50 protein-coding genes and 1 pseudogene (2 of these 51 running past the window's edge) are annotated in these 56,793 nt (G+C 68.3%); 28 read left to right on the top strand and 23 right to left on the bottom strand.

The annotated features are described in order from the left end of the window. The 6 genes from ACYVJE_RS05085 to ACYVJE_RS05060 all read left to right on the top strand — a co-directional run. Positions 1-229 carry the end of a nitrilase-related carbon-nitrogen hydrolase gene (locus ACYVJE_RS05085; protein WP_461143507.1) on the top strand. The gene continues 608 nt to the left of window position 1, outside the view, so only the last 229 of its 837 coding nucleotides appear in the window; its start codon lies beyond the left edge, outside the window; the stop codon is at positions 227-229. Then, positions 226-909: a DUF2848 family protein gene (locus ACYVJE_RS05080; RefSeq protein ID WP_461143506.1), complete on the top strand. Its 684-nt coding sequence runs from the start codon at positions 226-228 to the stop codon at positions 907-909. Before ACYVJE_RS05085 ends, ACYVJE_RS05080 begins: the two co-directional genes overlap by 4 nt. Then, on the top strand, positions 909-2,357 hold the full coding sequence (locus ACYVJE_RS05075; RefSeq protein ID WP_461143505.1) for a 4-hydroxyphenylacetate 3-hydroxylase family protein: 1,449 nt from the start codon (positions 909-911) through the stop codon (positions 2,355-2,357). Before ACYVJE_RS05080 ends, ACYVJE_RS05075 begins: the two co-directional genes overlap by 1 nt. Before the next feature lie 27 nt (positions 2,358-2,384). Beyond that, on the top strand, positions 2,385-2,729 hold the full coding sequence (locus ACYVJE_RS05070) for a cupin domain-containing protein (protein WP_461143504.1): 345 nt from the start codon (positions 2,385-2,387) through the stop codon (positions 2,727-2,729). 32 nt (positions 2,730-2,761) lie between these two features. Continuing rightward, positions 2,762-3,295, top strand: coding sequence for a flavin reductase family protein (locus tag ACYVJE_RS05065; protein ID WP_461143503.1), 534 nt, complete (start codon positions 2,762-2,764; stop codon positions 3,293-3,295). 79 nt (positions 3,296-3,374) lie between these two features. Continuing rightward, positions 3,375-4,016, top strand: a complete 642-nt coding sequence (locus ACYVJE_RS05060; protein ID WP_461143502.1) for an acetate uptake transporter — start codon at positions 3,375-3,377, stop codon at positions 4,014-4,016. Positions 4,017-4,780: 764 nt separating this feature from the next. On the opposite strand, the gene ACYVJE_RS05055 is transcribed toward ACYVJE_RS05060, so the two are convergent. The 4 genes from ACYVJE_RS05055 to ACYVJE_RS05040 all read right to left on the bottom strand — a co-directional run bounded on the left by ACYVJE_RS05055 (position 4,781) and on the right by ACYVJE_RS05040 (position 10,312). Continuing rightward, positions 4,781-5,665 carry a crotonase/enoyl-CoA hydratase family protein gene (locus ACYVJE_RS05055; RefSeq protein WP_461143501.1) on the bottom strand — a complete coding sequence of 295 codons (885 nt, stop codon included), beginning with the start codon at positions 5,663-5,665 and terminating at the stop codon, positions 4,781-4,783. Between the two features lie 38 nt (positions 5,666-5,703). After that, positions 5,704-6,678 (bottom strand): NAD(P)H-dependent flavin oxidoreductase, encoded by a 975-nt coding sequence (locus tag ACYVJE_RS05050; RefSeq protein ID WP_461143500.1) that lies wholly within the window; start codon positions 6,676-6,678, stop codon positions 5,704-5,706. Positions 6,679-7,545: 867 nt separating this feature from the next. Then, positions 7,546-9,207, bottom strand: coding sequence for a flavin-containing monooxygenase (locus ACYVJE_RS05045; protein ID WP_461143499.1), 1,662 nt, complete (start codon positions 9,205-9,207; stop codon positions 7,546-7,548). A 76-nt stretch (positions 9,208-9,283) separates the two neighbouring features. Next, entirely contained in the window at positions 9,284-10,312 is a 1,029-nt protein-coding gene (locus ACYVJE_RS05040) for an alpha/beta hydrolase (protein ID WP_461143498.1), read from the bottom strand. Positions 10,313-10,480: 168 nt separating this feature from the next. On the opposite strand from ACYVJE_RS05040, the gene ACYVJE_RS05035 reads away from it, so the two are divergent. Genes ACYVJE_RS05035 through ACYVJE_RS05010 form a run of 6 tightly spaced genes read left to right on the top strand, consistent with a single transcriptional unit; the run spans position 10,481 to position 18,355 of the window. Then, positions 10,481-11,143, top strand: coding sequence for a hypothetical protein (locus tag ACYVJE_RS05035; protein ID WP_461143497.1), 663 nt, complete (start codon positions 10,481-10,483; stop codon positions 11,141-11,143). Beyond that, positions 11,136-12,509: a glutamine synthetase family protein gene (locus ACYVJE_RS05030; protein WP_461143496.1), complete on the top strand. Its 1,374-nt coding sequence runs from the start codon at positions 11,136-11,138 to the stop codon at positions 12,507-12,509. The genes ACYVJE_RS05035 and ACYVJE_RS05030 overlap by 8 nt, the downstream gene beginning before the upstream one ends. After that, positions 12,506-13,327: a gamma-glutamyl-gamma-aminobutyrate hydrolase family protein gene (locus ACYVJE_RS05025; RefSeq protein WP_461143495.1), complete on the top strand. Its 822-nt coding sequence runs from the start codon at positions 12,506-12,508 to the stop codon at positions 13,325-13,327. The genes ACYVJE_RS05030 and ACYVJE_RS05025 overlap by 4 nt, the downstream gene beginning before the upstream one ends. Beyond that, positions 13,324-15,717 carry an AMP-binding protein gene (locus ACYVJE_RS05020; RefSeq protein ID WP_461143494.1) on the top strand — a complete coding sequence of 798 codons (2,394 nt, stop codon included), beginning with the start codon at positions 13,324-13,326 and terminating at the stop codon, positions 15,715-15,717. Before ACYVJE_RS05025 ends, ACYVJE_RS05020 begins: the two co-directional genes overlap by 4 nt. A 55-nt stretch (positions 15,718-15,772) precedes the next feature. After that, positions 15,773-16,870 (top strand): Zn-dependent alcohol dehydrogenase, encoded by a 1,098-nt coding sequence (locus ACYVJE_RS05015; protein ID WP_461143493.1) that lies wholly within the window; start codon positions 15,773-15,775, stop codon positions 16,868-16,870. Positions 16,871-16,897: 27 nt separating this feature from the next. Continuing rightward, positions 16,898-18,355, top strand: coding sequence for an aldehyde dehydrogenase family protein (locus tag ACYVJE_RS05010; RefSeq protein WP_461143492.1), 1,458 nt, complete (start codon positions 16,898-16,900; stop codon positions 18,353-18,355). A 20-nt stretch (positions 18,356-18,375) separates the two neighbouring features. Here the strand turns inward: ACYVJE_RS05010 and ACYVJE_RS05005 are convergent, their stop codons facing one another. Continuing rightward, positions 18,376-18,987 carry a TetR/AcrR family transcriptional regulator gene (locus ACYVJE_RS05005; RefSeq protein WP_461143491.1) on the bottom strand — a complete coding sequence of 204 codons (612 nt, stop codon included), beginning with the start codon at positions 18,985-18,987 and terminating at the stop codon, positions 18,376-18,378. Between the two features lie 311 nt (positions 18,988-19,298). Here ACYVJE_RS05005 and ACYVJE_RS05000 point away from each other — a divergent pair, with 311 nt between their 5' ends. Together ACYVJE_RS05000 and ACYVJE_RS04995 are read left to right on the top strand one after the other, a co-directional pair. Next, a complete protein-coding gene (locus ACYVJE_RS05000; RefSeq protein WP_461143490.1) occupies positions 19,299-19,994 on the top strand; it encodes a transporter in 696 nt (231 codons plus the stop codon). Positions 19,995-20,039: 45 nt separating this feature from the next. Further along, the gene (locus tag ACYVJE_RS04995; protein ID WP_461143489.1) at positions 20,040-21,386 is read left to right on the top strand and encodes an NAD(P)/FAD-dependent oxidoreductase; all 1,347 of its coding nucleotides are present in this window, start codon (positions 20,040-20,042) and stop codon (positions 21,384-21,386) included. Positions 21,387-21,607: 221 nt separating this feature from the next. Here ACYVJE_RS04995 and ACYVJE_RS04990 read toward each other — a convergent pair whose 3' ends face one another. Then, complete coding sequence (locus ACYVJE_RS04990) at positions 21,608-22,918, bottom strand: DUF2254 domain-containing protein (RefSeq protein WP_461143488.1); 1,311 nt, start codon at positions 22,916-22,918, stop codon at positions 21,608-21,610. 301 nt (positions 22,919-23,219) lie between these two features. Here ACYVJE_RS04990 and ACYVJE_RS04985 point away from each other — a divergent pair, with 301 nt between their 5' ends. Both ACYVJE_RS04985 and ACYVJE_RS04980 read left to right on the top strand, forming a co-directional pair. Beyond that, positions 23,220-23,918, top strand: a complete 699-nt coding sequence (locus ACYVJE_RS04985; protein ID WP_461143487.1) for a TetR/AcrR family transcriptional regulator — start codon at positions 23,220-23,222, stop codon at positions 23,916-23,918. A 414-nt stretch (positions 23,919-24,332) separates the two neighbouring features. Continuing rightward, positions 24,333-25,214: an MBL fold metallo-hydrolase gene (locus ACYVJE_RS04980; protein WP_461143538.1), complete on the top strand. Its 882-nt coding sequence runs from the start codon at positions 24,333-24,335 to the stop codon at positions 25,212-25,214. Positions 25,215-25,268: 54 nt separating this feature from the next. Here the strand turns inward: ACYVJE_RS04980 and ACYVJE_RS04975 are convergent, their stop codons facing one another. After that, positions 25,269-25,937, bottom strand: coding sequence for a TetR/AcrR family transcriptional regulator (locus ACYVJE_RS04975; RefSeq protein ID WP_461143486.1), 669 nt, complete (start codon positions 25,935-25,937; stop codon positions 25,269-25,271). A gap of 145 nt (positions 25,938-26,082) precedes the next feature. Between ACYVJE_RS04975 and ACYVJE_RS04970 the strand changes: the two genes are divergently transcribed. Then, positions 26,083-27,438 (top strand): flavin monoamine oxidase family protein, encoded by a 1,356-nt coding sequence (locus tag ACYVJE_RS04970; RefSeq protein ID WP_461143485.1) that lies wholly within the window; start codon positions 26,083-26,085, stop codon positions 27,436-27,438. A gap of 664 nt (positions 27,439-28,102) precedes the next feature. Here the strand turns inward: ACYVJE_RS04970 and ACYVJE_RS04965 are convergent. Both ACYVJE_RS04965 and ACYVJE_RS04960 read right to left on the bottom strand, forming a co-directional pair. After that, on the bottom strand, positions 28,103-29,173 hold the full coding sequence (locus tag ACYVJE_RS04965) for a proline racemase family protein (protein ID WP_461143484.1): 1,071 nt from the start codon (positions 29,171-29,173) through the stop codon (positions 28,103-28,105). Positions 29,174-29,235: 62 nt separating this feature from the next. Beyond that, the gene (locus ACYVJE_RS04960; RefSeq protein ID WP_461143483.1) at positions 29,236-30,228 is read right to left on the bottom strand and encodes an Ldh family oxidoreductase; all 993 of its coding nucleotides are present in this window, start codon (positions 30,226-30,228) and stop codon (positions 29,236-29,238) included. A 239-nt stretch (positions 30,229-30,467) separates the two neighbouring features. Between ACYVJE_RS04960 and ACYVJE_RS04955 the strand changes: the two genes are divergently transcribed. The 3 genes from ACYVJE_RS04955 (at position 30,468) to ACYVJE_RS04945 (ending at position 34,564) form a co-directional block, all read left to right on the top strand. Beyond that, positions 30,468-32,345 (top strand): IS630 family transposase, encoded by a 1,878-nt coding sequence (locus ACYVJE_RS04955; protein WP_461143482.1) that lies wholly within the window; start codon positions 30,468-30,470, stop codon positions 32,343-32,345. 341 nt (positions 32,346-32,686) lie between these two features. After that, positions 32,687-34,069: an MFS transporter gene (locus ACYVJE_RS04950; RefSeq protein ID WP_461143481.1), complete on the top strand. Its 1,383-nt coding sequence runs from the start codon at positions 32,687-32,689 to the stop codon at positions 34,067-34,069. Positions 34,070-34,123: 54 nt separating this feature from the next. Further along, positions 34,124-34,564, top strand: a complete 441-nt coding sequence (locus tag ACYVJE_RS04945; RefSeq protein ID WP_461143480.1) for a dihydrodipicolinate synthase family protein — start codon at positions 34,124-34,126, stop codon at positions 34,562-34,564. 1,036 nt (positions 34,565-35,600) lie between these two features. Here ACYVJE_RS04945 and ACYVJE_RS04940 read toward each other — a convergent pair. Together ACYVJE_RS04940 and ACYVJE_RS04935 are read right to left on the bottom strand one after the other, a co-directional pair. After that, positions 35,601-36,857, bottom strand: a complete 1,257-nt coding sequence (locus ACYVJE_RS04940; RefSeq protein WP_461143479.1) for an allantoate amidohydrolase — start codon at positions 36,855-36,857, stop codon at positions 35,601-35,603. 49 nt (positions 36,858-36,906) lie between these two features. Further along, positions 36,907-38,079: an FAD-dependent oxidoreductase gene (locus ACYVJE_RS04935; RefSeq protein WP_461143478.1), complete on the bottom strand. Its 1,173-nt coding sequence runs from the start codon at positions 38,077-38,079 to the stop codon at positions 36,907-36,909. A gap of 30 nt (positions 38,080-38,109) precedes the next feature. Between ACYVJE_RS04935 and ACYVJE_RS04930 the strand changes: the two genes are divergently transcribed. Next, complete coding sequence (locus tag ACYVJE_RS04930; RefSeq protein ID WP_461143477.1) at positions 38,110-39,129, top strand: LysR substrate-binding domain-containing protein; 1,020 nt, start codon at positions 38,110-38,112, stop codon at positions 39,127-39,129. 328 nt (positions 39,130-39,457) lie between these two features. On the opposite strand, the gene ACYVJE_RS04925 is transcribed toward ACYVJE_RS04930, so the two are convergent. Then, a complete protein-coding gene (locus tag ACYVJE_RS04925) occupies positions 39,458-40,795 on the bottom strand; it encodes a flavin monoamine oxidase family protein (protein WP_461143476.1) in 1,338 nt (445 codons plus the stop codon). A gap of 16 nt (positions 40,796-40,811) precedes the next feature. Between ACYVJE_RS04925 and ACYVJE_RS04920 the strand changes: the two genes are divergently transcribed. Beyond that, positions 40,812-40,943 carry a hypothetical protein gene (locus ACYVJE_RS04920; RefSeq protein WP_461143475.1) on the top strand — a complete coding sequence of 44 codons (132 nt, stop codon included), beginning with the start codon at positions 40,812-40,814 and terminating at the stop codon, positions 40,941-40,943. A 38-nt stretch (positions 40,944-40,981) separates the two neighbouring features. On the opposite strand, the gene ACYVJE_RS04915 is transcribed toward ACYVJE_RS04920, so the two are convergent. Beyond that, on the bottom strand, positions 40,982-41,893 hold the full coding sequence (locus ACYVJE_RS04915) for a proline dehydrogenase family protein (RefSeq protein WP_461143474.1): 912 nt from the start codon (positions 41,891-41,893) through the stop codon (positions 40,982-40,984). 248 nt (positions 41,894-42,141) lie between these two features. On the opposite strand from ACYVJE_RS04915, the gene ACYVJE_RS04910 reads away from it, so the two are divergent. Next, positions 42,142-42,852: a GntR family transcriptional regulator gene (locus tag ACYVJE_RS04910; protein WP_461143473.1), complete on the top strand. Its 711-nt coding sequence runs from the start codon at positions 42,142-42,144 to the stop codon at positions 42,850-42,852. A 322-nt stretch (positions 42,853-43,174) separates the two neighbouring features. Here the strand turns inward: ACYVJE_RS04910 and pruA are convergent, their stop codons facing one another. Beyond that, positions 43,175-44,815: an L-glutamate gamma-semialdehyde dehydrogenase gene (gene pruA, locus ACYVJE_RS04905; protein ID WP_461143472.1), complete on the bottom strand. Its 1,641-nt coding sequence runs from the start codon at positions 44,813-44,815 to the stop codon at positions 43,175-43,177. Positions 44,816-44,903: 88 nt separating this feature from the next. Here pruA and ACYVJE_RS04900 point away from each other — a divergent pair, with 88 nt between their 5' ends. Further along, positions 44,904-45,620, top strand: coding sequence for a GntR family transcriptional regulator (locus ACYVJE_RS04900; protein WP_461143471.1), 717 nt, complete (start codon positions 44,904-44,906; stop codon positions 45,618-45,620). Between the two features lie 72 nt (positions 45,621-45,692). On the opposite strand, the gene ACYVJE_RS04895 is transcribed toward ACYVJE_RS04900, so the two are convergent. After that, positions 45,693-46,316 (bottom strand): GntR family transcriptional regulator, encoded by a 624-nt coding sequence (locus ACYVJE_RS04895; protein ID WP_461143470.1) that lies wholly within the window; start codon positions 46,314-46,316, stop codon positions 45,693-45,695. Between the two features lie 637 nt (positions 46,317-46,953). Here ACYVJE_RS04895 and ACYVJE_RS04890 point away from each other — a divergent pair. Further along, positions 46,954-47,099, top strand: a pseudogene (locus ACYVJE_RS04890) (proline dehydrogenase); the annotation flags it as partial. Positions 47,100-47,376: 277 nt separating this feature from the next. Here ACYVJE_RS04890 and ACYVJE_RS04885 read toward each other — a convergent pair. The 5 genes from ACYVJE_RS04885 to ACYVJE_RS04865 form a co-directional block, all read right to left on the bottom strand. Then, positions 47,377-47,955, bottom strand: a complete 579-nt coding sequence (locus tag ACYVJE_RS04885) for a dihydrofolate reductase family protein (protein WP_461143469.1) — start codon at positions 47,953-47,955, stop codon at positions 47,377-47,379. Between the two features lie 681 nt (positions 47,956-48,636). Further along, positions 48,637-49,062 carry a RidA family protein gene (locus ACYVJE_RS04880; protein WP_461143468.1) on the bottom strand — a complete coding sequence of 142 codons (426 nt, stop codon included), beginning with the start codon at positions 49,060-49,062 and terminating at the stop codon, positions 48,637-48,639. Between the two features lie 62 nt (positions 49,063-49,124). Beyond that, positions 49,125-50,012, bottom strand: coding sequence for a proline dehydrogenase family protein (locus ACYVJE_RS04875; RefSeq protein ID WP_461143467.1), 888 nt, complete (start codon positions 50,010-50,012; stop codon positions 49,125-49,127). Between the two features lie 156 nt (positions 50,013-50,168). Continuing rightward, the gene (locus tag ACYVJE_RS04870; RefSeq protein ID WP_461143466.1) at positions 50,169-51,368 is read right to left on the bottom strand and encodes an NAD(P)/FAD-dependent oxidoreductase; all 1,200 of its coding nucleotides are present in this window, start codon (positions 51,366-51,368) and stop codon (positions 50,169-50,171) included. Further along, entirely contained in the window at positions 51,368-52,750 is a 1,383-nt protein-coding gene (locus tag ACYVJE_RS04865; protein ID WP_461143465.1) for an MFS transporter, read from the bottom strand. Before ACYVJE_RS04865 ends, ACYVJE_RS04870 begins: the two co-directional genes overlap by 1 nt. Positions 52,751-52,813: 63 nt before the next feature. Here ACYVJE_RS04865 and ACYVJE_RS04860 point away from each other — a divergent pair, with 63 nt between their 5' ends. Then, complete coding sequence (locus ACYVJE_RS04860; protein WP_461143464.1) at positions 52,814-53,611, top strand: IclR family transcriptional regulator; 798 nt, start codon at positions 52,814-52,816, stop codon at positions 53,609-53,611. 272 nt (positions 53,612-53,883) lie between these two features. Here the strand turns inward: ACYVJE_RS04860 and ACYVJE_RS04855 are convergent, their stop codons facing one another. After that, a complete protein-coding gene (locus ACYVJE_RS04855; RefSeq protein WP_461143463.1) occupies positions 53,884-54,012 on the bottom strand; it encodes a hypothetical protein in 129 nt (42 codons plus the stop codon). A gap of 33 nt (positions 54,013-54,045) precedes the next feature. Between ACYVJE_RS04855 and ACYVJE_RS04850 the strand changes: the two genes are divergently transcribed. Next, positions 54,046-54,204, top strand: a complete 159-nt coding sequence (locus ACYVJE_RS04850) for a hypothetical protein (RefSeq protein ID WP_461143462.1) — start codon at positions 54,046-54,048, stop codon at positions 54,202-54,204. Positions 54,205-54,401: 197 nt separating this feature from the next. Here ACYVJE_RS04850 and ACYVJE_RS04845 read toward each other — a convergent pair whose 3' ends face one another. Further along, positions 54,402-55,706 (bottom strand): recombinase zinc beta ribbon domain-containing protein, encoded by a 1,305-nt coding sequence (locus ACYVJE_RS04845; RefSeq protein ID WP_461143537.1) that lies wholly within the window; start codon positions 55,704-55,706, stop codon positions 54,402-54,404. Positions 55,707-55,713: 7 nt separating this feature from the next. Between ACYVJE_RS04845 and ACYVJE_RS04840 the strand changes: the two genes are divergently transcribed. Beyond that, positions 55,714-55,836: a hypothetical protein gene (locus tag ACYVJE_RS04840; RefSeq protein WP_461143541.1), complete on the top strand. Its 123-nt coding sequence runs from the start codon at positions 55,714-55,716 to the stop codon at positions 55,834-55,836. A 177-nt stretch (positions 55,837-56,013) separates the two neighbouring features. On the opposite strand, the gene ACYVJE_RS04835 is transcribed toward ACYVJE_RS04840, so the two are convergent. Then, positions 56,014-56,793: the 3' portion of an SAM-dependent methyltransferase gene (locus ACYVJE_RS04835; RefSeq protein WP_461143461.1), read on the bottom strand. Its footprint extends 93 nt past the window's final position; 780 of the gene's 873 nt are visible here — the last part of the coding sequence; the start codon falls outside the window, past its right edge — the gene reads right to left on this strand; it ends in the stop codon at positions 56,014-56,016.

Below are 56,793 nucleotides of genomic sequence, written 5' to 3'. Positions count from 1 at the left end.
GCAGCACGGGACCGACCTCGGCGGGCACAGCCGGATCGTCGACGCCTGGGGCGAGGTGCTGGTGGAAGCGGGTGCGGAGGAAGGTCTGACCACCTGCGAGGTGGACCCCGCCGGCGTGCGGCGGACCCGGGAGCAGTTCCCGGTCCTGCGCGATCGACGACTGCTCCCGACGGGACCGCGCCAGCATGGCCACATCGCCGACACCGCCGGACAAGGAGGGCTTTCGTGAATCGTGATCGGACGGTGCTGCGGCTTTACGTCGCCGGCACGGAGGACCGCCTCGACGTGGTGCCAGAACGGTTGGTCGTCGCCGGCTACACCGCCCGCGACGAGCAGGCCGTGGCCGAGCACATCGCCGAGCTCGCGGCCATCGGAGTGCCGGAACCGGCGAGCGTGCCCGCCTTCTACGACTTGAACCCCGCGCTGCTGACGACCGACAGCGTCATCGGCGTGGACGGTGCGGCGACCTCGGGAGAGGTCGAACCGGTCCTGGTCCGCCACCGCGGTTACTACTACCTGGCGGTGGGCTCCGACCACACGGACCGTTCGCTCGAACGCCACCACATCGCCGCGTCGAAGGCGGCCTGCCCGAAACCGATCGGACAGCTGGTGGTTCCCTTCGGGGAAGACCCCTCCGCTGTGGACTGGGACGGGATCACAGCCTCCAGCAGCGTCGACGAAAATCCCTACCAGCGGGGCTTTCTGTCCACTTTGCGCGCGCCCGCGGATCTGCTGACCCGACTCGAGGAGATCCTCGGCGAGGTTCCCGGTGATTTGGTCGTCTTCGGTGGAACGCTTCCGCTGTTGACGGGTGAGTTCGTGCACGGCAGCTGCTGGCGGACGCACCTGCGCCTCACCGACGGCCGGACCCTGACCCATTCCTACGAAACGAAGCAGAGGAGCCTGTGATGCGAACCGGATCCGAATACCTGGCCTCGATCAAGGACGATCGGGAGATCTACGTCGACGGCGAGCGCGTGCACGACGTGGCCCACCACCCGGCGTTCTCACCGATCGCCACGACGATGGCCGAGCTGTTCGACAAGGCCGCCGACCCGGACACCGGGATGACCACCCGTGCCGGCGTGTCCGGCCAGCCGGAGACCAACCGGGTGTTCACCACTCCCCGCAGCCGCGCCGATCTCACGGCGTTCCGGCAGGCGGTCGAGTCGTGGGCCCATCACACGCACGGCTGGGTGGGCCGCAGTCCGGACCACGTCGGCGCGTTCCTGGCCGCCTTCGCTGCCCACCCGGAATCCTTCTCCGGTGACGAGCACGATTTCTCCGGCAACGTCGCGGCGTTCCACGAGCGGATGGTGCGGGAGAACCTCTACGTCTCCTACGCGATCATCCCGCCCCAGGTGTCCCGCGCGGACACCGCGCACGCCTGGGCCGGTGACCTCGTCCAGGCCGGCGTGGCCGAGGAGCGCGCGGACGGCATCGTCGTGCGCGGTGCGCAGATGCTCGCCACCGGTGGCGCGGTCGCCGACGAGATCTTCGTTTCCTGCATCAAACCGCTGACCGAGGAGGACCGCGACTTCGCCCTCGGATTCGTCGTGCCGGTCAACGCCGACGGTCTGAAGCTGTACTGCCGCCGCCCCTACGCCCCCGCGGCGACCAGCAGCTTCGATTACCCGCTGACGACGCGCTACGACGAGACCGACGCGCTGCTGGTCTTCGACGACGTGTTCATCCCGTGGGAGCGCGTGTTCGTCTACCGCGACGTCGCCGGAGTGCGGCGTCAGTTCTTCGACACCGGCGCCCACGTCCTCGGCAACTGGCAAGCCCAGATCCGGTTCGCGGTCAAGCTGCAGTTCCTCGCCGGGATCGCGCGCAAGGTCGCCGCCGTCAACGGCGTCGACAAGTTCCCCGGCGTGGTGGAAAAGCTCGGGGAACTGGCCAGTCTCGCCTCGCTGGTGGAATCCGGGGTGCTCGCGGCGGAATACACCGCCGAGCCGGACGAGCAGGGGCTGTGGCGGCCGGGCGAGCGCGCCGTTTACGGCGCCATGGGGCTGCAGGCCGAATTGTACCCCCGCGTGCTGGCGATCCTGCGCGACCTCGTCGGCGGCGGGGTGCTGCAGCTCCCCTCCAGCATCGACGACATGCGCAACCCCGAGACCCGCGCCGACATCGACCGCTACGTGCACAGCCCGAACGCCGAGGCCGCCGAGCGGGTCAAGCTGTTCAAACTCGCCTGGGACGCGGTCGGCAGCGAGTTCGCGGGCCGCCACCACCAGTACGAGATGTTCTACGCCGGCGCGCCCTTCGTCGTGAAGGGCTACGCCTACCGCAACTACGGCTTCGACGCGCCGGTGGCCGAGGTCGACGCGTTCCTCGCCAGCTACGACGCCGCCTGAACAGCGAACGACGAGGAGATCCCCACCATGTCCAAACCCGAGTACGAGTTCTTCCCCGTCACCGACGTGGACTACACCGTCTGCGCCGGCGGCGACCCCGCCATCACCGAACGAATCCTCTCGTCGGATGCCAGCACCGGTGTGGCCACGCGCATCCTGCGCTATGCCCCGGGAGCGGACTCCACCCCTCTGGGAGTGCAGAAGCACGACTTCTGGGAAGAGGTCTACATCATCGAAGGATCGTTCACCGACATCACCCTCGGCGAAACCTTCACCGCCGGCATGTACGCCTGCCGGCCGCCCGGCATGCCCCACGGCCCGTGGCGCACCGACGAGGGCGTGGTCACGTTCGAGGTCCGCTACGCCGCCTGAATCCTCCGTCACCCTCGATGAGGAGGAACGACATGTCTCCGACAACCCACCCCGCAGAAGCCGCCGAGGCCGTCGAACCCTCCACGCTGCGCCGGACGATGGGCCGGTTCACCACCGGAGTGGCCGTCGTGACCACGGCCGACGACCAGCCGCACGGGATGACCGTGAACTCGCTGACCTCCGTCTCCCTCGATCCGCCGCTGATCCTGGTCAGCCTCACCGTCGGTGCTCGCACCACCGAGGCGGTGAGCGCCAGCGGCACGTTCGCCGTCAGCGTCCTGTCCTCCCGGCAGGGCGAGCTCGCGATGCGCTTCGCCCGGCGGGGCGAGGACCACTTCGCCGGACTTCCCCTGGAATACGGCGAACACCGGCTTCCCATCGTGCCCGGGGCCCTCGCCCACGTGGAATGCGAAGTCCAGCAGGAGATCCCGGCAGGAGACCACGTGGTGTTCCTCGGCCGCGTCGTGGCCACCTGCGACAGGGACGGGGAACCGCTGGTCTTCCACAGCGGCCGCTTCCTCGACTCCACGGGCCACGGCCCCGAAGTCCCGCCCTGGTTCTTCTGACCCACCAGCAGGACCGACACTCGCGCTTTTCCCCGAATCCCCGTCAACGCGGGCAGATGCTACGCACGGAGGAAAGACCATGAGCACGGCACAAGCAACCCGCTCCCGCAGCGACACGGATACCAGACCGCCCCCTGCCGAAGCCGTCACCGGGCGCGTGAATCCAGCGCCGCTGGCGTTCGGCGCGTTCGCCGGCACGACCTTCCTCCTCAGCTGGGTCAACGCCGGCCTGATCGACGAAGTGGCGCTGGAAGGGGCCGTGGCCACCGCGTGGGTGTTCGGCGGCCTCATCCAGATCCTCGTCGCCTTCTGGCACCTGCGCAACGAGGACCTCTTCCCGGCGGTCACCTTCGGCTCCTTCGGGGCCTTCTGGGTTTCCTTCGCGCTTTTCGCGACCCTGTACCTCGACACCGTCCCGGAACCGCTGCACGGTCCTGCCACCGCGCTGTTCCTCGCGCCCTGGGCGGTCTTCAGCCTCTACATGCTGATCGGTTCGCTTCGCGCCAAAGCCGCGATCGTCCTCGCGTTCGTCCTGGTGGAAGCGACGCTCGTTCCGCTCATCATCGGGGAAGCCACCGGCAACGAAGCAGCCATCACGTTCGGAGGCTGGACAGGCATCGCCTTGGCGATCCTCGTCTGGTACATCGCCGCTGCCGAAGTCATCAACCACCAGTTCCGCCGGGTCGTGCTGCCGCTCGGTGATCTCGACCGCGGGCACTGACCCACGCTGCCGCCGGCGGAGGAACCGCCCCAGGCTCCCCGTCGGAGCAGCGGTGGTGGCAACCGCAGCAGGTGCAGCTCGGCCGCGCTCTGGCCGGCGCCGAGGTCGACGACGTCGGTCAGGGCGCGGCGATGCCGCCGATGGCGGACGCGAAGCGCTCCTCCGCCGCCGATGCGGTCGGCACCGCGTCCGGAGCTGAACCCCGCAGGAGCCGGAGCGGTCAGCGCATCCGCAGGAGTCACGGATGACGAGCGCGGGTTGGGTGGTTGTCGCGCGGTCGGCCCGCGGGTCCGCTGATGTGGGTGAGCAGGGTGCGGGCGGAGCGCAGCCCGAGTTCGGCGCTGCCGGTGGAGATGCTGCGCGGGCGGGCGGAACCGGTCGGGTTTTCTCCGGCGGTACCTCGGTGGTTGTTGGGATCGGATGTTTTCGCGCCCACCGGTTCCGGTGAGCGCCTTGGCGGGAGGCGGTACCGACGTGGTTGGCGTCGCCGGGCGGGTTGGCGCGTGGGAGGGCCGTGCACGTCCAGCGCGCCGGGTAGGCGTTCGCTGCTGGAGCAGCCCGCGCGGTTCGGGATGATCGTGCAGGGGTCGCCGAAGACGGTAGCGGCGCTGAACGTCCAGAGCGCCACGAAGGCGACGCCGACGAGCAGCAGGAGGGCTGCCGTCGCGGTGTCGAACCGCCTCTTGGCTGTGGGCTTCGTGTGCTGGCCTAGCGAGCACATCGTGGTGGTTTCCGGTTCTCCGCGGCCGTGCGGGATGAGATGCCTAAGGTGTCGTTGCGGCGACCCACTCGTCGTAGAACGGCGGCATGTCGGATGCGCGCCGTTCGAAGGAAGCGGAGCGCTTCTCGCGGAAGGCGGCCACTCCTTCCGCCCCATCGCCGGTGCTGGTGTAGAACATCGCCAGCGATTCCACGCGGTGCGCGTCCTCGGGATGGTCGAGGCACGCGTTGCGGTACATCATCTGCCGCGTCAGAGCGGTCGCTACTGCGGACCGGTTCGACGTCCAGCGGTCAGCGAGTTCGCGGGCCTGCGCCATCAGCTGCTCGGGCGGGTGGACGGCGTTGACGAGGCCGGCGGAGAACGCTTCCTCGGCATCGAGGACGTCGGCGGAGTAGACGAGGTCCAACGCCTTGGCCATACCGACCAGACGCGGGAGGAACCAGGTCGAGGTCGCTTCGGGTGTGATGCCCAGGCGGCCGAACACCAAGCCGTACCGCGCGGTCGTCGACATCAGACGTGCGTCCATCGCCAGGGTCATGGACGCCCCGACACCGACGGCGGGACCGTTGATCGCGGCGATCACCGGTTTGCGGCAGGAGTGGATCGCCAGCGCGACCCTCCCGCCGGTGTCCCGGACATGGCGGATCTCCGGGCTGTCCAAATCGCTCATGTCGGCGAGGGCGGGGGAGCGGGACTCGTCGAGCCCGAACGGGTTGCCTTCAGTTCCGAGGTCCATGCCCGCGCAGAAGGCTCGTCCGGAGCCGGTGACGATGATCGCGCGGACGTCGTCGTTGTCGTTGGCATCGGTGAACGTTCGCTCGAGTTCATCGGCCATCGTCGGGGTGAAGGCGTTGAGGTGGTCCGGCCGGTCGAGCGTGGTGGTGAGAACGCCCGCGTCGAGCTGGTGGTCGAGGGTGGTGAACGTCATTGGCCGTTCGCTCCAGGTTCGGTCGCTGGCAGGGGAACTCATCCGCGGAGGTCGGCGAGTTGGTCGACGGTCTTCTCGGCGTCGGTGACGATGCCGGTGACGATGTCGTGGCAGGTTTCGACGGATTCGATGAGTCCCTGCGCTTGGCCCGCCCACCACAGGCCGTCTTCCATCTGTCCACGTTCGAGCACCTGGGTCCTGCCTCGCGCGCCCGAGGCCAGTTCGGCGACGTCGTCGAACACCGCTCCGGGGCGCCGGGATCGGTGGGCGATCTCCTCGGAGATCGCGTTGCGCGCCACCCGTGCGGTGTTGTTGAACTCGCGGAAGACCAGCTGGGTGTCTCGTTCGTCGTTGGCGACGATCTGGTCCTTGACGTTGGGGTGCACCGGGGCCTCCGCGCTGGCGACGAACCGGGTGCCCATGTTGATGGCGCACGCGCCGAGCGCGAGGGCGGCTGCCAGCCCGTCGCCCGTCGCGAATCCTCCACTCGCGATGAGGGGGATGTGCACCTTCCTGGCGGCTGCGGGGATGAGGATCAGGCCGGGGATGTCGTCGTTGCCGGGGTGACCGGCGCATTCGAAGCCGTCGATGCTGACGGCGTCCACTCCCAGGTGCTGGGCCTTGACGGCGTGCCGCACGGACACCGCCTTGTGGATCACCTGCACGCCCGCGGCCTTGAACGCGGCCACGTGTTCCGCCGGGTTGCTGCCGGCCGTTTCGACCACGTCGATCCCGCTCTCGATGATCGCCGCCCGGTACTCCTCGTAGGGCACCGGTGCGCGGGTGGGCAGGACCGTGAGGTTGACGCCGAACGGCCGGTCCGTCATCTCCCGGCACCGGGCGATCTCGCCCGCCAGGGCCTCCGGCGTGGGTTGCGTCAGCGCTGTGAGGAAGCCGAGGGCGCCGGCGTCGGCCACCTTCGAGATGAGGTCCGCGGTGCCGACGCCGATCATGCCGCCGCAGACGATCGGGTGGTCGACGCCGAACAGCTCGGTGAAGCGGGTTGAGATCACGAGTTGAGCCTCCCTGCGGGTACCGCGAGTACCCGCGAAACCAATATCGAATCGAGTTCGAGTTTACTCCCGCGCGGGGCGCTGTCAAGGCTCTGCGGTGGTGCCGGGCAGTCTCGGCGCGTTCCGGCGCGGCGGCGTCAGCGCCGCGCTAAACTCGATAATGATTCGAGTTTGATTTCAGTTGTCTCGTCGAGGTGTTGCCGCGCTGCACCGGTGGCGAGCTCCTCGAGAACCAGCAGATCCGGTGGGGCGGTCGGGTGGGCTGACCGTCGAGCCGGGGTGCTCCGAATCCACCGTTGGCCCGTTTCGAGCCGCCGCGGGGCGCGAGGTGGGTGGTGACTGGACACCGTGCTTCGTGATCAGCCTGGCGCTGTCGATGGCCTTGGTGGTGCTGCAGTTCGCGTCGAGCAACTCGCCCGGCTGACGTGCTTGGCCATGAGGTTGACAGCAGGTCCTGGTCGTTGACGTAGGGGACCCCCGGTGGGGTGTGGCTTGTCCAGGACTGCACCGCCACCGGGGGCTCCGCGTCCCACCGCGACGCCCGCACGGCATTCCACGGCCGGCTGCTGGTCGTCGAGCGCTATCGCGGTGGATGGCCGCAAGCGCATAGTGCCGAAGTGATGGGTATTTCCGCGGGTGCGCGGCCACGTCGGCCGGTCGCTGCGCGGTGCCGCCACCGTCCGCCGCCCGCAGCGCGTTCGGGAGGACGACCGCCGAGGAGCCACCCGGCGGGGCTCCCGTGACCATCGAGGGCGATTGCCGAGTGCGTTCCCGCATCGCCGAAGAGCTCGAGGCCGAATGCTCCCTCGGCGAGATCGCCCGCGTAGCGGACCTCGGGGTGAGCGACGTGCCGCTGGTGAATGACCTTCACGAGATCTCCTCATCGATGCGGCCGAGATGACGAGCGACGCTCTCCCCGTCGATCTCGATGCCGGGGTAGCCGCGCTTGGCGATTTCGGTGCACATGCGCCGGTACTTGCCGACTCCACCGAGGTAGCCCATGAAGGTCGTCGGTTTGCCGGACACGTTGGATCCGCGGTACCACGAGTCGGTCGTCGCGTAGAGGGTTTGGTTGACGGTGTCCTCGGTGATGGTCACCCAGTCGTCCTGGGCCTCGGTGGTGGGTTCGATGACACCACCGCCTTCGGCCTCGGCGTGCGAGATCAGCCCGGTGATCCAGTCGACCGCCTGCTCGATCGTGACGACGACGTTGCTCGCCAGAGCGGGGCTCTGCGGTCCACCGATCATGAAGAAGTTCGGGAATCCGGCGGTCATGATGCCCAGGTAGGTGCGCACGCCGTCGCTCCACGCGTCTTGCAGCGTGCCGGACTGCGGTGTCGTGAGGTTGAGCGCGAACAGCGGTCCGGTGAAGGCGTCGAAGCCGATCGCCAGCACGACGACGTCCACGGCGTAGGAGTCGTTCTCGGTGATGATGCTGTCGGATGTCATGCTCGTGATCGGATCCTCGTGCAGCGAGACGAGCGAGACGTTCGGGCGGTTGAAGGTCTCGTAGTACTCGGTCCCGAAGCAGCTGCGCTTGGCGCCCATCGGGAACTGGGGTTCGAGGAGGGCGGCCGTCCGCGGGTCGTCGACGATCTCCCGGATCTTGCCCCGCATGAACTCCGCTGCGGTCTCGTTGGCTTCCCGGTCGGTGAGGAGGTCGGCGAACTCGGCGCCGACACCGTTGAACCCGCTCATCTCGTAGGCGCGTTCGTAGCGCTGTTGGCGTTCCTCGGCGGAGACGTCGAAGGCGCGGTCGGTCGCGGGTCGGTCCGGGATGCCGCCGGGTGAGTGCCGGCATTCCTCGCGGATGGCGGGGTAGTTGCTCTTGATCTCGGCGACGGTGTCGGGGGACAACGGGCCGTTGCGGGCGGGGAAGACGTAATTGGGGGTTCGTTGGAACACCGTGAGGTGCTCGGCCACCTCGGCGATGAGCGGGATGCACTGCACGCCGGACGAACCCGTTCCGATGGCGGCGACCCGCTTGCCCGCGAGGTCGTCCAGCGAGATGTTCCAGCGGCTCGTCGAGACCGTCAGCCCGGTGAAGTTCTCGAGGCCGGGCACGTCGACCTCCTTCGGGGTGGACAGGCCGCCCGAACCGGCGAGGACGTAGCGACCGCGGCGGGTCTCCCCGGAGTCGAGGGTCAGCTCCCAGACGCGCTCGTCGGGTAGCCAGTTCGCCGCGGTCACCCGGGTGCCGAACTGGAAGTGCCGACGGAGGTCGAAGCGGTCGGCGACGTGGTTGAGATAGCTCAGAATTTCCGCCTGGGGCGCGAATCGTTCGCTCCAAGTCCATTCCTGTTGGAGCTCCTCGCTGAACGAGTACGAGTAGTAGACGCTCTCGACGTCGCACCGTGCTCCGGGGTAGGTGTTCCAGTACCACGTGCCGCCCACGTCGGGTGCCTTCTCGTACCCGGCGAACGTCCATCCTTGCTCGGCGGCCTTGTACGCGGCGTAGAGGCCGGAGAATCCTGCACCGACGCACAGCACGTCGACGACGGGGGCGGGGGATGGACTGGTGTCAGTCATGGTCTCTGCCTTCTCGTTGGCTGGAGCGAGTCATCGACGCGGAAGAAATAGATGGTCACATGTCTTGGTCAGATGACTAAGAAGCTAGATGCGGATCCTCTCGTTCGTCAATGTCCGGCTGCGCCTCGGGCGAAGAGCCGGGCGCGGCGACTCCGCGCAGGTGCGCAACGACGTCGTCGATCGCCGCGTCGGTCTTGGCGAAGGCCTCGACCTCGGTGAAGAAGCCGTGGAACACGCCGGAATGGCGAACGGACGTGACCCGCACGCCGTCGCACCGCAGTCGCTCGGCGTAGACCTCGGCGTCGTCGCGCAACGGGTCGACCTCCGCGGTCAGCACCAGTGCCGGTGGCAAGCCCTGCAGGGACGCCGCCTTCATCGGGGCGGCGTACTGGTCGACGAATCCCAGCCGTTCGGGACCGATGTACTGCCCCCAGAGCCACCGCGCATCGGCGGCGCTCAGCAGCGGAGCGTCGGCGAACTGCCGCCAGGACGGCGTGGAGAACGCGTCGTCGACGGCGGGGTAGATGAGCACCTGCGCCGCCGGCACCGGGAGCCCGAGGTCCCGCAGCTGGAGGCAGAGCGCGGCGGCGAGGTTGCCGCCCGCCGAGTCCCCGCCGACGGCGATCGCCTCCGGATCGATCGCTGATTCGGGCGCCGATCCGCGGAGCCAGGCCAGCGCGTCGAAGGCGTCCTCGAGGGCTGCGGGGTAGGGGTGCTCCGGGGCGAGCCGGTACTCCAGGGAAATCACCGTCCACTCGGAACGCGCGGCGATGGCGCGGCAGGCCTCGTCCACTCCGTCGAGGGTCCCGAGGACGAACCCGCCGCCGTGGAGGTACAGCAGCGCCGGTCGCGGAGCTGCGGCGGACGGGTCGAGCGGGTGGTAGGCGCGAGCGCGAAGGTCGCCCGACCGGGTGGGCACGACCTGCTCTTCGACGCGGTCGACGTGGGTCGCGGGGTGCGCGGGAGGCGCAGTTGACAGGAGCTCGCGGGCCGCCTCGACGCCGAGCTCGCGGAGGGGTTTGGTCAGCGCTCCTGCGAGGGCGCGGGCGACGCGCTGGGCGTCGGCGTCGAGGTTTTTCCAGGTGGTGGGGAGTGGTTCGTTCATGCGATGGCCTTCCGGGAGAGGTGGGAACGGGGTTGACAGCGTGTGACCCCGGCCTCATCATCCTAGTCACCTGTCTTAGTCAGATGACCAAGTAAGACTAGCGCGACGGTCGGGCGATGGCGACGCCACGCGTCGCACCTGATCCCCCGAATCCGAAAGGACTGAAGGATGACCGAAACCGCGACGGTTCCCACGGCGCTCCCTGCGGCTGCCGCCGAGCCCGAGGTCAGAATCGAAGACGACGCGAGTCCCATCGTCCGCCTGATCGGGCGCACGCTCCGCGACTCGGCCCGGGCCGGGCATGCGCGCGGGTTCCTGCGGAGTGCGTCCGGCACCGCCGCGGTCTGCTCCCACGACACCCCGCAGGCCGCGACGATCAGCTTCGGCGAGCGCGGAATCGACGTGTCCAGCGGCGTTTTCGTCGAGCCGGATGCCACGCTCACCGTGGACCTCAACGCGCGGTTCGCTCCGGCCGGGGAGCTCACCGGCGATGCGGACTTCGCCCGGGGTGTGCTGCACGCGCTCACGCCGCCGCTGCCGGACTGGCGCGAGGCCGCTCAGCGCTTCTGGGACGCCAGCCGCACGCTGCCGGGGATGCCCGACGTCCTGATCGCCGTCGCCGAAGGGCCCGAGGGCGTGGAGCAGGTCGTGCTCGGCGACGGCACGACCCAGTACCTGATCGCCGGGGATCCCGACGCGCTCGCGGGCATCTTCTCCGGTACCGACGATCTCATCGCGGTGTTGTCCTCCGGTGCGCTGGGAATCCAGGGCACCGTTTCGCAACTTTCGGTCATGGTCGGCGCTTCTTGGAAGGTTCGCTACGATGTTTGAGTTCACCCGGTCCGCCGCGCGCTCCGATGTTCCGGACGGGCGAGCGCGAACCGTCCGGCTGGAGGCCACGAATCACGAGGGCTCCTTCCTCGGCAAGAACGTTGCGCGCGAGAAGTTCGCCTCGGGCAAGGACACCGGATTCGCCTTCGCCGACCTGCTGTTCGGCCTCGACCTCGGCAACGCCCCCGTTTTCGGTGCCGCCTATCCGGAATGGCGCGGCCACATCGACGATGTGTACCTGCATCCCGACCTCTCGACCCTCGTGGAATGGAAGCCGGGTCTCGACGCCGTCATCGGTGACTACTGGCTGAAAGATGGTCGGCCGGTCCCGCTCTGCCCGCGCAACCTCGTGCGGGGGATGGTCGATCGATTGGCGGCGCACGGATTCACGGCAACGGCCGCGATCGAGATCGAGGCCACGGTGTTCGAGGAGTCGATCCACGAGGCCCGGTCTCGCGGGTACCGCGGTCTGACGCCTCTGGGCGGAACCGCGGGAACGGCGTACCACCACGCGAAGTCGACGGACTGGGTCGGGTACATGAACGCCGTCGCCGATCGCCTCGACGAGGTCGGCATCGCGTGGGAGGCCTGGAGCGACGAGGACGCGGCCGGTCAGATCGAGTTCAACCTCGCGCCCAGTGATCCGATCACCGTCAGCGACGCGTGGGCGCGGACCCGCCAGATCATGCGCGAGGTCGCGTTCGAGCGAGGCCACACCGTGACGTTCATGGCCAAGCCCACGGCGGGCTACGGCCAGGCCTCGCACATCAACCTCTCCCTTCAGCGCGACGGCGTGAACTGCTTCTACGCCGAGGACGGGCCCTCGGAGACGATGCTCCACGCCGTCGGCGGCTTGCTCGAGACGATCGCCGGCAACACATCGATCGTGCTGCCGCAGATCACCTCGTACCGGCGCTTGGTCGACCTCAGCGGACCGCCCGTGACGATGTCCTGGGGAATCAGCAACAAGACCACCGCCGTGCGGGCGGTCTGCGGGCACCCGGAGCACTCCCGCATCGAGTACCGGCTCCCGGGTGCCGACGCGAACATGTACCTCGCGCTGGCGGGCGTGCTGGCCGGGGTCGTCGCAGGCATCGAGCGAAAGATCGACCCGCCTGAACCAGTCGCGGACATGGCGTGGTGCCTACCACCCGGCCTGGGCGTCGAGCGGCTTCCGGACACCATCACCAAGGCCGTGGCCGCATTGGACGCCGACCCCGTTCTGCGAGAGCTCCTCGGTGACGAGTTCGTCGACCACTGGATCGCCTCGCGCCGGTGGGAGTGGATGCAGTTCCACACCGCAGGCGGCGATCCCTTCTCCGCGCTCTCGGAGTGGGAATCCGCTCGCTACTTCGAGCTGCCATGAGCACCGCGTTCGAGGAGCTCACCGTGCGCCAGCCACTCATCGGCGTCACCGGCCGGCGGTACCGCCTGCGGCTGATCGCCGGCGCGGACGACCGGTACGGCGATCGCTGCACCGACAGCTACATGGCGGACTTCGCCAGCGGCATCGCACGAGCGGGCGGACTGCCGGTCCACCTGCCGTACGACGCGGAGGCCGCCGCGATCTGCCAGTGGCTGTCCGGGGTCGTCATCACCGGGGGGCAGGACATGCATCCGGCGTGCTGGGGTGGCGACACCTCGGTCGTCCGCGGGGGCGATCCCCGCGAGGACCCGACGGTCCACGACATCGAGCGGGACGAGTACGAGATCGCCCTCGTCCGCGCGGCCCTGGCACGCGGAATCCCGGTGCTGGGCGTGTGTCGGGGGATGCAGGTGCTCAACGTCGCGCTCGGAGGAACCCTGGTCGCCGACCTCGCGCCGAGCGCCGTGCAACACCTCTCCACGGAGGCGGCGCCGACCGACGGCACGACCGACCACGTCGTGGCGTTCGAGCCCGGCTCGATCGCGGCGCGGCTCTTCGGGGACCAAGCGGTGACCAACTCCTGGCACCACCAGGCCGTCGACCACCGCGGTGCGGGGCTCGTGGCCACCGGCCACACGGGCGACGGCGTGGTCGAGGCCCTGGAACTGCCCGGGTCGCCGGTTCTCGGCGTGCAGTGGCACCCGGAGTGGATGGCGCGTGCCGATCCGGCGATCACCTGGATCGTCGAGGAATCGGCCAGCCGACTCACCACGACATCAACATCGACGAACGCGAGAGAGGGGCAGCAGCCATCGTGAACGAGTTGATCGAAGGAGCCGGCTCCGCGCCACCTTCCGGTCAGCAACCGGTCGTGACGCCGGAGCAGATCGGGGACGAACCGTCCACTCCCACGCTGAACGCCTTGCTGTCCGAATGCGCGACGCGGTTCCCCGACAAGGAGTTCCTGCGCTTCGGGGACACGTCGTGGACCTTCGCCGAGATCGACAGGTGGACCTCCCGGCTCGCGCACCGGCTGATCGAGGTCGACGGCGTCCGGGCGGGAGACCGCGTCGCGATCATGCTCCCGAACGTCGTGCACTGGCCGGTCGCGTGGCTGGCCGCGCTCAAGGCCGGTGCCGTGGCGGTGCCGATCAACTCCTCCTACAAGAGCGCGGATCTCGCGTTCGTCCTGGAGGACTCGGGTACGCGCGTCGTGTTCACCGACAGCGAGCGAGCCCCGCTGATCAACGATTCCGTGGCGGAACGCGGGCTTTCCGGGGTGCGCGTCGTCGATGTCGCCGAGGACGGCTCCGATCCGTTCCCGGCGACCGCTCCTGCGGTGACCGTCGAACCGGGGACGCTCGCCAACCTGCAGTACACCTCGGGCACCACGGGTTTCCCGAAGGCGTGCATGCTCACCCACGACTACTGGGTCCGCCTGGGTTGGGCCTGCGCCGCGGTGACGGGACTCGGAACCGATGACGTCCTGCTGACGGCCCAACCGTTCTCGTACATGGATCCACAGTGGAACACCGCGCTCGCCTTGACGGTCGCGACGCCACTGGTGGTGCTGCCGCGGTTCTCCGCATCCGGCTTCTTCGCCGACGTCCGCCGGCATCGAGCCACGTTCATCTACGTCCTCGGTTCCATGCCAACGCTTCTGTTCAAGCAGCCACCGCACCCCGACGACCTCGACAACGACCTCCGCCTGGTGCTGTGTTCGGGCATCCCGGTGGGCCTCCACGCCCAGCTGGAGGAGCGCTGGGGCGCCCCGTGGCGGGAGATCTTCGGCATGACCGAATCCGGAGTCGACCTCTTCAGCCCCGTCGAGGACAGCAGCGCCGTCGGGAGCGGCAACCTCGGGCGGCCCGTGCCGACCAAGGCGGTTCGGGTGATCGATTCGGACGGCAACGACGTCGCCGATGGTGAACCGGGCGAGATGGTCGTCGCCGGCAAGCCGATGATGAGCGGCTACTGGAACCGGCCGGAGGAAACCGCGAAGGTGCTGCGGGACGGCTGGTTGCACACCGGTGACGTCGTGGTCCCCCGAGCCGATGGCGGTATCCGCCTGATCGGACGGATCAAGGACATGGTGCGTCGTGGCGGCGAGAACGTTGCCAGCACCGAGGTCGAGTCCGCGCTCGAACGCGACGACGAGGTCGTCGGGGCCGCCGTCGTCGCCGAGCCCGACGAGGTGCTCGGCGAGGAGGTCAAGGCCTTCGCTCAACTCGCCGAGGGCGTTCCGGCCGAGCGCGCCACGGCCGAGCGCATCGTCGAGCGCATCGGTCACCAGCTGGCGCACTTCAAGGTGCCGCGGTACGTCGAGTTCGTCACGGGCTTTCCCCGCACGCCGTCGGAGCGGATTTCCAAGCCGGCGCTCAAGTCCCGCGCCGCCGACGAGCCGGGGACCACCTACGACCTGGGCGCGCGACGCGAGAACGCCCCGAGGGCTGCGAGTTCGAGCGTCGGCGTCGAGATCGTGCACGGGGTGGCCGTTGTGACGCTGCGCCGCCCGGAGAAGCTCAACGCGCTGGACCTCGACGCGCGGGTGCGGCTGGCCGAGATCATCCGCGAGCACGGCAGCGGCGACTCGGCCCGCGGGATCGTGCTCACGGGCGAGGGGCGGGCGTTCTCGGCCGGAGAGGACCTGTCGTCGGCTCCCACCTCATACGAGCAGATCCAGGCGGCACTGGAGACGTTCCACGACATCACGCGGGCCATCCTACAGACGCGCGTTCCCGTCATCGCGGCGGTCAACGGCCTCGCGGTGGGCGGGGCGTCGGAGATCACGCTGTGCTGCGACGCGCGGATCGCGAGCCCGACGGCGAAGTACTACCAGCCGGAGAACCGACGTGGCCTGACCATCTCCAACGCCACGAGCGTGCTGCTCCCGCGCCTGGTCGGCAATCACGCGATGCGGATGATCCTCGAATCGCCGCGGATCGGCGCCGACGAGGCGCTGCGGATCGGATTGGTGGACGACGTCGTGCCACCGGACGAACTCCTCGACCGAGCGATCGGCACCGTCCTGGCCTGGATGCCGGAGACCAACACGACGGCGCCCCACCTGGCGCTCCTTCGACCGCAGCTCGACGAGGTCGAGAAGGCCTTCGCCCGCGAGGACGCGGCCGGCAAGGAGGCGTGGGACAGCGGAGTGGTCGGCGCGGGCATCGCGGGTTTCTGGACGACCAAGTCGAACCGTCCGTGACCCGGTTCCGGGCTACGCACGCCCACCGAGGCCAACCAGCAGAGGAGGACCAGGAATGATAGAGACGCAGGCCACGGTCCTGAACGCGGTGCACGAACCCCTGGACCTCGCCCCGGTCCAGGTCGACGAACCGGAGCCGTTGGAAGTTCGCGTGGCGGTCACGCACGTGGGGCTGTGCCACAGCGACCTGCACTACATGGCCGGAACCGTGCCCACCGAACTTCCAGCGGTGCTGGGGCACGAGGTCGCGGGCGTCGTCGAGGCGGTGGGCTCGTCGGTGACCGGTCTCCACCCGGGCGACCGGGTCGTCGGAGCGCTGACGCCGTCCTGCGGCCGGTGCACCAACTGCGAGGCGGGACGGTCGACGCAGTGCCAGCGGATCGCGGAAGTCCGCCGACGTCCACGGCCGGCGGTCCAGCTCGCCGACGGGCGGCCGGTCGCGCGGCTCGGCGACATCGGCGCGTTCTCCCGGCACACCCTCATGCGGGAGAACGCGCTGGTGAAGGTACCGGACGACGTGCCGCTGCACCTCGGTTGCCTGCTCTCGTGCTGCATCACCACCGGCGTCGGTGCCGTATTCCGCGGCGCCCAGATGCGCCCGGGCAGCACCGCGGCCGTCATCGGCTGCGGTGGGGTCGGCTCGGCCATCATCCAAGGGGCCCGGCTCGCGGGAGCCTCGGCCATCGTCGCCATCGACCTCGATGAGACACGGCTGAAGGCGGCGCGCGACTACGGCGCAACCCACTTCGTCAACGGCGGGGCCGAGAACGTGGTCGGCCAGGTCCGGGCCCAGCTGGGTGACGGCGTCGACTACGCCTTCGAGGCGGTCGGTTCGACGCGCACCGCGGCAACAGCTCTGGCCCTCGTGCGGCCCACCGGCACCGCGTGCCTGGTGGGTATCGCTCCCGGCGGTACGGAGCTGAATCTGCCCGCTTCGGACTTTTTCTTCGAGGAGAAGCGGCTCATCGGGTCCTACATGGGATCGGGTCAGGCGCGCCAGGACATCGCGCAGTTCGCCCGGCTGTACCAGCAGGGCCAGCTGCAGCTCGACGAGATGGTCACGCAGGTCCTCCCGTTCCGCGAGATCAACGAGGGCTTCGAGGCGATGAAGTCCGGCGACGTGACCCGCATCGTCGTCGACCTCCAATCCTGAACAACGCGCGAGCGCAGAGGTATCTCCATGGCGAGCAACGACATTCCCCGGCCGGTGAACTACATCGCCGACGAGTGGAGCGAATGCGAAGCGATCCCCGACGCGTGGAACGTCGACCCGAACACGCGCGAACCCGTGCACCGCGCGGTCACGACCGCGTCCGGTGAGCTGGCACGAGCGCTGCAGCACGCCGAGCGGGTCTACGACACCGGGCGCTGGAACGACGAGGCGCGGCGCGAGCGCGCCGAGGCGCTCGAGCGGGTCGCCGCGCTCCTCGAAGACCGCGCCGAGGACATCGCGCGCACCGACTCGTTGACCAGCGGGACGCCCATCGGCATCACGAGGGAGGTCGCCGCGTTCCTGCCCGCCAGGATTCGATCCACGGCGGCCGACCTGGTGCGCATCCCCAGGATCGAGGCCCTGGCAGCCGAGGGCCGCGACGTCCGCCTCCACAAGGTGCCGTGGGGCCCGGCCGCGATCCTCACCCCGTGGAACGGCCCCAGCTTCATCCCGGCGGCGAAGGTCGTGAGCGCAGTGGCGGCCGGCTGCCCGGTGATCCTCAAGCCCTCGGAGCACGCGCCGAGCAGCGCGCAGATCATCGCCGAGTGCTTCGTCGAGGCGGGCCTGCCCAGCGGTGCTCTGCAGCTCGTGCACGGCGCGGGTGAGGTCGGGGCCGCGCTCACGGCTGATCCGCGGATCAAGATCGTCTCGTTCACCGGCGGGCCGGGGGCGGGTCGCGCCATCGCCAGGGCGGCCGCGGAGGACTTCAAGGTCCTCCAGCTGGAGCTCGGCGGCAACAATCCAGCGCTCGTGCTGGAGGACGCCGATGTCGAGGTCGCCGCGGACGGCATCTTCGACGGCATGACCAAGTTGAACGGTCAGTGGTGCGAAGGGCCCGGCAAGATCCTCGCCCACCGCGGCCTGGTCGATCCGCTGCTGGACGCGTTGACCGAGCGCGTCTCCAAGCTCGTCGTGGGGCACTCGCTCGACGAGGACGTCGAGATCGGCCCCATCTCGAACGCACCGCACTTCCAGACCTTGCGGAACAGGATCGAGGGGCTGCGTGGCATCGGTGCAGACATCCACCAGCCCGCGCGGCTCCCGGATCTCGACGGGTTCTTCCTGCCGCCCACGATCGCCGTCGGGGCCGCCCCGGCGCAGGCCACCGCCGAGCTCTTCGGGCCGGTCGCGTCCCTGCACGCCGTCAACTCCGATGACGAGGCGCTGCGCGTGGCCAACGCGCATCCATCGGGACTCGCGAGCTACGTGTTCGGTGCTGACACCGACCACGCGATCGAGGTCGGTTCCCGCGTCCTGGCCGGTGAGGTGCGCGTCAACGGCGCCAAGCTCGCCGACCTCGGTGAGGACTCGGCGCAGAGCTTCTGGGGCCCGGCCGGCATCGGTGGTCACGGGCCTGCGGAGTCGGTGCGCGTCTTCTGCGGCGACAGGGTGGTGGGTGTCGACTCACCGGACCTGCCGCTGTGAGGGACGCGTTGAGTCCGCGTTCAGCGCAGCGCCGCGGGAGCCGATTCGAGTCGAGCGGAGAGCCAGCTCTCGAGGACGGACTCGGAGATCCGCATCTGCTCCTCCGCTGCGGATCGGTCTCCGTAGGTCAACCAGTTCACGGCGAAGCCGTCGGCCAAGCTGGCGATGACGTAGGCGATCTGGTCGATGTCGTCCCGATCGAGCGCGCGATCATCGGCGGCGCTGCGGAGCACGGTTCGCAACGCTTCCATGGCCTGGTCGTAGACCCGCATGCCGCGGTCCTGGTGCTGGCGCCGCGCCCAGTTGATGAGCTCCATCGCCGTCGCGGCGAAGTTGGCCGATTCGAGGTAGCACTCCATGACGCCGCGGAGGATCTGACGAGCCGTCGCGACCAGGTCGCCGTGCGGGTCGCTGTTCACGAGGACGTCGCGGAACCTGGCGGAGACGAACTCGTAGACGTCCTCGAACAGGTCTTCCTTGGAGTCGTAGCAGTAGTGCAGCGCCGCCAGAGGTGCCTGCGCCTGATCGGCGATCTTCCGCGTCGTCGCACCGTCGATGCCGTGGGTCGCGATGACTTCCACGGCTGCCTTGACGAATTCGCCGCGCCGTTCCGCAGCGGAGATCCGTGGCACCTGACCCTCCTGATATCCGGGCGCCCACCACGAGTTGGACGCCTGACCCAGTCAAGTACCAGCTTAGCAGCCCGGCGCGGGCGAGCTGCTGCCATCACGAGCCGAGGACTTGGTCAAACAGATGGAGCAACTGACCAACTCGCTCTACGGTGTGGCGCAAATCACAAGCGCTGGAGCTGCGGCTCGCCGGTGCGAGCAGGCCGGTCCAGCGGAGCGGAGCTGGCACGCCGGCCGCATCCCGGGCCGGAACGAACCGCGCACACGACCAGCCCCCGGCGCGGGGCCGAGGCCAAACCCAGAAGGAACGCGAAATGAAGGAAATGCTCTTCCTGCTGGCCGATCTCTGGATGATCTTCGCCGGCTTCTTCTTCGGATGGAAGTTCATCCAGGGCTACGGCAACTACCTGCTCGGCCTGGAATGGATGGTCGTCGCGACCTCGGGGACGAATTTCCTCGCCTGGTCCCTCGTCGGCGGTGACGAGGACAGCGTTCTCTACGGCATCGCGTACTTCTTCGACGCCTTCTCGCGGTCGGTCGGAATCACGCTCATCCTCGTCATGGGGCTGATGCGGGTGACACATCAGTACAAGCCGTCCGTGGCGGTCGATGTCGGCGCGTTCGGACTGGCCATCGTCGCCGGACTGTACCTCCAGCAGTTCCGCGCCGGTGAGCTGCACGTCGGCCCGGCGGTCTTCTACGTCGTGGTCAACGTGCTCACGACGATCTTCCTCGTCTACTTCTCGTGGCGGCTCTGGCGCATCGGCGCCAAGGGTCTGGCCGCCGGCGCGGGCCTGGCGACCGCCGCGGCGTCGGCCATCGCGATCACCTACGACTTCTTCCCGATCCCGGGCGACGACGCGCACCGGACGATCTTCTACACCGCCGCGTTGGCCACGTGGGGAACCCAGATGTGCGTGTACTTCTTCGCATACCGCGCCGTGCACGCCCACAACGTCGAGACAGGTGTGGAACCCGCGTCGAACGAGCAGAGGAGCGCTCGAACCTGAGAGTTGCATCGAGGCAACCGAGACCGCTTCGCGAGGAGCACAGAGATGAATACGGACAACGTCGAATACGCCGCGTTCAGTGGTTGGGTCGATCCTCCCGATGACGTCCAAACGGCCTTGACCGAAGACCTCAGCTGCGCGGTCGCGGTCATCGGCGGAGGGCTCAGCGGTATGTCGACGGCGCTGCGGCTGGCCGAGCGCGGCCAGGACGTCGTGTTGCTGGAAGCCGAGTTCTGCGGTCACGGCTCCAGTTCCCGCAACGCCGGGCAGTTGGCGGGTGCACCGGGTGGCGACCTGCAACTGTTGAACCTGCTGTTCCGCAAGAGGATGCCCGCGATGGCGCGGTTCGCCGACCACGCCGCGCACCACGTGGAAGACGTGATCAAGAGGTTCGACATCGACTGCGAGTACGAGCCGAACGGCAACGTCTTCGCCGCAGTTTCGCGCGGGCAGATGGGGCGGGTGCGCCGTGTCGCCAAGATCCTGCAACGGGCCGGCACCGACGTCGAACTGGGAACGAGCGACGAGCTCGGCATCCCGCGCGGATTCCTCGGCGGGATGCGCGAGGTGGTCGGCGGGATCATGAACCCCGGCGAGTTCACCCTCGGCCTGCGTCGAGCCCTGCTGTCGTCGGACGCTCAGGTCTTCGAGCGGACGAAGGTCGTCGACGTCACGCGAGCGGGAGGTCAGGTCGTCATCTCGACGCCTCGCGGTGTCGTCCGCGCCGACAAGGCGGTGCTCGCGACCAATGCCTTCGCCGGGGAGTGGGACCTCACACCCCGCCATCTCGCGGTCCCCGTCTGGGTGTGCGAGGTGGAAACCGAACCGATCGATTCCGAACGATTGGCCGCGCTGGGTTGGACCAGTCGTTCGGGGCTGGTGACCCAGCACAACATCATGGAGAACTACCGCCTGACCTCGCGCAACACCATCGTGTTCGGTGTCCGGCGCCTCGAGCGGGGTACGACCTACCCGCTTCCGCGAAAGACACCGGACCCGGCGCTCGTCGAGGAACTCGCGGAGGCCTTCGCGATGCGGTTCCCGACCCTGGCCGATGTGTCCGTCGATCGCGCGTGGGGAGGTTGGATCGCGATCACCTCGACGTGGTTGCCGCTCGCCGGTCAACTCGGCGATGACGTCCTCTACTCGATCGCCTGCAACGGCCACGGGCTCGCTCAAGCGCCATACGTCGGGTCGCTCATGGCCGATCTGATCGTCGACGGCGAACGGCACGAAGACCTCGAGGCCTTGTGGATGAAGAAGTCCAGGTTCCCCCGTCCGGTGATGATGGGCCGGTGGGGTCTGCGCACCATCTGGGCCGTCGACCGTTTCAACGACCTCGTGAACGGAAGCCGACGACATGCTCGGCGGCGCTCGACACCGGCCACGTGAGAGCCCGCGGAGTGCTCCCCGTCGAGGCTGCGCGGAGCCGGAGGAGTGCACGGGACGTGACTCGATGGAACGCTGCGCCGAGCGGCTCGTACGTCGGACTCTTCGACCCGCACCAGGATTTTCGGCAACCAGCGCGGCAGGCACGACGCCGGGCGGGACGGCTGGTGGTCGGAGGCCGCAGCGTCCGCCTTCTCGGCGTTCGCGGGAGCGGCGGGGCAGGTTCACGCAGCTCGAATCGCGGCTCGGGTGCTGTCGACGTCGTGTCGGGTGCGATCCGCGGCGACGGGGTCGCTGATGTGCCGTTCGATGGCCCAGGACACCCTGTCGATCAACTGTTGCACGGCGTCGTGCCGTCGCTGATCGCTCCGGGTGCGCTCGGCGAGGTCGCGTGAGGTGGAGAGGAGCCCTGAGAGGACCGCGGGTTCGGCACCGCCGTAGCGCAGGATCTGGTCGGTCGACAGGAGCAGCAGCTCGTCGAGGTCGTAGCCGCGCGAGTGGAGCTCGGTGCCGTCCCCGTGCGCCAGCCGGTGGTGCCCGTCGGGGTAGTGGGCCCGTTGGCTGAGCAGGTCGCCCAGGAAACCGAGGGCGTGGATGGCCGTGGTGGGGTCGTTGACGCCCGGCGACAAGGCTTTGACGGCCACGTCGACGAGTTGGCGGAAGGGGAACGAGACGTCCTGGTCCATGGTGCGCTCGTCGCCGATCACGAACATCGCCGCGAGGCGGTGGTGCACGTCGTCCGGTAGGCCCTCCTGGTCGCCCATGACGCGTCCGAGCGCGTGGCCGGGCCGGACCCGGTCGCCGGGTCGCACGTCGACCACGATGCTGCGGCCGGTGCTGCGCACGCTTCGGAACAGGTCATCCAGGTCGATGAATTGCACGTAGCCCGCTTTCGGCGCCCGCAACGGGGCTCCGGGACCCTGCGGCGGGGTCCCGCGCGGGAACGGAGACTCCGCTGGCCCGTAGACGGTCCCCAGCACGCGCGATCCTTCGTCGCGGACCTCCGACATGATGAGGTCGATGCGGAGCAGTGCGACCAAGTGGGCGATGAACGCGATGAGTCCCGCGACCACGGCCAGCGCAAGCATGGGCGCGATCCCCACGGCCAGCGCGGGAATTCGCGCGGTCGGTCCCTCCGCGAGGTTGCGCAGCACGACCAGGCAGTAGCCGAAGAGGCCGAAGAAGCCGCCGAGCAGGAGCTGGGTCGAGACATCGCTGGTGAATTCCCGCAGCAGCCGGGGCGAATTGCTCGACGCGAGCTGCAGCACCACCAAGGTGATCGACATCGTCAGGCTGATCACCGTGAGGGAGGACCCGGCGAGCAGGCTCAGCATGGACTCGGCGGCCGAGCTCTCGCCCGGCCACAGCCACCGGGCGGTCGCGCTCCGCGGGTGCACGTGGGCCCGCGACAAGAGCTCCGCCGCGATGACCAGAACAGCGGCCATGGCCACGGGGACGGGCCAGAGACGGCTCCGCACCTGGCTGATGAGGGCCTCGCCCCCGCGCCGAAACCAACCGCTCGCAGTCCCGAACACGGCGGCCGAGGATAGCGGCTCACACGCGGCGCGCCCGGAACCGACAGGCGGTACCGGTCAGGTCAGCTCGCGCTTGAGGAACGTGCCGGTGGCCGTCATCGGCGGTGCACGAGCTCGACGATGCGCGGGCACGGGGATGCGGTCCGTCCGCGCCGATGATTTCTTTCGAAGTCGGTTCGAGTTTGATCCTGGAGGCTGCCGCTGTCAAGGGGGTGCAGGCGAAGGAGGCGGCTCCCGGGGGTCTCGGGCAGGTAGAATGTCGAATCGGAATCGATATCTGCGGGGACGGGGAGCAGCGAACGTGGCGGAGAAGAAGTCCGGTCCTCAACGCCGTCGGTCGGCCGAGAAGGCGAGCGAGCCCGCCAAGGCCGAGCCAGCGGTGCACCAGGCGCCTGCCCGGCCCGGCGCTGTTCTCCAGCGCCGGGGGGTGGTGCGCGTTCAGGCGATCCTGAACGCGGCCGAGGAGATCCTGGCCGAGGAGGGCTATGAAGCCGCGACGCTCAAGGCGATCAGCGAGCGGACCGGGATCCCCATCGCGTCCGTCTACCACTACTTCGCAGATCGCCACCAGGTCGATGCGGAACTGATCAGCAGGCACGTCGAGGTGCTCACCGAGCGGATGAACGCCGTCGACGGCATCGAAGGACTCCGGTCGCTCGACGAGGCCGCGGCCGTCGTGCTCGATCCCCTCGTCGAGTACTTCCGCGCGCACCCGAGCTGCACGGAACTGTGGTTCTCCGGGCGCGGCGAGGCCGTGGCGTCCATCGTGGCGCAGTTCGACGAGTCGACCGCCGAGTTCTTGTGGCGCCTCGCGATCGAAAGGGGTCTCCTCGTCGAGAGCGCGCCGCTGCTGGTGATGCGCGTGGCGTTCGAGGCCGGCGGCGCGCTCTTCGACATGGCCTTCAAGCAGGACCCGAAGGGCGATGACGCGATCGTGGCCGAAGCCAAGCGCCTCGTGACCGCTTACCTCCAGACCTACGCTCCGTCCGACGTGGACTGAGCGGGATCGTCCGAGCGGTGATCTGCAGCAGCCATCCGTCGCACGTCGACTGATGCCTCTCGGCGTCGCTCGCCCCCGAACGCGGAGGCGGGGCTTGCCAGCGGTGCACGTGCTCGGTGCTGCTGGCGGCGTCTCCCGCGGCCTGCGGAGGGCAGGGCTCCGTCGCAAGTTCACGTAACGCTTGTTGTGTTAATTCGTGACGCTCGGTACGGTCCGGATCACGCGCGTTTGAAGCGGGAGTCCGCGACCAACGCGCAGGGCCTCGTCGTGGTGACGACCGGTTGTGCCCGGGTGGCCTGGGTGAAGAGTGATGTCGTCGGTGGGGTGTCCGGGCGTCGCAGCCGGGGAGCTACTGCACCTGGACCCTCGAGGCGATCAGCTGACAGCAGGGGAGAGGGGCTCGAGTTGGACACCGTGGGCTACTCGGAGTTGCGGTACGGGGATGTTTCCGTGCTCGTCGGAGCGAAGAGGGGTGCCTATCCGTTCAGCAACTCGCTGGTGGTGCGCGGCACCGAGGCGACCTTGGTGGTCGATCCCTCGCTCTCGCTCGTCGAGTCGGCTCCGCCCGCGGACGCGGTTGTCGTCAGCCACGCGCACGAGGACCACATCGCCGGGCTCCGTGCCTACGACGTGCCGGTGCACGTCCACGAAGCAGATCTCGCCGCGCTGCGTTCACCGGAGGTCCTGGTGGCGGGCTTCGGCCTTCCGGCTGATGCCGCGGCGGAGGCGGAACGGAGCGTGCGGGAGGACTTCCACCTCCGCGGACGCCCGGAGGCGGCCGGTTTCACCGACGGATCCGTGTTCGACCTCGGCGGTCGCACGGTGACCGCCGTGCACCTGCCGGGGCACACGGCGGGGCACTGCGGTTTTCTCATCGAGCCGGACGGGTTCTTGTTCGTCGGGGACATCGACCTGACGTCGTTCGGCCCGTACTACGGCGATGTCGGTAGCAGCCTCACCGAGTTCGAGGCGTCGATCCAGCGGTGCCGGGAGATCGAGGCCCGGTGGTACGGCACGTCTCACCAGAAGGGCGTGATCGAGGGCGCACCGGAGTTCCGCAGGCGGCTCGAGGCCTACGCCGGTGTGGTGGACAAGAGGGACGCGACGCTGCTCGGGCTGCTCGCGGCGCCGCGCACGGTTGAGGAGATCGTCGAGCACCGGCTGGTTTACCGGCCCCACGTCGAAGGAGCCCACGTGGAGCCGGTCGAGCGGAGGACGGCGACGCGGCACCTGGACCGCCTGATCAGCAAGGGGCTGGTCGCGGAGGTCGAACCGGGCGTGTTCCGCGCGAGGTAGCGCCCGCCGTACCGCGCGCCGGCGGTGGTGAGCTGCGCACCGGATGCCGGCGGATCAGGCCCCGAGTCGACGATCGGGCGGTGCGGGGCTGATCAGCGCGAGCGCGGCGTCGACGAGGGCCCGGACGCGATCGGGGGTGAACCGCTCGGGTTCGAACGGGTACATCACCATCCAGCCATCGCCCATCGCGGCCAGCTGGTCGGCCAGCAGCTCGGCGGGGATGTCGTCGCGCACGGTGCCCCGTGCCTGGCCTTCGGCGAGGATCTCGGCGTTGGCCTCGCGGTAGTGCGCGTAGCGGCGCTCGATGACCTCGGCCAGGGCCGGCTCGTAGCGCGCGTGGGTGAGCAGTTGCGACATCACCGGCCAGAACTCCGGGTCCCCCGCGGACAGCGCCAGCCATCCCTCGAGGAGTCCCCGGATGTCGGCGTCGTCCCGCGCGGACTCGAGCAGCGCGTCGTAGGCGTCGAAACGGCTCTCGGCCAACGCTGTGACCAGCTGCTCCTTGTTGGCGAAGTAGTAGGTCACCGCCCCCGTCGTGCGTCCCGCGCGTCGAGCGACCTTGCGCAACGACGCGTTGACGTAGCCCTCCTCGGCGATCACCGACGTCGCAGCTCGCAGCAGGGCGGCACGCTTGCCGGCATGATCTCCGGTCGGACGGCCGCGCTGAACGGCCCGCGCGGTTGCGCTCTCGTCGTCCGGACGCGGGGAGCTCGACTTCAGCACGTCTTCGATCCTGCCACAGGAGTTGCATGACGACTGTTGTGGGAATCGGGCAGCGCACGCCTCTGGCTGACGAGGGGGTGAGGATGGGATAAACTCAAAATCGAATCTAGATTGAGTTTATCGCCGGCGAAGGAGTTGGGCGCACATGGGCACGGTGCAGCACGAGCGCGAGGAGACCCGCGACGTCGTCGTCATCGGCGCGGGCATGGCGGGGCTGATGGCTGCCACGACCCTCGACGGCCGGGCCGACGCGGTTGTGCTCGAGGCGTCGGGCCGACCGGGCGGACGCGTCGAGACGGTCCGCAAGGGTGACTACTGGATCAACGTCGGGACCCAGTTCACCGAGGGGACCGGACCGTTGATCGACGCGCTCCACCACCACGGCATCGAGATGGGGTCGCTGGCGGGCAAGAGCGTGGCGCTGGTCCTCAACGGCAAATCGGTCGACACGTCCAATCCGTTGGCGCTCATGTTCCGCACGCGGATGGGCTTCATGGACCGGGTGGGGCTGGCGATGGTCGGTGCCCGCATCTTCGCGGCGGTGCCGTTCCTGGAATCGAGCAGCGGCATTGCGAAGAAGGTGCGCGCCCGGCTCGACCGGCGTCTCGCCTCGGACCTGCTGCGGGGTGTGCGCTCAAAGCTGGCCCGGGACGTGGTCCGATCGTGGTCGGGGCAGTGGATGGGGTGCGAATGCGGCGAGACGGCCGCTACCCAGCTGGTGACTTCGATCGGGCTCGCCCTGGCGGATCCGGCCAAGATCCCGAACTTCGCCCTGCCGGTCGGGGGAAACCAGACGTTGACCGACGTCCTCGCCGCTGATCTCGGTGAACGCCTCCGGCTCAACTCGACCGTCCGGTCCGTGGAGCGCAGCGAAGACGGTGTCGTGGTGAACTACGTCGATGCCGGCGGGCCGGTGCGGGTGCGCGCGAAGCGCGCCATCGTCGCAGTTCCCAGCGACGTCGCGCTGCAGATCCTCCCGGAGCTTCCGCAGTCCTACCGCAACGCGTTCCACGACATTCGCTACGGCCGCTACGTCATCGTCGGTTTCTTCACCGAGGAGGAGGGGCCCCAGCCTTGGGACGACTACTTCGCCGTGTCCACGCCGCAGTTGTCGTTCCAGGCGATGTTCAACCACGCCGCCGCCCTGCGCAAGGACGGCCCGCGGAAGCCGGGCGGTGCCCTGGCGTGCTTCGCCGGTGGCGCCGTGGCGGACGACTTGTTCGAGCTCTCCGACGACGAGATCGTCGCGCGGTTCAGCGAGGACCTGCTCTCCATCTACCCTCAGCTCAGGGGCAAGCTCGGGGAGGGAATCGTGCGACGCCACCACCGCGTCGTGCCGTTCTGGGCGCCCGGGCGGCGCGACTCGTTGCCGACGCTGCGCAACCCCCTCGGGCCGCTCCACCTGGCCGGCGATTACCAACTCGACATGCCGTCGCTCGCGGACGCGGCGACGTCGGGTGAGAAGGCGGCGAAGGCGGTTCTCGCGAGCATGAAGCGCTGATGTCGAGGGCCTGCTGCCCGCGCGGCGGGCGAGCAGGGCTCCGCCACCACGTTCCAAGGCCGTAGCGTCTCCGGCGCCGATCAATCACCACCCGCACAACGGATGCACCCCCTTTCCGAGCCCTTCAGTGCTGTCGGTGGCGAGTGGGTGGGTGCGTCGTCGGAATGGCGAACGCGCGACTCCTTCCACGGTGCGGGTCGAGCAGCGGCCGACGCTCCAACCGGGTCGGTAGTGCGGAGGGATCGGAGGTTGGTGTTGCCTCCTCGGGATCATGCTGGCTGGGCGTTCCCATTCCGGTGCGACCGCCGTTCGCGCGGTTGATTGCAGGGCGGGGAGTTCGATCTCCGGTGCTTCGACGACGAGGTCGGTGCGCGCGTCGGTTCCCGTCCGCCTCCGCTGATGGCCTCAGCACATCGTTCCTGTGTTCCGCATCTCCGCAGGCGACGCATCGGGGTCGTGGCGGTCGATGACGATGCGCAGGGCGACCGTTGCCGGCTGGGGCATCTCACGCGTGGAGCGTCCCTGCCGGCACGGCTGCTGCGGGGTTCACCGCTGCGGCGAGTCCCAGCGGCGCGAGTCCCCCGCTTCGTTGACCGTCCTCGGGAGTCCGAGCGGGTTCGCTTCGCGCAGTGCCGGGCAGCAGCGGGGCCGGCGCGTTCTGTCCCTAGACGAGCTTCTGCTCGGGCGCCCAGATGTCACCGACCGTGAATCCGTTCGGATGCGGATCGCGGGGATCGAGCACGTGGTTGCAGTAGCCGGTGATCCACGCCTGCCCGCTGATGGTCGGAACGACCGCAACTCGATCTCCGATCGTGACCTCCCTGACCAACTCGCCGGTGTAGAAGTTCCCGAGAATCCCTTCATGCCGAAAGGGCTGGTCCAGTGCGAGTTCCCCCTTCTCGTGGAGCGACGCCATCTTGGCGCAGGTGCCCGTGCCGCAGGGGCACCTGTCGATCCCGCCGGTCCACGTCGCGGGGTCGTCGAAATCGATCGGCCCGCTCGCGACCATGACTGCGTTCTTCCGGTCGGCCTCCGGATTGTCCGTCGCACCGGACAGCTGCGCGATGGTGATACCGATTCCCGGGTAGTTCGGGTGCTCCACCGGCAACTGGTCCTGCGCGGCCTTCAGGATCAGAGCCGCGACCCTGGTGATGTCCCGTCCTCGCTCCGGTACGAGTTCGAGGGAATCGAACTGTGCCACGTCGGCGATGACGTAGAACATGCCACCCCATGCGACGTCTACCGTCACCTTTCCGAGCTCCGGCACGTCCAGCACGGCGTCGCGATGCGCGGAGAAGGCAGGAACATTCTCGAACGTTACGCGCTCCACCTTTCCGTCGCGGCATTCGGCAGTGATGTCGATCAGTCCCGCGGGGGCCTCGAGCTTGAACCTGGTGATCGGCTCCTCCATGGGAATCATCCCCGTTTCGAGCAGCACGGTGGCGACGGCGATGGTGTTTCCGCCGCTCATCACCGGGTATTCCACCTGCTCCATGACGATGAAGCCGGCGGCGGCATCGGGGTGCTTCGGCGGAACGACCAGATTGCAGCACAAAGGCGGGTAGCCGCGAGGTTCGCGCAGCATCATCAGGCGCAGCTGGTCATCGTTCTGCTCCAGCCACCGCATCTGTTCGTACACCGAGTCGCCGGGGATGTGGGGGACACCGCCGGTGATGACTCGCATCGGCTCGCCGGAGTGGACCTCGACGGACTGGACCATCCGCTTGTAGGACATTCACGCTCCTTCCGATGTGCGTGGTGGGACACCGCGTTGGCGAATGCCCGTCGTCGACGTCGTCAGGAACCCGCGGTTTTCGCGTTCCCCAAGCGACCCAACAACTCAGCGCTGATCTCGATCGAGGTGGGTGGCTCGTCCAGCTCGAGGGCCGGGAGGTAGACGTGCTGGTGATGCCGGAGATCCTCGAGGTGCTGGGACAGCCGTTCCACCGAGCCGGGGAAGTTGGCCGAGCTGAGGCCGAGGAGGAAGACACCGATGTCCGGCGAGGAACTTCCGCTGTCGAACGGAGGCGCGTCCAGCGAGAACGACCCGCCGGACAGCGTTGCGAGCATCTCGATCAGCAGGGCGACGTTCCCGCCGCGATGGCCGCCGAACGGCAGAAGCGTGCCCTCCAGGGCGGCTTGCGGATCCTGGGTGGACTCACCCTCCGAATCGAGCGCCCATCCGGCCGGGATGGCCTCCCCGGCTTCGGCCGCCCGCCGGATGTTGACGAACGCCGTCGCTGACGAGGCCTGGTCGATGACGACGGGCGGCATACCCGGACGGGGAATGCCGTATGCGAGCGGATTCGTGCCGAGGACGGGCCGTACCGCTCCACCCAACGACATCAGGGCAGGGCTGTTGGCCGAGGCGAGCGCGATGACGTCGCCGCTGCGGGCGAGGTGACGCACGTAGTAGCCGAGCTCGCCGCAGGTGAACGAGCTCCTGATCCAGAGCGCGGCGGTCCCGCATTCTCGGACGGCGTCCTGGAAGACGTCGAGCGCTTCCGTGAACGCGACCTGGGCGAGTCCGCCCCGCGCATCGACGTCGATCACTGCCGGCGCCGCTCTGCGCACGACGGGTTGCTCCGCCGTGCTGATCCGCCCCTTGCGGTAGCCGTCGAGGTAGTCGAAGAGATGCGCCACTCCCACGGCCTGGATGCCGAGGGCCTCGGCTTCCACCGTCGCCTCCGCCAGCACCTGCGCGTCCCGCGTTCCGACGCCGACGAACAGCAGGGCGTCGCGGCACATCTCCGTGAGGTGATCGCGGTGAATCGCTGGCATCGACGACATCCTTTCTCCTCGAGGTCCGGCCTCCGCAGCTCAACAGGTGTGGAGCGGCGCAGCGCCGCCACGGCTCCTGACAACCGCTGTCCCGATTGCTGCTCCGAGCTCGCGGTCCCTTGCGAGCTCCGACGACGTGGCTGGGATAGCGAGAAGGTATGCGGAAACACCCGGTGGTCAACAATGTCTCGCCCGTGCACGTGGCGCTGAACTTCAGACGAGGCACAAGTTCCTTTACACTCGGCCCCATGGCCGGCAGGTCCAACGACCCAGTCGTGCTCACCGACGGCGACCGCGCCGCATTGCTGAGCTGGAGCCACAGCCGCAACTGCCCGCGGGCGTTGGCGGAACGTGCGCAGATCGTGCTGGCGTGCGAACGCGAACCCACCATCACTGCCGTGGCCGAACGGCTCGGGATCTCCCGAATCACGGTCGGTAAGTGGCGTTCCCGGTTCCTGTCCGACGGCCTGGATGGTCTGCACGAGCGCCCGAGGTCAGGGCGGCCTCCCGTGATCTGCGACGACACCGTCGCGCAGCTCCTCGTGCGCACGTTGACCCCGCCCGCCGACGGCGGATCCTGGTCAACTCGCTCCATGTCGGCGGAGATAGGACTCAGTCAGACGACGGTGAGCCGGCTCTGGCGCGCCCATCGGCTCCAGTCGTGGTCCGACCGACCGCCACGGCGACCGGGCGGGCGGCCCGCGTTGGTCTTCGCCGAGGTCCGCGACATCGCCGGGCTGTTCATCGCCCCTCCGCTGCGGGTTCTCGCCGTGGCCGTCGACGATCCCGCCACGTCCCTACCGCAGGGCGAAATCACTCCGGCCGCACCGGCATTGCCGGTGGACGGACGTTCCACCGAAGCGAGGAACACCCTCGCCGCAGCGCACGCGTTCGCATCGCTCCGCGGCAAGCGCGCCGCGCACGACCCGTCCAGGACTCACGCATCGCTGCGCGGTTTCCTGGAGGCCCTCGATCGCAGCGTGGCCGCGGGCCTGGGAGTGCACCTGCTCGTCGACGGCCAGCCGGGCACCGCAGCATCCGAGGTGATCGAGGCCTGGCGGCGCCGGCATCCCCGCTTCCGGCAGGAGCACGTTCCTACCAGCTCGTCGTGGATCGACGAGATCGAGCTCCTCCTGGCGAGCAATCCACTGAACGATCACGAACACATGCCCGGGTTCGCGTCCTCCTTGGCCGGCCTGCGCGACGAACTGCGGGCCTGGTGCACTGCCTGGACACCGTGCACGAGCCCCTTCTCGTGGATCGGGCGGACCGGTGCTGCTCGGAACGGCAACTCCGGCGACGAGGGACAGGACGAGGTCCCAGGTGCGAGGTGGCCCAGCTCCGAGGTACGTGACTTCACCGGGGGAACAACCCGCAGTTCGTCCGGCGCGCCGCGCAACACCGACCGCATCATCCAGCTCCTGCGCGAAGCCCTTGCCACCGGTCAGTTCCACCACGGCCAGCGCGTCAAGGAAGCACCCCTAGCGGCCTGGCTCCGAGTTTCCCGCGGCCCTGTCCGGGAGGCGCTGCGCGTGCTCACCGAGGAAGGGATGCTCGAGCGGATCCCCAACCGCGGAGCAGCCGTTCCCCGTGTCAATTCCACTACTGTCCTCGACCTTTACGCCGCCCGGGCCGTGCTGGGCACCGTGCTCATGCGCGGAGTTGCCGTGTTGCGCCGGCCCGAACTCAAATCCGTTGACGCTGCCCTGGACGATGTCAGTGCAGTGGCCCGCCGCGGCGAGCACGCCCGCATCGCAGACGCCGACCTGCGCTTCCAGGACGCGATCGCGCAAACGGCGAACCTGCCCGAGACAGGGCTGATGTTCCAACGCCTCACGATGCGGCTGCGGATGTTCATCTCGATCCTGCACCTGGACTACGGCGCAGCGGCAGTCGACCTCATCGCACGCGAGAACGCCGGAATCTTAGAAGCGATCCGCAACGGCGACGGCGACGATGCAGCACGCCGGTGGCGCGTGAAAGTCGAACGCAGCGTCCGATACATGGTCGCCCAGCTACCCGGAGATCACTTCGATCCGGATCTCTGGGTAGCTCTCGCCGGGAAGGCCACCCCCGAACCCGGCGACCCGCGCAAGAGCTCCACCTCCGCAAGTCCGCGCACGTGAGGGGCCTCGACCTGGAGATCAACGGGGCCGTTCACAGCGTCCTCGGGCTGCTCGTGTAGGGCCACACTGCTCCGGCTGGAGCGGGGAAGCGATGCCACACGGGGGCGAGTTGCCCTGTGCGATCCGCGGCCGCGGTGCTGTGATCTGGGGTAATCGTGTTCGGTATACGCACGACCACGTGCGCTACTGCGGGCTCCGGTCGGGCGTCGACACGACCGCAACCCGACTTTTCTGTTCTGACTCGTTACACCTCTTGACCCGTTGTGATGGCGGCCATATAGTCCGACCTAACATTTTACTGAAATTTCAGTACGATTTCTGATCGTCAGGAAGGTGTAACCATGTCAACTTCGCCATCGAGTGGTGCTGCGGCGCCACCGTCGACGAAGCAGGTGCGCCGGTTCCAGTCGCGGATCGGGTTTTGCGCCTCGGGCGGCAAGTTCTGCGATGGCTGGATTCTCGGTGTCATCGGCGTGGCGCTGCCACTAGCCAGCAGCAATCTCGGGCTGACCGCGTCTTGGGAGGGCTTGATCGGTTCCGCGTCGCTGATCGGCCTGTTCGTCGGCGGATTGATCTTCGGGTGGCTGACCGATCAGATGGGTCGGCAGAAGATGTTCCTCTTCACCTTGCTGACGTTCCTGGTGTGCTCGGCCCTGCAGTTGGTCGTCACCGACGCCGTCCAGCTGTTGATCGTGCGGCTGGTGATGGGACTGGCCGTCGGCGCCGATTACGCGATCGCCGGAGCCCTGATCGCCGAATTCGCCTCCAAGCAACGTCGCGGCCCGATGTTGGCCGGCATGGTCGTGTGGTGGTACTTGGGATTCTCGATCGCGGCCAGTTCCGGCGTGGCCGCCGCCGCGTTGTTCCCCCACGACGGCAACTTGTGGCGCTGGATCCTGGCCAGCAGCACCCTGCCCGCCGTGATCATGCTCGTTGCCAGAATCGGTATCCCCGAATCACCGCGGTGGCTGGCAAGCAAGGGACACCAGGACAAGGCCCGCGACATCGCCCAGCGCTACCTCGGCATGACCGACACCGGCGAACTCATGGCCGAACCGCAAACGCGGACCTCCTACGCCGCGCTGTTCTCCCCGGCGAACGTGCGGAAGACGGCTCTGACCAGCCTGTTCTGGCTGGCTCAGGTCACCCCGTTCTTCGCGATCTACACCTTCCTGCCCCAGGTGATGGACGGGCTCCAGCTCAACGTCGGCGAACAGCTGGGCGAAATCCTGCTCTACATGTTCCTGTTCGTGGGCAGCTTCATCGGCGCTGCTCTCATCAACAAGGTCGGCAGGCGCAAACTGCTGATCTGGCCGTTCGTCGTCACCTCCATCACGCTGCTCGTCCTCGGCGTCTGGAGCGATGCCCCCACCGCGGTGATCGTGACCTGCTTCATCGTTTTCGCTCTGTTCAACTCGGCTTCCGCCGTGCTCCAGATGCTCTACCCCAGCGAAATCTTCCCCACTGAAATCCGCTCCACCGGAATCGGTTTCGCCGCCTCCATGAGCCGGATCGGCGCCGCGGTCGGTACGTTCCTGCTCCCCGTCGGCATCGCCGCCTGGGGCGCCGGCCCCGTCATGCTCCTCGGGTGCGCCGTGCTCGTCATGGGCCTAACGGTCTCCGTCATGTGGGCCCCCGAGACGACGAACCTCGAACTCTCCGAGGCCAGCCAGCCGCGATCCGCGAATCCCTCGGGGACGCCCGTGACCACGAGTTCTTCGTAAGGGGTCCCGGGGACGGGAACCGTGGTGCCACGTTGCACGGTCCTCCGGAGGGGTTTGGATCGTCAACGTGGTGGTTTCCCCGCTGCGCCGTTCATCGGTGAAGCGGGGAAACCACCACGGCGGGGGATGATGCGCCGTTCATCAACGCTGACGCTCGGGGAGTCGCTGGACCACGCGTACCGTGGCCGGGTCGGCCGGCGTCCCGGTTGCTGCACGACCTGGCCGTCACCACGGCGAGTCGACATCGATCCCGCCACCGTCGGCGCACTGGCCCGCGAAGTCGACAACGCCCGATTCATCGAGAACACGACGGTCGACCTGGCCCGGTCCGCCCAACTGGTCCGCAACCACGGTGACGTCATCTCGACCTTCGCCGGCTGGGACGCCCTGCTCCTGCCCGGCCTCGTGGTAGGAGCAACGGGTGCCGTGGCGGGGAGCGCCAACGCGGTTCCGTCCGAGCTCGTGGTCCGTTCACGATGCCGTGCGCGCAGGTGATCTCGAGCGGGCCAGGAACCTCTGAGATCGGAACCATCCGCTGGTCGACGCGAGGCTCAGCCGCCCGATCATCCCCGCGAACAAGGCGGCGCTGGGAGCCTGGACTTCCAAGGTCGGCCAGCCGCGCGTCCCCGGCACCGCTCTCGGACCGGCGGAGGCGAAGAGGACCCCGGACCTGCCACCGCCTGCGTGCGGCTCCTGCTGCCCGAACGGACCACACCGGGACGGCGGAGTGCGCGGGAGAAGCAGGTGAGGACGGCGGTTGCGGTCGCGGTCACCGGATCTGTCGTCCGCAGCGTCCTTCCGCTGCACCCCCGGCCGTTGGAACTCCGGTCAGGAGTGCGGTGCCGCGTGCTCGTCCACGAGTCGGTTGTGGACCGGGGACGTGATGCACAAACTGCGCGCGGTCGGAGGTCTTCCGGAGCCCGGCGGCACCGAGCGAGCAGCGCGTGCGCGTGTCGCGCCGCCTGCCCAGCGCCACCACGTTGAGAGCCGGCCCGTCGTGAGCGGCTCTTGCGCTGTGCTTCGCTCCGCTCTCGTCTCGCGCATCCTTACCGTTTCACCGAGGAATGCAGGTGCCTGCCGGTATCGTGTGCCGCGACTTGGGGCGGGAATCGCCCTCGACCGAGGTCGCTCCGCGGTGCCCCGGGGGAGGTCGGGGGCCACCAACCGGGGAGGAATCGGCAATACCGCCCATCCCCACGTGAGATCTGCTTCTCGAACCACGCTTCGCCGAGCATGTGCGCGGCGCCACGCGGAGACCGCAGCAGGCACATGGCCAGTCCGACGGGGAACAGGATGACCAGCGGGGCAACCAGCGGTCGGCGACGGACCTCGCCCCGATCGGCGCGATGCCGCACACCACGAGCGCGGTAGTGACGGTTCCCGAGATCTACTTGAGTGACTGGGAGTAGACGAATCGGCGCGCGCGAGTAGCCGCCAGCATTCCACGTGCGCCCACCCCGGCTGCGAACGCGACCGCAAAAGGCGGGAACGGCACGGCCGGACGGGCTTGACCGGGCTGCGCGGTCTTCCGTCAAGGAGCCGTGATCAGACCAGCGGCAAGTGATCGGCCGGTCAGATCTGCGAGCACAGCCGCGAGCTTCTCGGCGCCCACCTCGCTGTCCGCCGGTTCGACGTGTTCCTCAGGGGAATGCGAAACACCCGAGGGATTTCGAACGAAGAGCATCGCGGTCGGCACGAACGGTGCGAGTACCCCCGCGTCATGGCCGGCCCCCGTTTCCAGCGTGGGTGCTTCCGGGAGCATGCGTGCGATGCGACGGTGAAGGTCGCGATCGAAGTAGGCGGTGGGGCTGAACGACTCCTCGCGGACCGCGGCGGAACAACCCTCACGGGCCGCGAACGCTTCCGCCGAGTCCTGGATGGTGCGCACGATTTCTCGTACTACGCCGCCGTCCGGATGTCGGACGTCGAGCCACACCTCCACCGAGGAGGCGATGACGTTGGCGCCGCCCGGAAAGGGCGCGATCCGGCCAACGGTAGCGCGGGCGGACGGTGTGGACCGTGCGGCGTCCTGGGCGGCCAGGGCGATGTGCGCGGCCACGGTCATCGGATCACGCCGGTCGGACATCAGCGTCGTGCCCGCGTGATTTCCTTGCCCGGTGACGGTGAACCGCCACCGACCGTGGCCGAGTATCGAGGAGCCGATCGCCACGGGCTGAGCGAGGTCGACCAAGCCGCGCCCCTGCTCGACGTGCAGTTCGACGAAGGCCCCGATTCGTCCGATCGCGTCGTGATCCGGTCCCAGCCAGGTCGGGTCCAACCCGTTCCGAGCGGCAACATCGGCGAGCGTGTCGCCCGCCGGGTCCTTGAGGTTGAGCGCTCGACCCGCTTCCAGGGTTCCCGTCATCAGACCCGAACCGAGGCAGGCCGATCCGAACCGCGACCCCTCCTCCTCGGGGAAGACGGCGATGGCCAAGGGGCGTTGCAGCTCGTGCCCCCGACTCCGGAGCAGGTCCACCGCGGCGAGCGCGGAGGCGACCCCCAGGGGGCCGTCGAACGCTCCGCCGCCTGGAACCGAGTCGAGATGACTTCCGGTGACCACCGCGTCGTTGCGTTCGCCGGATGGGAGATCGAGCCAGGCCCACATGATGCCGTTGCGATCGGTCTCGACATCGAGCCCGCGCTTCGCAGCGGCCGCGGCGAACCACTCCCGGAGGCTGAGCTCGGCACGCGAGAAGACGGGGCGCGAATACCCACCGCGGGTCGGATCGATACCGACGTCGTCGATATCGCTGAGCAACGACATGACCGTGTTGAACCCGTCAGGCATGTGCGTTCCTTCGTAAGGGGGAGCCGGGACGTTCGTCGGAATGGTGCCCTCAACCTGCCCCGGTCGCGGCACGGACCTGCGCGGGCACGAGAGCGCTCGAGGTGTCCGGGGCGCTCGTCAGATCGGCGGCCAGGAGCCCGATCAAGGGCGCGAACTTCGCCCCGTGCCCGGAGCAGGGGGAGATGACGATGATCCCCTCAGCGCGATCGAGGATGAAGTTCTCGTCGGGAGTGTTCGTGAACAGGCACGTGGTCTCCGCATAGGGTTCCGGCCGCAGGGCGGGAACGTTCTCCCGCACGTAGCGAGTGACGCGTTGGCGGTTGCCGGGATCGACGATCTGGTCCTGATGCCGAGCGGAAGCGATCGGCTTGCCTCCGTTGTACTCCGCGACCTTCTGACCGCGGAAACCGCCATCCTCGCCACCGGGTAAGCCGTAGGTCTGGATGTGCTCGTTCTTGTGGATGAAGGTGGGCCACGGCGCAGCGGAGGGGCCGTCCTCGCCTTCCGCAGACCGATCCCGGTACGGGAAGTGGTAGGCCTGTTCTTGGCGGACTGTCAGCGGGGGCAGTCCGGAGACGAATCCTTCCGGAAGCGGTAGCTTCGACAGCAGATCGGGCAACCAGCCGCCGGCACACACCACGATTCGCTCCGCGTCCACGGTGTCCCCGTTCGTCGAGGCGAGCAGATAGCCGCTTCCCGAGCGAGCAGCCGACGCGACGTGCCAACCCGTCTGCAGACGTGCGCCGTTCGCCCCGGCGAGCCCGACCATCGCCTCCACGGCGGCCTGAGCGTTGATCACGCCGGCCCCCGGGTGCCACAGCACAGGGGTGTCGAAGTGGAATTGCGGCCACCGCTCGGTGGCTCGCTCGGTGCTCAACAGCTCGTGGTCGATGTCGAGATCTCCGAGGACCTGTGCGAGGCGTTCGGGGCGACGTCGCGCACCGTAGTCGAGAGCGCCGGTGGGTGTGATGACCTTGTTGCCTGACCGCCGTTCGACTTCGTCCCACAGCGGCTTGGCCTTCGCTACCCACCTGGAGTAGAAGTGCTCGGGGTAGGCGTAGCGGAAGATCCGCGCCGAACCGTGGGAGCTTCCACCGTGGTGGGCGGGACTCGCCTGCTCGAGCAGGACGACTTCGTGTCCTCGAGAGGACAACTGCCAGGCGGTTGCGGAACCTGCCAAACCGGCGCCGATGACGGCGTATTGGGCCTGGAGTCGAGGCACGACAACGCCTCCGATGGGCTACGAGATGGGATGGTCCGGGACATCACACCCCATAGCACTCGGATCCGTCCAAGACTTGTTCATCGCGTACTGATACACGGGTCATCTATAATTCTCCGAATGGAGATCCGCCGTCTTCGGTATTTCATGGTCGTCGCCGACGAGCTCCACTTCGGTCGGGCTGCCGAACGCCTGCACATCTCCCAGCCCCCGCTGAGCCACCAGATCCGCCAGCTGGAGTCCGATCTCGGTGTCGAGCTTTTCCACCGCACGACCAGGAGGGTGCGACTCACATCGGAGGGTGAAGAACTGCGCGACAGGCTCGACGGACTGCTCGAAGCTCTCGACGACGCTGTCTCGGACCTGCACGAAGTGCGTGCTGGACGTGCCGGAAAGCTGACCGTGGGGTTCGTCAGCTCTGCCAGCTACGGCGTCATGCCCTTGGCGGTGCGGCGCTTCCGCCAAGAGCTGCCGGGGGTCAAGCTCGCGCTCAGTCCTCTGACCAGTGGTCAGCAGTTCGAGCAGCTGCACGATGGAACGCTGGACCTGGGGATCGTCCGGGACGGGGACCCGAGCACGGGCCTGCCGCTCCAGCACCTCTTCACCGAGCAGCTGGTCGCGTGCCTGCCTTCCAATCACCGCTTGGTGTCGCGCGCCGAAGTGACGCCCGACGAACTCGCAGGCGAACCGATGATCAGCTTCCCCGCGCGCGACATGCCCGGATTCGTCACCCAGCTCCGGTCGATCTTCAGCGGTTCCGTGCCGTCGCCGACGGTGACGCACCGGGTCGTCCACCAGGAGACCGCACTGGGCTTCGTGGCCGGAGGTCTGGGATTCACGGTCCTTCCGGAGTCGATCTCCCGATTCAAACCGGACACGGTGCGCGTGGTTCCCATCTCCTCCGGTCCCACGACCACGATGACGCTCGCGTTCCCTCCCCGCGGCGCCCCTGCACATGGTGCGGGCTCCACGTTCCAAGAGTGCTTGCGCATCGTTGCCCACGGGGAGCTCGGCGGCCGTGCACCCGAAACCGCGGAGCCGGCCTCCTGAGCACCAAGCCCCTCACGTCTTGCGCGTTGCAGTCGGTTCCCGCAGTCGGATGCACGGCGTTCTGCGGATGTCCTGAGGCCGGGAGACGGGCGTTGTCAGCACCGTCCGTCATCCGGTCGCTGGGCGGAAACCGAGGTCCGCCGCACTGCCCGTGGACCACGACCGTCCGTCCCCGCAGCGTCCTCCTCGCACGGCGCCGGGTTTGCGCAGGCGACATGAAGCGAGGTGAGCTCTGCGAGTACGCCTCCGAGTTCTGCGGGACTTGCGAGTTCAGAACCGACCACCGGGGACGTCGGCACCTGGAACTGCGGAGCTGTTCACCGACACGTCAGTGCACGGCCTCGTCGGCGGTGGCGAGCACTGCGCGGGCGACTCGTTCGGCCTCGGCGAGGGCACCGTGGGTCCCCGCGGAAGGCGAGGTCCAGTCACCGGCGAAATGCATGGCGCCGACCGGCCGTTGCAGATCGTCGATCGCGGACGCGCGTTCCGGGCTCAGCAGGGCGAAGCAGTGCTCCCACGTCTGCACGTGCGTTCCGCGGACCCGGCCGCGCAGGTCGGGGGCAACGGTGAGGAAGTCCTCCAGCCACGCCGCTTCCTGCTCCGGGTCGCCAGGCAGCTCAGGCCGGTATCCCGCCGAGTTGCCGAGGCAGACGAAATGCGCGATCTCGGGCTCCTCCGCGGAGGTGCTCCGGCCGGGAGATGGGTTGATGATGCAGTCGAACCGGCGTCCGACCGTGGTGACGAAAGCCCAGTCGCGGTGGTGCTCGACACCGCTGACGTCGGCGGCCACGACCATCGTCGTGCTGCCCGGTGTCTCGACTCGTGCCAGAGCCGCGTGCTTCCAGGGCGGAAGTTCCTCGACGAGCGAGGTGACGAGGGGCGCAGGCACGGCGAGAAGCACTTGGCGGGCGCGGTATTCGACGTCCCCCGCGGGGCTCGTCGCTGAGACGGTGTATTCGCTCGCGGGGGCGTCGAAGGCCACTTTGGTGACCCGGGTGGAGGGTTCCAGCGTTCCCGGTGCCAGGTGTGCGGCCATGCCGGTCGTGAGTGCTTGCATGCCGTTGAGGACGAGCAGGCGGTTCTGGTCCTCGTGGGCCGGGTAACTCGCGAAGTACCGCAGGGCGTAGTGCGCGCTCAGGTGCTCGGTGTCGCCTACGGATCCGCCGCGCACTGCCGTTCCGAGCACGTCCCGGACGCGTGCGGGCAGCGAGCGGAACCGCTGTGCCACGGTTTCGCCGGCGAGCTGGTGCGCGTCGGCGGTGAACTGGCCGTCCCGCGTGTGCTCGCGGTATTCCGCGACCGCGCGATCGAGGGTCGCTGCGAGGGTCGCACGATCGTCGGCGGAGAGCGGTAGCGCGTTGACGACATCGGCGTTGCTCGTGCCGACCGAGGTGCAGCCGTCGACCGAGATGCCGTAGGTGGTCGGCTCGAAAGGCGTGGTTTCGAGCCCGAGTTCGGTGACGAGCTCTTCGGCCGGCGTGCCGCGGTAGGCGAAGAGCGCCCCGGTGTTGGCCATGCCGCCGGGGAGCAGGACGCTCTTCGTTCGCCCGCCCGGTTCCGGTTGCGCCTCGAGAACTTTCACGGCCAAGCCGGAGTCGCGTAGCCGGTAGGCGGTGCCGACGCCGGCGGGGCCGCCACCGACGACGAGGAGGTCGTACGCGGTCATGAGGTTTCGTCCTTCCATGCTGGTGCTGTTCTTCCCGGAAGACGCCCTTGCCGCTGTCCTCGGCGGAAAGAACCGCGCCGGTGAGGAGCCGGGCGACCTGGCGGATGGCCGCCCCGCGGCGTCGACCGCGGCCGCGCAGGTGCGCTGACCTCGTCGCGGTCGACGCCGGCGGGACCGAGGTGGTGCTCAGCCTTCGACGAGCGAGCGCAGGAAGAGCAGGAAGTTGGCGGGGCGCTCGGCCATCCGCCGCATCAGGTACGGGTACCACTGACTTCCGAACGGGACGTAGACGCGGACCCGGTAACCCTCCGCGACCAGCTTCTCCTGGAGGTTGCGGCGGACCCCGTAGAGCATCTGGAACTCGAAGTCGCGCGGGTCGATTCCCAGCCGACTGGCGACCGCTTTCACGTGGTCGATGCAGGCGTCGTCATGGGTGCCGAACGCGGGGTCCGGCAGGTTGCGCAGCGTCCACTCGGTGAGGTGCTGGAACTGGGCGGTGACCTCGCCGCCGTCGCAGATGGCCCTGTCGATGCTCTCCCGGTAGGCGCCCTTTACCAGCCGGATGCGGGGTTTCACGTCGGTGAAGGAGTTCAGGTCGTCCTGGCAGCGGCGCAGGGCCGCCTGCTGCGCGACGCGGGTGTTCGGGTACGACGGCAGGAACGACCGGTAGGTCTCCAGCGTCTGCGGACCGACGGAACTGTGCTCCATGTCCACCTCGACCGTGACCCCGGACTGGTCGGCGACCTGGAGCAGCTGCTTGAGGTGGCCAGCGCAGACGCTCTGGTCCAAACCCACCCCCAGCTGCGAGAGCTTGACCGACACCGTCGCGCCGGGCGCCTGTTCGGCGATGGCGTGGATGGTGCCCACGTAGGCGTCCGTGGCTTCGGCGGATTCCTGCAGTTCCTCCACGGTCTCGCCGAGCAGGTCGAGGCTGACGTCGATGCCCCTGGCGTTGAGGGTCTGGGCAACCGTGATGGCCTCGTCCAGGGTGGTGCCGGCGACGTACCGGGAGACGAGACCGCTCGTGAGCGGGTTGCGACTGACCTTGTCCTCGAGGCGCTTGCTGTCCGCTGCCAGCAGCAGCAGCTTTCTGAGCATTTTCTCTTCCCCACGTGTGGTGAGTCCGGGCTGTGCGAGTAGTCACACAGTAGGATGTGATCACAAATCACACAATGCTCGAGTCGATGTCGGTTGCGATTCATCCGGCGTTGGGGATGGCGTGGCGGCTGGAGCGGTGCCGGGCGGTTGCGGACGAGTGCATCGGACGTCCGCGTGCACCGCGACGAGGTGGACCGGATTCGCGCGGACGCGGGGACCACTGGTGGTGGGCGTTTATATTGGCCGTCATGGCGATGTCGAAGCTCGAGAGTCCGTCACTTCTGACAGAACGGGTCTTCACGGCCATCCGCGAAGAGATCATGAACGGCAGCATGCCCGCGGGGCACCGGTTGCGGATCCGGGACATCGCCGCGCAGCTCGGGACGAGCGTCATGCCCGTCCGGGAGGCGATTCGTCGACTGGAAGAAGCGGGTCTCGCCGAGAACGTCCCGCACAAGGGTGCGGTCGTCCGCGCGCCCACCCTCGAGGAGCTGCGCGAGGTCTACCACGTACGGCGGCTCCTGGAGGTCGACGCGGCCCGGCTGGGGGCTGCGCACGTGACCGAGGCAGCCGTGGCCGCGATGGGGAGGCACTGCGCGGCGATCTCCGACTGCGTGGCCGCGGGAGATGTCGTCGGTGCCCTCGACGCCGACGAGGCGCTGTTGACCGAGCTCTACTCCGCCGGGGGCAACACGGTGATGCTCGAGGTCATCCAGGGGTTGTGGGAACGCTGCCGCGTGTACAAGATCGTCGGGGCTCGGAAGGCGATCGAAGAGGACGACCGGTCGCTGTGGTCGTTCCAGCCACGACTCGTCGAGGCCGCGAGGGCTCACGACGGCCGGGCCACGGCCGCCATCACCGACGAGTCGATGGTCAGCGCCACGGCACGCATCGAGCGCCAGCTCGGTGGTGACCCGAACAGCACGGGAGATGCTCGCACCTCGCCGGTTTCGAGGTAGGAGTGCGCTGCGGAGCAGGACGCTTCTCCCCAGCTCGACGACGGAGGTCCATTCCGGGCCGGTCCGGATGACGGGGAACCCGGCCCGGCCGGGTTCCCCGTTCCGCCCCTCCGGCCCCGGTGGCGCCAGCTGGCGCCACCGGGGCCGGAGGGGGCGACGGTCGGATCCACCGATCAGCACCGCGGCGGGACCGCGCACGAGGCGGTGGATCTCCTCGATTCCCACGTCGGTGCCGCCCCGCCCCGGGTGGAGTCAAGGGCGTGACCGAACGAGCCGGCACCCGCTCGCTCGACGTGCGGCGCCGGAGCGGTCGGCGTCGGAGTCACCCCATGTACGGGTAGGTCCAGTCCTGGTCAGGGGCCATGTTCTCCTTGATGAACCGGCCGCTGACCCAGCGTTGCAGGGCGAGGGTCGAGCCGGTCTTGTCGTTGGTGCCCGACCCGCGGCCGCCACCGAAGGCCTGCTGGCCGATCAGCGCGCCGGTGGGTTTGTCGTTGACGTAGGTCATCCCGGCGGTGTCGCGCAGCCGGTCCAGCGCGGTGGAAATCGCGGTGCGGTCGTTCGCGAACACCGAGCAGCTCAGCGCGTACTGGCTGGTGCCGTCGACGAGGTCGAGGGTCCGTTCCCAATCTGCGTCATCGTAGACGTAGACGCTCAGGAACGGGGCGAAGAACTCCTCGGACATGCTGAACGCCTTCGGGTCCTCCGTGCGGACGATCGTCGGGTTGACGAACCAGCCGGTCTCGGTCGAGGTGGTGCCGCCCGCGAGGATCTGGTGCCCGGGGTCGGCCTCGGCCCGGTCGATGGCGTTTTGCAGGCGGTCGACGGCGTTGCGGTCGATGACCGCGCCGACGAACGTCTTGTGGTCCACGACGTCACCGACCTGCAGGCTCGCGGTGGTCTCCAACAGCGGGGACTCGAGCTGCTTCCACAGGCTGCGCGGGATGTAGGTGCGGCCGGCAGCCGTGCACTTCTGTCCTTGGTACTCGAACGCGCCGCGTACGAGGGCGACCATGAGTGCTTGCGGGTCGGCGCTGGGGTGCGCCAAGATCGCGTTCTTGCCACCGGTCTCGCCGACCAGCCGCGGGTAGCTGCGGTAGTTGTCGATGTTCTGGGCCGTGCTGCGCCAGATGTTGCGGAACACGGTCGTGGAGCCGGTGAAGCTGATGCCGGCCAAGTGTTCGCTGGCCTGAGCGGTTGCGGTGACCGTGCCGCCATCGCCGTGGACGAGGTTGATCACGCCGGGCGGGAGGCCGGCTTCCTCGAAGACCCGCATGACGACCTCGTTGCTCAGCGCGGACTTCTCCGAGGGTTTCCAGACCACCACGTTGCCCATCAGCGCAGGCGTGGCGGGCAGGTTGCCGGCGATCGCGGTGAAGTTGAACGGTGTGAGGGCGAGGACGAAGCCCTCCAGCGGACGGTGGTCCATCGTGTTGCGAACGCCAGTCACCGAGAACGGCTGGTTCTGGTAGATCTGCGAGGCCAGGTGGACGTTGTACCGGAAGAAGTCGACCAGCTCGTTGACGTCGATCTCGGCCTGGTGGAACGTCTTGGACTGACCGAGCATCGTGGTGGCCAGGAGCTCATCGCGGTACTTGCCGTTGACCAGCTCGGCCGCGCGCTGGAAGACCGCCGCCCGGTCCCACCACGCGGTCCGCGACCAGTCGTGCCGCGCGGCCAGCGCCGCGTCGATCGCGGCGTTGACCTGATCCTCGCGCGCAACCGGGATCCGGCCGAGGTGCCGGGAGTGGTCGTGGGGTGCGATGACGTCGGTGGTTGCGCCCAGCTCGCGGCGCTCGCCTGCGATCACGTTCGGCAGGTCCCGCACCTGGCTTCGGACCCGGTCGACCTCCTTGAGCAGCCGGGCGGCCTCGGGCGACCCGGGCGCGTAGTCCCGCGGCACCTCGTTGACCGGCTCCGGGCCGCGGGGGTTGCCCGCCACGCTGACACCGTGCGAAGCCATGGACGCCTCCTCGAGGTTCTTGTTGGAAGAGCGAGTTCCAACTAAAGTTGAACTGAAATTTCAGATTGAGGGTAGGTACGCTGTGCGCGTGGGTCAATACGTTGAAGAGAACACCGCCGACACCGCCGGCTCGGGCCGGTCGGCTCACCGGGAGGCGGTCAACCGACCGGCGCGGTTGGCCGACCGTGCCTACGAGCTGCTCCGCGACGATCTCGTCGCGCTGCGGATCGAACCGGGTGAGCCCCTGGACGAGAAGCGCCTGAGCGCTTCGCTGGAGGTCGGCCTGACACCGGTGCGGGACGCGATCAAACGGCTCACGTTCGAGCGGCTCGTGGTGACCTACCCGCGCCGGGGAACCTTCGCCGCCGAGATCTCGGTCAGCGACGAGGTCTGGCTCACCGAGATCCGGGAGGAACTAGAGGGGCTTGCCGCGGCTCTAGCGGCGGCGCGGGCCACGTCCGACGAGAGGGAGGAACTGTCCCGCCTCGCCGATCTGGTCAACTCCCACCCGACGGCCGATCACGGCTCGACGTCGTACATCGAGGTGGACGCCGCGATCCACCGCGCGATTTACGCAGCGGCCCACAACCCGCACCTCGAGGCGAGCCTCAACCAGTACGCCAGCCTCGCCATGCGGATCTGGCACTACGGGCTCCGGAACGTCGCCCACAAGCCGACGGCCACCTGCGACCAGGCGGACGTGGTCGCGGCCATCGTGAGGGGGGATGCCGACGCTGCCCGGGCCGGCGCCCGGGCGCACCTGCGCGACTTCTCCAACAGCGTCCGCTCGCTGCTCGCCAGCTGAACATGGGCCGGGACGTCCGTGCGCCTCGCGAGCAGTGCGCTACCGTCGGAACCGGGGTCGGCCTTCACAGGTTCAGCTGGTCAGGAGCTGGCGCACCACGGTCGAGAAGTCCCGGAGGTGTTTGTGGGCGGTGCGGCGCGCCTCCTCCGCGTCGCCGCGGATGATCGCCGCGACCACGTCCGCCTGATCCTGGCAGTCCGCGGGGTGCGCTTGCGCGCGCCGCAGTCCGTAGTTCCAGATCCGCATGGTCAGATTGGTGTACTGGTTGAGGCTCGCCTCGAGGTGCGGGTTGTGCGTGGCCGCGTAGATGGTGCGGTGGATCGCGGCGTCGATCTCGACGTTCTCGCTCGTGAGGTAGTTGCCGTGGTCGCTCTCGAGTTGATCGGCGAGTTCGCGCAGCGCCTCCTGCTCCGCTGGGGTTGCGCGTTCGGCGGCGAGCGCGGCCGCCAGCCCTTCGAGGTCCTCGCGGACCTCGGTGAGCCAGAGCTCGTCGCTGACCGAGATCTCGGTCGCGAAGGTTCCCCGGCGCGGGAAGGTGACCAGCAGCCCCTCCAGCACCAGCCGCTTGATCGCATCCCGGGTCGGTGTGAGCCCGACCCCGAGCGCAGCGCTCAGCCGCTTCTCGTCCAGGGGATCGCCCGGCCGGATCCGCAGCGACACCAGGTCATCGCGCAGCTGAACGTACGCCTCGTCCACCAGGCGCACGGGATGCTCGCCGCCCGACTCCCCGTGAGATCGCGTCTCGTTGCCCGAACTGGCAGCACCATGTTGACCCACAGGGGCAGTCTAAGCGCGTCGCTCACGACCAACGTTGGCCCCTGACCTCGGCCTCGCGTGATCTGGGGCGTGCCCGGATCGGGGTTCGGGTGGTTGATCGTGTTGCGGTCTGCCCGGTGTGCGCATCGCGTGCGAACGGCGCAGCACCACCTCGATGAAGGCAGCGCCCACCGGCCCGCGACTCCTCGGGCGCCGCGCACACCGCCGGACTATTGACAGCTCCATCCGTGTGGCATAGGTTGCGATATCTGAAATTGCACTGAAATTGCAATCCTGTGCAACGTCCTCCGCGCAGGCACCGGGCAGCCGACCGGCGAGACAAGGTTCCTCCGGCGGCACGTCCTGCGACGGCTGGATCCCCGGTGTGATCGGGGGCGTGTGAAAACTCAGAACTCGGGCACGTACGGAGCCGGTCGTCCTGTTGCGGAAGCGGTCGACGACAGCAGGTGCGAGATGACCCGGACGTACGACGACGAGGACAGGCGCACCTATCCCCGCTGGAAGGACCCGACACCGCGCTTCGAAGGGTGAACCATGCTGCGCGCACCGCTGCTCGCGGCCGGACGAGCAGCAGAGGCCGATTTCGCGCGGTCAGGCGATGCGCATCTACGTTCCCTTCGGAACTGAATGGTTCGGCTACCTCATGCGCCGCCTCGCGCCAACCTCGCCCTTTTCCTCCGGTCACTCATCAGCAGGTCCTGAGCGTCATTCCCGAAGGGAGAAAATCATGTCGCTTGCGGAGAATCCGAACTGGTCCACGGAGGAGCACCCCGCTACCGAGGACGAAACGATCCTGCCTTCGGAGGCGCTCGACGACGAGAACCGTCTCGTTCGAGGCTACAACTGAGATCGATCGGGGTGGGACCTGGACCCGACGCCGATCAGCTCCCGCTCTGGCTGTCCGTCCGCGTCGGGGAACGCCACTGCCGCGGCCGGCGGGGAAGGTTCGGCCCGTCGACGGATGGGCTGAGTGGAGAACTCAGGCATGCAGGGTGGGACGGTAGGTGAACTCTTGGATGTGGTCGTCGAGTGTGCAGCTCTCGATGAGTTCGAGGTCGAAGTCGGCCGCATCCCGGAAGATCGGGTCCGTTCCGGTCTGTCCGGTGATCACGGGGAAGAGCGTTACCTGGACGCGGTCGACCAGACCGGCAGCCATCAGCGCCCGGTTCATCGACAGGCTGCCGTGCGAGCGCAACGGCACCTCGGAGTCCTCCTTGAGCCGGGTGACGACGTCGACGGCGTCGCCGCTCACGAGGGTCGCGTTCGGCCAGTCGAGGGGCCCTTCCAGCGCGGTCGACACCACCGTTGCCGGCAGGTTCCGCATCCGGGTGACCCACGGATCGCGCACTTCGGAATCCTCGGTGCTCGAGGCCAGCATCCGCGCGAACGCCCGATAGGTGTTGGCCCCGAACACCATCCGTTGCTCCTCGCGGTACGCAGCGAGGCGGTGGTCGAGCAGTTCGGGGCCTTGCTTGCCCCAGTAGCCGGTCCAGTTGCCGCTTGCGGCGCCGAATCCGTCGAGGCTGGAGAAGGCGTCGAAGGTGTAGGTAGCGGTCATGGTGCTCTCCTCGAGTGCGGTCGATCGGGACGGGAAGGCAGGCGGCATTCGCCGAGGTCCATCGTCCGTGGACTGGAGTTCGACCGCTCCGGGGTGCCGGGGCGCTGTCGCCTGACCATGGCCACGACGGTGGGGAAGATCGGCGTGGTCAGCAACGCGGCGGGGTCGTCGGCTCCGGTCCGATCGTGTCCTTCGCACGGGGTCGCCGTGCGCTCGAACGTCGGTATCCGGGCGATGATCACCTGCGGTGTTGGCCGGCGAAGGCGCCCGCTCGTGGTGGTGGTCTTGGCCGGTCGGTCCGGAGGGGACCTCAGCGGCAGCGGCACCTCGGTCCGCCATGGCGCGGGCTCGGTCCGTCCCTCGTGGGCTCGGCGAGCACGACACGCGTAGGTGGACTCTTCCCGAGCAGGGTTAGCACGGTCACGCGGTCCAGACCGCGCCGATGGGATCGGGTAGTGCTTCAGGCCGTCGCGGAGCACGGGACGACTGATCCGGCGCGTCCCTGTCCTCCCACCGTTGAGCGCGGCCGCGGGGTGCGTCACGACCGGCTCGGGCCGAGGACGGCCGAGGTCGTTCGTCGCGAGCCGCGTCGTGCGGCGACCCGGGATCAGAGCAGCAGGTGCCCTGTGCCCGGGTCGCGGCCTCCTACCGCAGATGCACAGGAGGCAGAAGTCGGTCTGGTCAGTTCAGCACCCGGACCTCTGAACGAGGTAGCCGTTCGAGGTGGGCGACGGCGTCCATTTCGATCCGCTTCGCACCGCGGAATGCGGCTACCTGGACCGTCGTGCGTGTTGCGTTCGCGCTGATCCGGCGTCGGTAGCAGGCGTTGAGCTCGTCGAGGTCGTTGATGTCGGCGAGGTAGATCGACACGTTCAGCAGCGTGGACAGGCCGGCCTCCGCCTCGTGCAGCGTGCGCTCGAGGTTGTCGATGGCCACCTCGACTTGGTCGGCGAACTCGGCTGGCGTGGAGCCGTCCGGGCCCGTGGGCAGGTGACCGCTGGTCCACACCAGGTCGTGAACGACCACAGCGCGGGCATACGGTGGTCCGACGTGCGCGGTGTGGGCCTCTGTCGACGCGGGACCGGGGCTTGGTGCTTCCTGGTTCATGAGATCCGTTTCACCGGTGGGGTCCGTGCGGGCGATGGGTGCGGGTCGGGCGGTGCAGTCGTTCAGGACTTGCTCATCAACGACCTGACGAAAAACATGAGGTTGGCCGGACGCTCCGCCAGTCGGCGCATGAGGTACCCGTACCATTCCGTGCCGAAGGGGACGTACACCCGCATGGCGTGCCCAGCGGTTACGAGCCGCTTCTGTTCGTCGGGTCGAACGCCGTAGAGCATCTGGATTTCGTACGAATCGGGCTGGCGGTGTTGTTTGCGGATCGCTCGCTCGGCTGCAGCCAACATCTTCGGATCGTGCGTGGCCAGCATGGGGTAGCCATCTCCGCGTACGAGCACTTCCAGGCACCGGACGTAGGAGTCGTCGATTTCCTGGCGCTGTTGGTACGCCAGGTCCGCGGATGCGGAGTAGGCGCCCTTGCAGAGCCTGACTCGGGCCTCTTCAGCGGCGAGCTCGTGGCACCGGCGTTCGCTGTCGCGCAAGTACGCTTGAACGACGGAGCCGACCGACGGGAACTCCTGGCGCAGCTTGTGCCCGATGCGGAAGATGGGGTCGACGAGCTCCGGGTTTTCGGTGTCGATGGTTACCTTGACGCCGATCTCCGATGCCTTCTCGCATATTCTCCGAGTGCGCGAGAGGGCCTGCTGCTCGCCGTCGGGTTCGAGCAGCAATCCCATCGCCGTGAGCTTCACCGAGACTTCGGTGCTCTCGGCGAGATCGGAGGACTCGAGCTTCCGCAGAAGCGCGAGGTACTCGTCGACGATTCGTTCCGCTGCGGAGCTGTCGTGGACGTCCTCACCGAGGCAGTCCAAGCTCACCGTGCAGTCCGATCGCACGAGGTTCGTGGTCGTCGTGCACGCGTCGTCGACCGTGGTGCCGGCGACGAAGCGGTTGATGAGCGACCGTGTCACCGGGGTGCTTTCCACGAAGCGCCGCATGCGGATCGAATCCGCTGCTGCGAGCAGTGGTGCGCGGAGCATGTTGCGATCTCCTGACAGGGTTTGTGCTTGGGTCGGTCCCGAACCGGTCGGGGTGCTGCAGTTTTCGTTGGTGATGCGGGGAGTGCTCGCTGAAGCAGCGCGTCGGGCTGCGCATCAGTTCTTCGACTCGCGAGCCTCGTCTGAAACGGCTTGGTACGAGAGAGTCATCTCGCGCATGCTGTCGTCGAGGGCTTCAACGTGTCCGTTGGTCGGGCGGTCGGCGCGGTAACTTTCGAGGACGGAAGAGCCCTCCTGGGAAAGGAGGTCGTCGGCCACGTTTTCCGCCAGGGCCGGGGCGAGGTGGACGCCGCTGTGGGAAACGACGTTGTACAGCCGCGGTTCGTTCCGTGCTGGGCCGACGATCGGTAGTCCGTCAGCGGGAACGGGACGCACCCCCACTCGTGTCTCCAGTCGTGCTGTGACTGCGCGTTCCGGGAGGACGGATGAAGCGAGGGCGCGGAGTTCCTCGGTCAGGGCATCGGGTACGGGGGTGCTGCCGTCGCTACCGGGGGGCAGCTTCGCGTCGAGGGGGTAGGAGTGCAGGCACAGGCCGCCGTTCCGGGTCGGGCGGAAGTTGATCGTCCAGAGCGTCCAGATCGAATCCAGATGCAGTCCCGGGACGGGGTCGAGGTAGCCGATCACCCCTGGGAGCAGTTTCAACGGCAGATCGGCACCTGCCATGTTCGCCACGTTTCCGGCACCAGCGCCGGCGCAGTTGATGACGTAGTCGGCCGTCCACACCTGCTCGCCCGAGCGCACTCCGGCGAGGACGTCGCCGCGGTAGTGCAGGTCGGTGATGCGCACGTCCTCGGTGAGCGTCGCCCCTGCGCGCTTGGCTTGGGCGAGGAGGCTGTCGACGTAGGAACGGGTGTCGTACCAGCACGCCTGCGGGTAGACCACGGCGGTGTCCTCCCCGGGAGCGGGCAGCTTCGCGCCCGGGGCCAACTCGTGCAGCTCGGCGAGATCGGCGAGCTGCGACTCGTACCCCCATTCGAGCAGGCGCTCGCGACGTTGGAACATCACATCTCGGTCGTGCGCGTTGGTCCCCCACTCCACTGATGGAGCCGGGAAGCGCCAGCACGGTCGTCCGTATTCTTCGTCCAGCTGTTCGTGCAGCGTGGCGCTGTGCTTCGCCAGCTCGAAGTAGCTGTGCGGCGTCTTCCGCGCGGTGATGTCGATGCCGAACGTGGTGTCCGTTGTGCCCATTCCCGCGCGACCGCTGTCCAGGATCTGGACCGACAGGCCTCGGCGGGCGAGGTTGAAGGCCACCGACACGCCGATGGCGCCGGCTCCGATAATGATGACGTCGCTCATCAAAAACTCTCTTCGGTCGATTGAGCAATGGAGGCGTCGGGTGACGACTGCGGTCGACTTGCTTCGGACAATTCGAGGCGTGTCGTTTCGGGGGCCCACGCCGCGGAAATGACGAGCCCCATGAGGAGAACGCCGCACCCGAGCAGCATGATCGGAGCAACTCCCCACGATGCCATCCCGATCGGGAGGAGGAATGTCCCCACGGCCGCACCGATACGACTCATGGCTGCCGCAAAACCAATTCCCGTGGAGCGGATGTCCGTCGGAAAGATTTCGCTGGGGTACAGCATTTGTAGCACGCTCGACGCGGCGTTAAAAAGAGCGAAGATGATGAAGCAGATCACGACCACGATCGTCGGGGCGTCCGCCCAGACGCCGAGAACGAGAAGCGTCATCGCCGTGACACCGAACGGCCAGATCAAGAGCTTTCGCCGTCCGACGCGGTTGATCAGCAGAGCTCCGACGAGACTGCCGACGAACAGGAACAGGTAGAGCAGGATCTCGCCCAAGGTGGCGTTCACTCGGATGTGCAGGCCGTTCAGCACGCGGGGCAGGAACGTGTAGATGGCGAAGAACGGCGTTACCTGAGCCATCCAGAACAGGCTCGTCAGGGCCGTCTTCCGGACATTGGCGGGGGAGAACAGTGCGCCGTACCTGGTCCGCGTCCGGGGTTCGGCGAGGAGCTCGTCGGCACTGGTGGCACCGAGGTAGCGCTCGGCGATGTCCTGCGCCTCGCTCATGCGCCCCTTGCTCGCCAACCATCGAGGCGATTCCGGTATCCCGATCCGACTGACCAGCATGACGGCAGCAGGTGCAGAACTGCTGGCCAGGATCCACCGCCACAACGACCCGTCAGCGGGCAGCAGCGCCGCGGCGGCCACACCCGTGCTCGCGGACAGGGAAAAGCCCAAGTACCACCACGTGATCATTCCGGCGAGCATCGGGCCGCGGCGCTGCTTGGACATGAACTCAGCGATCAAGGCCCCGGCGATCGCGTAGTCCGCGCCGACGGCCAGGCCCATCACGAGCCTGACGGCGAAAAGCTGCGCGGCGTCCGTAACGACCAGTTGCAGGGCGGAGCACACCAGGAACGTCACGAGGGTGAACAGGAACATCCTCTGGCGGCCGAGCTGGTCCGTGACCCATCCGAAGACCAACCCGCCGATGAACAGGCCGATCAACGACGCGGCACCGATCAGGCCCTGCCAGGACGTGGTCAGCCCGAGCTCGCTGGTCGCGAGCGGCAGCGCCACGCCGATGACGCCCAGGATCCAGCCGTCGCAGAACTTGCCGCCGGAAGCGCAGAAGCCGATCCGTGTTTGGAACCGGTGCACCTGCTTCGCGGTCGGCGTTCCGGCGCCGCTCGGTGCCGAAGTTGACATGAGCTTACCTTCCCGTAGAATGAGAAGTCTTCATGTTGAGCGATAAGCGGTAAAGTAGGTCACATGAGTGGGGCTGTCAATGGAGCCGTCGAACCTCGTCAAGCCCCGAAGGGGGTGGCCGCCCGCGTGGCGGCCGTCTTGGCTGTATTCGTCGAACGGAGCGGTCAAGGAGCGCTGACGGCGAGCCGGATCGCACGTGAAACGGGGCTGTCCGTGCAGACGGTCCACCGCATGCTCGGAGACCTGGCCGAGACCGGGCTGACGATGCAAGATCCGCATTCGAAGCGGTGGACCCTCGGCCCGTTCGCTCTTGGACTCGGAGGGGCGGCCAGCAAGCAGATCACCCTGCGCGACGTCGCGCGCCCGTACTTGGAGCGTCTCACCGAGGCGACCTCGGAGACCTCGGTTCTCGCGTTGCGCGACGGGATCCACGCCACCTATGCCGACTTCGTCGAGAGCCCGCACAGACTGGCTCTGCGGGAGCACGTGGGCATGCGGCTGCCGCTCACGACGGGCGCCTCGCGGGTGGTCATCCTCGCGCACTTGGCGGAGGAAGAGCGGAGCTCCGTGATCGACGCCCTGCACGAGGCGGGACACCTCGAACGGCTCGACGAACTGCAGGGCGAGTGCGTCGAGATCCGCCGGCGCGGATATGCGGTTTCCCGCGGTGTGATCACCGCGGGGGCCGTCGGGCTCGCTGCCCCCATCGTGGTCGGCGATTCGGCGATCGGAAGCCTCATGCTCGCGGCCCCGGAAATCCGCTGCGACGAGGAGGACGAGAAGCGCATCGCCCAGTACCTGGTCGCCGAAGCCCACAAACTCTCTGCTGTTTGCTCCTCCCAACCAGGTGAGGCCGCGTGATCTCGGGCGCCTGCGGGCCACGGGGGTCGGTGGCCCTCGGGAGAGCTGAAACGCCGGGAGGGGAAGGCACGGGCGCGATCCGGCAGGAGCTGCGACGTGCGGCGTCGAGGCGAGGCCCTGGCAGGACGCCGCCTCGCCGGTCGCGCTCTGCCTCGCGGTAAGTATCCGAGGTGTGCACCCGCCCTCGGCAGCGATGTACCGCTGCGGCGTCGCGGGTCCGTCGAGGGCGCGGCAGCGGTCCGGAGGACTGACCCCCGTGGTGACCGGTGTGCTCAGTGGAGGCCCCGCGGATCGTCGCGGCGGAGGGGAGGTTTGCCGGCGAGGGTGACCCAGAGGTTGGGGTCGAAGTGGTCTTGCGGCAGCTGGGCGACCATGTAGCGGACGCTGCGCTCGATCTTCACCCGCCAGCGTCGGGCGGCTTCCTGCTGACCCCGGTGGTCCGCAAGGTGATCAAGGACTACGACCACCAGCGGCGGACCGGTCTCGACCCAGTATTCGACCCGAACCGGCTCGGCATCCGCGGAGCGGACTACTGGGAAGGTGAGAGGGCCGCGGCGGCGACGGTATCCGGCGTCGAGAAGCCGGAGGCGTGACCGGGCCCTCGGTGGCGAGGTCCTCTTCGAATACAGGGCAAACCCTGTTCCTGCTCAGGTCGGTAGCGTTCCGGTGGTCGGTGGCTCCGGGGGATCCGCTCCGCCGAGCTGTTGCTCGGCGGAGCGGAATGCCCGGGCGGCACAGAATCCGCGCTGAGGCCGCGCCGCCCGCGGCGACCTGGTAAGTCCGCACCTGCTCACGACCGGTGTCCCAGTTGGAGTTCGGTTGCCGGAACGAGCGTGGGGATCCGGCTCGGTTCGCCCCCTCCTACACAAGTACGCGTCGTATCTCGCGCGGATGCTGTGTGCAGGTGTGTTGTTCGTGGGCGTGCGCAGCGCTGGCTTCTTCTGCCGTCGTGCGCACGCCCTTGGCCGGGCGTGTGGAGGGCGGCGGCTGTGCTTGGGGGTGAGGTTGGTGTTGCCTCCTCGGGATCATGCTGGCTGGGGGTTCCCTTTCCGGTGCGGCCCCGTTTGCATGGTTGGCGTTGCAGGGCGGGGAGTTCGATCTCCGGTGCTTCGACGACGAGGTCGGTGTGCGCGTCGGTTCCCGTCCGCCTCCGCTGATGTGGCACCGTGCGAACCCCGGCCGGCGATTCTGTGCCCTGCGAGGATGCCGCGGGCGCGGCGTCGCCGGCCGGGACGCGGAACACGGGCACGACGTGCTGGGGCCCGGTGACGCGCACGGTGGCGACGAGTTCTGCGAGCACGGCTTTGGCCTCGGCCTGGGGGCCGGTGGCGAGGACGGTGTCGAGCTGCTCGGTGATGGCCTCGAGGGTGGCCTCGTCCGGGTGGGCGGGTTCGATCAGCTGGGTGGTGAGTTCCTGCTCGCGGGTGGCCAGCTGGCGGTGCGTGCGTGTCAGCTCGTCGACGCGTGTGCTGAGCACGGTGGTGTCGAGTTCGCCGTGTTCGAAGGCGGTGAGGTGTCGTTGCAGGGCTTGGTCGGTGCGGGTGCGTTCGGCGGTGACGGTGTCGTGTTCGGCGCGCAGGTGGTGTTGCTGGGCGCGGGCTCGGTGTTGGGCGGTGGTGACGGCGTCGTGCAGCAGGTGGCGCTGGTCGCGGTAGATGCGGGTCAGGGACTGGAGCACGGCGTGTTCGAGGGCGTCGGCGGCGAGTCGGTCGGCGTTGCAGGCCTCGGTGGAGTAGCGGGCGCGGGTTGAGCAGGTGTAGTAGCGGTAGGTTTTGGTTTTGCCGGTGGAGCGGGTGCCGACCATGGCTGCGTGGCAGTGGGGGCAGTGCAGCAGTCCGCTGAGAAGGAAGTCGCTGGTGGACGGGGTGCAGGTGGTTGGGGTGCGGCGGTCGCGGCGGTGGGTGCGCAGTTGGTGGGCGCGGTCGAAGAGTTCGTGGGGGATCAGCGGGGTGTGGGCCTGGGGCACGTGGGTGTCGCGGAAGGTGAGTTCGCCGAGGTAGAGGCGGTTGGTGAGCACGGCCAGCACGCTGCGTGGAGCGTTCCCGCTTTGGCGGGCTGGACCGTGTCGATGCCCGGACAGCGATCGTCCCAGCATCATCCTGGTGCTGGTCTCGCAGGAGCTGATGCCCAGCAGCCGCACCGTGTCCCCGCTGGCAACGTCGAAGGTATCCCCGCCGGTGACCTCGACCACGGTGGCGGTCCGCGACGCGCCGCCTCCGGGGTAGGCGCCGCCGGGGCCGCGACGCGGCGGGTACCAGGCCAGTCACCAGCACGCCCCGAGGACTGCGGCTTTGCCGCGTCGCATCCGTGGCACAACAACACGCGTGCGGTCGCGCCGACGGTGATCTCGACGACCGTGTCGACCTGCGTTGGTTGGTGATCACGCACCTTGGACAGCGCCGTTAGATCGAGGCTCCCTGGTTACGCGTGCTCGGTGCTGTCGGAGGTGGGGTGGCCGAGGTTTTGTACCCGATGGCAGCGCGGGTGGACCAGGAGGCGGGGATGGTGGTCGGTGGCGCGGTGTGCGCGTGCCAGTGCGTGGTGGGCACGATTCCCGGTTCGATCAACTCGAGCCCCTGGAACAGCTCGGCGAATTGGTCCGGGGTGTGCAGCCGGTAGGGCACGGCCTCGCCGCTGTTGTACTGGTCCTGGGCCTGGGCGTGTTCCGGATTGGTGTTGGTGGCGTCGTTGATGACGAGATAGCTGCCCACCGGGAGCGCGCCCAGCAGCTGATGCACGATCGTCTGGGTACTCGCGTGATCGGGCATGTGGCCCAACACCGCGATGAACAGCAGCCCCACCGGGCGGGTGAGATCCAGTGTCTCGGCGGCGCGGCGCAGGATCGTTGCGGGATCGCGCAGGTCGGCATCCAAATAGTCGGTGGCACCGGCTGGAGTGCTGGCAAGCAGCGCACGAGCGTGGGTCAGCACGAGCGGGTCGTTGTCGACGTAGACGATGCGCGATTCCGGCGCGCATCGTTGCGCGATCTCGTGCGTGTTCTCAGCAGTGGGCAGACCGGTGCCAATGTCTAAAAACTGGCGGATGCCGCACTCGTCGACGAGATACCGCACGGCCCGCGCGAGAAAGCTCCGACTGTCGCGGGCTTGCTGAGTGATGCCGGGAAACATCCGCTCGTACTGCTCGCCTGCCTCGCGGTCCACCGCGTAGTGGTCTTTACCGCC

The sequence above is a fragment of the Salinifilum aidingensis genome (genome assembly GCF_054782015.1).
This window is presented reverse-complemented; position numbering and strand designations above follow the sequence as displayed.

Excerpts from the sequence above, each read along its gene's own strand:
- ACYVJE_RS04915 (WP_461143474.1), bottom strand. The coding sequence starts at position 41,893 with ATGCTCAGAAAGCTGCTGCTGCTGGCAGCGGACAGCAAGCGCCTCGAG.
- ACYVJE_RS04950 (WP_461143481.1), top strand. The coding sequence starts at position 32,687 with ATGTCAACTTCGCCATCGAGTGGTGCTGCGGCGCCACCGTCGACGAAG.
- ACYVJE_RS04860 (WP_461143464.1), top strand. The coding sequence starts at position 52,814 with ATGAGTGGGGCTGTCAATGGAGCCGTCGAACCTCGTCAAGCCCCGAAG.
- ACYVJE_RS05030 (WP_461143496.1), top strand. The coding sequence starts at position 11,136 with ATGTTTGAGTTCACCCGGTCCGCCGCGCGCTCCGATGTTCCGGACGGG.
- ACYVJE_RS04925 (WP_461143476.1), bottom strand. The coding sequence starts at position 40,795 with ATGACCGCGTACGACCTCCTCGTCGTCGGTGGCGGCCCCGCCGGCGTC.
- ACYVJE_RS04965 (WP_461143484.1), bottom strand. The coding sequence starts at position 29,173 with ATGTCCTACAAGCGGATGGTCCAGTCCGTCGAGGTCCACTCCGGCGAG.
- ACYVJE_RS04870 (WP_461143466.1), bottom strand. The coding sequence starts at position 51,368 with ATGAGCGACGTCATCATTATCGGAGCCGGCGCCATCGGCGTGTCGGTG.
- ACYVJE_RS04995 (WP_461143489.1), top strand. The coding sequence starts at position 20,040 with ATGAATACGGACAACGTCGAATACGCCGCGTTCAGTGGTTGGGTCGAT.
- ACYVJE_RS05060 (WP_461143502.1), top strand. The coding sequence starts at position 3,375 with ATGAGCACGGCACAAGCAACCCGCTCCCGCAGCGACACGGATACCAGA.
- ACYVJE_RS05065 (WP_461143503.1), top strand. The coding sequence starts at position 2,762 with ATGTCTCCGACAACCCACCCCGCAGAAGCCGCCGAGGCCGTCGAACCC.
- ACYVJE_RS04955 (WP_461143482.1), top strand. The coding sequence starts at position 30,468 with ATGGCCGGCAGGTCCAACGACCCAGTCGTGCTCACCGACGGCGACCGC.
- ACYVJE_RS05025 (WP_461143495.1), top strand. The coding sequence starts at position 12,506 with ATGAGCACCGCGTTCGAGGAGCTCACCGTGCGCCAGCCACTCATCGGC.
- ACYVJE_RS04970 (WP_461143485.1), top strand. The coding sequence starts at position 26,083 with ATGGGCACGGTGCAGCACGAGCGCGAGGAGACCCGCGACGTCGTCGTC.
- ACYVJE_RS04865 (WP_461143465.1), bottom strand. The coding sequence starts at position 52,750 with ATGTCAACTTCGGCACCGAGCGGCGCCGGAACGCCGACCGCGAAGCAG.
- ACYVJE_RS05070 (WP_461143504.1), top strand. The coding sequence starts at position 2,385 with ATGTCCAAACCCGAGTACGAGTTCTTCCCCGTCACCGACGTGGACTAC.
- ACYVJE_RS04880 (WP_461143468.1), bottom strand. The coding sequence starts at position 49,062 with ATGAACCAGGAAGCACCAAGCCCCGGTCCCGCGTCGACAGAGGCCCAC.
- ACYVJE_RS05015 (WP_461143493.1), top strand. The coding sequence starts at position 15,773 with ATGATAGAGACGCAGGCCACGGTCCTGAACGCGGTGCACGAACCCCTG.
- ACYVJE_RS04930 (WP_461143477.1), top strand. The coding sequence starts at position 38,110 with ATGGTCCGGGACATCACACCCCATAGCACTCGGATCCGTCCAAGACTT.
- ACYVJE_RS04885 (WP_461143469.1), bottom strand. The coding sequence starts at position 47,955 with ATGACCGCTACCTACACCTTCGACGCCTTCTCCAGCCTCGACGGATTC.
- ACYVJE_RS05010 (WP_461143492.1), top strand. The coding sequence starts at position 16,898 with ATGGCGAGCAACGACATTCCCCGGCCGGTGAACTACATCGCCGACGAG.
- ACYVJE_RS04845 (WP_461143537.1), bottom strand. The coding sequence starts at position 55,706 with ATGCTGGGACGATCGCTGTCCGGGCATCGACACGGTCCAGCCCGCCAA.
- ACYVJE_RS04940 (WP_461143479.1), bottom strand. The coding sequence starts at position 36,857 with ATGCCTGACGGGTTCAACACGGTCATGTCGTTGCTCAGCGATATCGAC.
- ACYVJE_RS05035 (WP_461143497.1), top strand. The coding sequence starts at position 10,481 with ATGACCGAAACCGCGACGGTTCCCACGGCGCTCCCTGCGGCTGCCGCC.
- ACYVJE_RS04875 (WP_461143467.1), bottom strand. The coding sequence starts at position 50,012 with ATGCGGCGCTTCGTGGAAAGCACCCCGGTGACACGGTCGCTCATCAAC.
- ACYVJE_RS04960 (WP_461143483.1), bottom strand. The coding sequence starts at position 30,228 with ATGTCGTCGATGCCAGCGATTCACCGCGATCACCTCACGGAGATGTGC.
- ACYVJE_RS05000 (WP_461143490.1), top strand. The coding sequence starts at position 19,299 with ATGAAGGAAATGCTCTTCCTGCTGGCCGATCTCTGGATGATCTTCGCC.
- ACYVJE_RS04920 (WP_461143475.1), top strand. The coding sequence starts at position 40,812 with ATGCTGGTGCTGTTCTTCCCGGAAGACGCCCTTGCCGCTGTCCTCGGC.
- ACYVJE_RS05075 (WP_461143505.1), top strand. The coding sequence starts at position 909 with ATGCGAACCGGATCCGAATACCTGGCCTCGATCAAGGACGATCGGGAG.
- ACYVJE_RS04910 (WP_461143473.1), top strand. The coding sequence starts at position 42,142 with ATGGCGATGTCGAAGCTCGAGAGTCCGTCACTTCTGACAGAACGGGTC.
- ACYVJE_RS05040 (WP_461143498.1), bottom strand. The coding sequence starts at position 10,312 with ATGAACGAACCACTCCCCACCACCTGGAAAAACCTCGACGCCGACGCC.
- ACYVJE_RS05055 (WP_461143501.1), bottom strand. The coding sequence starts at position 5,665 with ATGACGTTCACCACCCTCGACCACCAGCTCGACGCGGGCGTTCTCACC.
- ACYVJE_RS05045 (WP_461143499.1), bottom strand. The coding sequence starts at position 9,207 with ATGACTGACACCAGTCCATCCCCCGCCCCCGTCGTCGACGTGCTGTGC.
- pruA (WP_461143472.1), bottom strand. The coding sequence starts at position 44,815 with ATGGCTTCGCACGGTGTCAGCGTGGCGGGCAACCCCCGCGGCCCGGAG.